The sequence below is a fragment of the Neobacillus sp. NPDC093127 genome (assembly GCF_044754175.1).
Classification (GTDB): Bacteria; Bacillota; Bacilli; order Bacillales; family Cytobacillaceae; genus Neobacillus.
The window spans coordinates 68,358-126,028 of the sequence record NZ_JBIVOP010000015.1; the positions used below are offsets into that span (position 1 = coordinate 68,358).

At 38.6% G+C, this 57,671-nt stretch carries 56 protein-coding genes, 3 pseudogenes and 2 riboswitches (1 of these 61 only partly in view); of the genes and pseudogenes, 6 read left to right on the forward strand and 53 right to left on the reverse strand.

The window, feature by feature from the left end; translation table 11 throughout:
• Nucleotides 1-469 precede the first annotated feature (469 nt).
• From ACIQCO_RS19540 to ACIQCO_RS19550, 3 genes are all read right to left on the reverse strand, one after another.
• The gene (locus tag ACIQCO_RS19540; protein ID WP_400431358.1) at nt 470-949 is read right to left on the reverse strand and encodes an SRPBCC family protein; all 480 of its coding nucleotides are present in this window, start codon (nt 947-949) and stop codon (nt 470-472) included.
• 116 nt (nt 950-1,065) lie between these two features.
• Entirely contained in the window at nt 1,066-2,508 is a 1,443-nt protein-coding gene (locus tag ACIQCO_RS19545; protein WP_400431361.1) for an amino acid permease, read from the reverse strand.
• A 378-nt stretch (nt 2,509-2,886) separates the two neighbouring features.
• Nucleotides 2,887-4,089 (reverse strand): ornithine--oxo-acid transaminase, encoded by a 1,203-nt coding sequence (locus ACIQCO_RS19550; protein ID WP_400431364.1) that lies wholly within the window; start codon nt 4,087-4,089, stop codon nt 2,887-2,889.
• A 253-nt stretch (nt 4,090-4,342) separates the two neighbouring features.
• Here ACIQCO_RS19550 and ACIQCO_RS19555 point away from each other — a divergent pair, with 253 nt between their 5' ends.
• Nucleotides 4,343-5,752, forward strand: coding sequence for a sigma-54 interaction domain-containing protein (locus ACIQCO_RS19555; protein WP_400431366.1), 1,410 nt, complete (start codon nt 4,343-4,345; stop codon nt 5,750-5,752).
• Nucleotides 5,753-5,787: 35 nt separating this feature from the next.
• On the opposite strand, the gene ACIQCO_RS19560 is transcribed toward ACIQCO_RS19555, so the two are convergent.
• The 3 genes from ACIQCO_RS19560 to ACIQCO_RS19570 form a co-directional block, all read right to left on the reverse strand.
• Complete coding sequence (locus ACIQCO_RS19560; protein ID WP_400431369.1) at nt 5,788-6,801, reverse strand: DUF3231 family protein; 1,014 nt, start codon at nt 6,799-6,801, stop codon at nt 5,788-5,790.
• Nucleotides 6,802-7,024: 223 nt separating this feature from the next.
• Complete coding sequence (locus ACIQCO_RS19565) at nt 7,025-8,761, reverse strand: ABC transporter ATP-binding protein (protein ID WP_400431372.1); 1,737 nt, start codon at nt 8,759-8,761, stop codon at nt 7,025-7,027.
• The gene (locus tag ACIQCO_RS19570; RefSeq protein WP_400431375.1) at nt 8,758-10,500 is read right to left on the reverse strand and encodes an ABC transporter ATP-binding protein; all 1,743 of its coding nucleotides are present in this window, start codon (nt 10,498-10,500) and stop codon (nt 8,758-8,760) included. The genes ACIQCO_RS19565 and ACIQCO_RS19570 overlap by 4 nt, the downstream gene beginning before the upstream one ends.
• A gap of 479 nt (nt 10,501-10,979) precedes the next feature.
• Here ACIQCO_RS19570 and ACIQCO_RS19575 point away from each other — a divergent pair, with 479 nt between their 5' ends.
• The gene (locus ACIQCO_RS19575) at nt 10,980-11,732 is read left to right on the forward strand and encodes a CPBP family intramembrane glutamic endopeptidase (RefSeq protein ID WP_400431378.1); all 753 of its coding nucleotides are present in this window, start codon (nt 10,980-10,982) and stop codon (nt 11,730-11,732) included.
• Between the two features lie 119 nt (nt 11,733-11,851).
• Here ACIQCO_RS19575 and ACIQCO_RS19580 read toward each other — a convergent pair whose 3' ends face one another.
• Together ACIQCO_RS19580 and ACIQCO_RS19585 are read right to left on the reverse strand one after the other, a co-directional pair.
• Nucleotides 11,852-12,727, reverse strand: coding sequence for an alkaline phosphatase family protein (locus ACIQCO_RS19580; protein ID WP_400431382.1), 876 nt, complete (start codon nt 12,725-12,727; stop codon nt 11,852-11,854).
• 59 nt (nt 12,728-12,786) lie between these two features.
• Nucleotides 12,787-13,797 (reverse strand): serine hydrolase domain-containing protein, encoded by a 1,011-nt coding sequence (locus ACIQCO_RS19585; RefSeq protein WP_400431385.1) that lies wholly within the window; start codon nt 13,795-13,797, stop codon nt 12,787-12,789.
• A gap of 317 nt (nt 13,798-14,114) precedes the next feature.
• On the opposite strand from ACIQCO_RS19585, the gene ACIQCO_RS19590 reads away from it, so the two are divergent.
• Nucleotides 14,115-14,996 carry a pentapeptide repeat-containing protein gene (locus ACIQCO_RS19590; RefSeq protein ID WP_400431387.1) on the forward strand — a complete coding sequence of 294 codons (882 nt, stop codon included), beginning with the start codon at nt 14,115-14,117 and terminating at the stop codon, nt 14,994-14,996.
• Nucleotides 14,997-15,103: 107 nt separating this feature from the next.
• Here ACIQCO_RS19590 and ribH read toward each other — a convergent pair whose 3' ends face one another.
• The 24 genes from ribH to ACIQCO_RS19710 all read right to left on the reverse strand — a co-directional run bounded on the left by ribH (nt 15,104) and on the right by ACIQCO_RS19710 (nt 43,521).
• Nucleotides 15,104-15,568 (reverse strand): 6,7-dimethyl-8-ribityllumazine synthase, encoded by a 465-nt coding sequence (ribH, locus tag ACIQCO_RS19595; RefSeq protein ID WP_400431390.1) that lies wholly within the window; start codon nt 15,566-15,568, stop codon nt 15,104-15,106.
• A gap of 12 nt (nt 15,569-15,580) precedes the next feature.
• Nucleotides 15,581-16,774: a bifunctional 3,4-dihydroxy-2-butanone-4-phosphate synthase/GTP cyclohydrolase II gene (locus ACIQCO_RS19600; protein ID WP_400431539.1), complete on the reverse strand. Its 1,194-nt coding sequence runs from the start codon at nt 16,772-16,774 to the stop codon at nt 15,581-15,583.
• Nucleotides 16,775-16,793: 19 nt separating this feature from the next.
• Complete coding sequence (ribE, locus tag ACIQCO_RS19605) at nt 16,794-17,432, reverse strand: riboflavin synthase (protein ID WP_400431393.1); 639 nt, start codon at nt 17,430-17,432, stop codon at nt 16,794-16,796.
• Nucleotides 17,433-17,441: 9 nt separating this feature from the next.
• The gene (ribD, locus tag ACIQCO_RS19610) at nt 17,442-18,524 is read right to left on the reverse strand and encodes a bifunctional diaminohydroxyphosphoribosylaminopyrimidine deaminase/5-amino-6-(5-phosphoribosylamino)uracil reductase RibD (RefSeq protein ID WP_400431396.1); all 1,083 of its coding nucleotides are present in this window, start codon (nt 18,522-18,524) and stop codon (nt 17,442-17,444) included.
• A gap of 151 nt (nt 18,525-18,675) precedes the next feature.
• Nucleotides 18,676-18,809, reverse strand: a riboswitch (FMN riboswitch).
• A gap of 145 nt (nt 18,810-18,954) precedes the next feature.
• Nucleotides 18,955-19,087: riboswitch (FMN riboswitch) on the reverse strand.
• A 663-nt stretch (nt 19,088-19,750) separates the two neighbouring features.
• Nucleotides 19,751-19,996, reverse strand: a complete 246-nt coding sequence (locus tag ACIQCO_RS19615; protein ID WP_400431399.1) for a LapA family protein — start codon at nt 19,994-19,996, stop codon at nt 19,751-19,753.
• 197 nt (nt 19,997-20,193) lie between these two features.
• Nucleotides 20,194-21,339 (reverse strand): mannitol-1-phosphate 5-dehydrogenase, encoded by a 1,146-nt coding sequence (locus ACIQCO_RS19620; RefSeq protein ID WP_400431403.1) that lies wholly within the window; start codon nt 21,337-21,339, stop codon nt 20,194-20,196.
• Between the two features lies 1 nt (nt 21,340).
• The gene (locus tag ACIQCO_RS19625) at nt 21,341-21,778 is read right to left on the reverse strand and encodes a PTS mannitol transporter subunit IIA (RefSeq protein ID WP_400431406.1); all 438 of its coding nucleotides are present in this window, start codon (nt 21,776-21,778) and stop codon (nt 21,341-21,343) included.
• Nucleotides 21,775-23,904, reverse strand: coding sequence for a BglG family transcription antiterminator (locus ACIQCO_RS19630; protein ID WP_400431409.1), 2,130 nt, complete (start codon nt 23,902-23,904; stop codon nt 21,775-21,777). The genes ACIQCO_RS19625 and ACIQCO_RS19630 overlap by 4 nt, the downstream gene beginning before the upstream one ends.
• Before the next feature lie 198 nt (nt 23,905-24,102).
• Nucleotides 24,103-25,533 (reverse strand): PTS mannitol transporter subunit IIBC, encoded by a 1,431-nt coding sequence (locus ACIQCO_RS19635; RefSeq protein WP_400431412.1) that lies wholly within the window; start codon nt 25,531-25,533, stop codon nt 24,103-24,105.
• Nucleotides 25,534-25,741: 208 nt separating this feature from the next.
• The gene (locus ACIQCO_RS19640) at nt 25,742-26,884 is read right to left on the reverse strand and encodes a mannitol-1-phosphate 5-dehydrogenase (RefSeq protein ID WP_400431415.1); all 1,143 of its coding nucleotides are present in this window, start codon (nt 26,882-26,884) and stop codon (nt 25,742-25,744) included.
• A gap of 5 nt (nt 26,885-26,889) precedes the next feature.
• Complete coding sequence (locus tag ACIQCO_RS19645; RefSeq protein WP_400431418.1) at nt 26,890-28,980, reverse strand: BglG family transcription antiterminator; 2,091 nt, start codon at nt 28,978-28,980, stop codon at nt 26,890-26,892.
• A gap of 86 nt (nt 28,981-29,066) precedes the next feature.
• Nucleotides 29,067-30,971 (reverse strand): PTS mannitol transporter subunit IICBA, encoded by a 1,905-nt coding sequence (locus ACIQCO_RS19650; protein WP_400431421.1) that lies wholly within the window; start codon nt 30,969-30,971, stop codon nt 29,067-29,069.
• 668 nt (nt 30,972-31,639) lie between these two features.
• Nucleotides 31,640-32,977 (reverse strand): glucose-6-phosphate isomerase, encoded by a 1,338-nt coding sequence (locus ACIQCO_RS19655; RefSeq protein WP_400431424.1) that lies wholly within the window; start codon nt 32,975-32,977, stop codon nt 31,640-31,642.
• 75 nt (nt 32,978-33,052) lie between these two features.
• On the reverse strand, nt 33,053-33,721 hold the full coding sequence (gene fsa / locus ACIQCO_RS19660) for a fructose-6-phosphate aldolase (protein WP_400431427.1): 669 nt from the start codon (nt 33,719-33,721) through the stop codon (nt 33,053-33,055).
• Nucleotides 33,722-33,751: 30 nt separating this feature from the next.
• Nucleotides 33,752-34,645, reverse strand: a complete 894-nt coding sequence (gnd, locus tag ACIQCO_RS19665; RefSeq protein ID WP_400431430.1) for a phosphogluconate dehydrogenase (NAD(+)-dependent, decarboxylating) — start codon at nt 34,643-34,645, stop codon at nt 33,752-33,754.
• A 40-nt stretch (nt 34,646-34,685) separates the two neighbouring features.
• Entirely contained in the window at nt 34,686-36,680 is a 1,995-nt protein-coding gene (gene tkt, locus ACIQCO_RS19670; protein ID WP_400431433.1) for a transketolase, read from the reverse strand.
• A 26-nt stretch (nt 36,681-36,706) separates the two neighbouring features.
• The gene (gene zwf / locus ACIQCO_RS19675) at nt 36,707-38,209 is read right to left on the reverse strand and encodes a glucose-6-phosphate dehydrogenase (protein ID WP_400431436.1); all 1,503 of its coding nucleotides are present in this window, start codon (nt 38,207-38,209) and stop codon (nt 36,707-36,709) included.
• 44 nt (nt 38,210-38,253) lie between these two features.
• Entirely contained in the window at nt 38,254-39,201 is a 948-nt protein-coding gene (gene glpX / locus ACIQCO_RS19680) for a class II fructose-bisphosphatase (RefSeq protein ID WP_400431439.1), read from the reverse strand.
• 41 nt (nt 39,202-39,242) lie between these two features.
• Entirely contained in the window at nt 39,243-39,377 is a 135-nt protein-coding gene (locus ACIQCO_RS19685) for a BA3454 family stress response protein (protein WP_400431442.1), read from the reverse strand.
• Nucleotides 39,378-39,644: 267 nt separating this feature from the next.
• The gene (locus ACIQCO_RS19690) at nt 39,645-40,142 is read right to left on the reverse strand and encodes a hypothetical protein (protein ID WP_400431445.1); all 498 of its coding nucleotides are present in this window, start codon (nt 40,140-40,142) and stop codon (nt 39,645-39,647) included.
• A 332-nt stretch (nt 40,143-40,474) separates the two neighbouring features.
• Nucleotides 40,475-41,803, reverse strand: a complete 1,329-nt coding sequence (locus tag ACIQCO_RS19695) for a glycosyl hydrolase family 18 protein (RefSeq protein WP_400431447.1) — start codon at nt 41,801-41,803, stop codon at nt 40,475-40,477.
• Nucleotides 41,804-41,843: 40 nt separating this feature from the next.
• Complete coding sequence (cdaS, locus tag ACIQCO_RS19700) at nt 41,844-42,467, reverse strand: sporulation-specific diadenylate cyclase CdaS (protein WP_400431450.1); 624 nt, start codon at nt 42,465-42,467, stop codon at nt 41,844-41,846.
• A 68-nt stretch (nt 42,468-42,535) separates the two neighbouring features.
• Nucleotides 42,536-43,021, reverse strand: a complete 486-nt coding sequence (locus tag ACIQCO_RS19705; protein ID WP_400431453.1) for a hypothetical protein — start codon at nt 43,019-43,021, stop codon at nt 42,536-42,538.
• 14 nt (nt 43,022-43,035) lie between these two features.
• The gene (locus tag ACIQCO_RS19710) at nt 43,036-43,521 is read right to left on the reverse strand and encodes a CBO0543 family protein (protein WP_400431456.1); all 486 of its coding nucleotides are present in this window, start codon (nt 43,519-43,521) and stop codon (nt 43,036-43,038) included.
• Between the two features lie 176 nt (nt 43,522-43,697).
• Here ACIQCO_RS19710 and ACIQCO_RS19715 point away from each other — a divergent pair, with 176 nt between their 5' ends.
• A complete protein-coding gene (locus ACIQCO_RS19715) occupies nt 43,698-44,423 on the forward strand; it encodes a hydrolase (RefSeq protein ID WP_400431459.1) in 726 nt (241 codons plus the stop codon).
• Between the two features lie 117 nt (nt 44,424-44,540).
• Here ACIQCO_RS19715 and ACIQCO_RS19720 read toward each other — a convergent pair.
• From ACIQCO_RS19720 to ACIQCO_RS19805, 18 genes and pseudogenes are all read right to left on the reverse strand, one after another.
• Nucleotides 44,541-44,642, reverse strand: a pseudogene (locus ACIQCO_RS19720) (NAD(P)H:quinone oxidoreductase, type IV); the annotation flags it as partial.
• A gap of 25 nt (nt 44,643-44,667) precedes the next feature.
• Nucleotides 44,668-44,847: a hypothetical protein gene (locus tag ACIQCO_RS19725; RefSeq protein ID WP_400431462.1), complete on the reverse strand. Its 180-nt coding sequence runs from the start codon at nt 44,845-44,847 to the stop codon at nt 44,668-44,670.
• 49 nt (nt 44,848-44,896) lie between these two features.
• Nucleotides 44,897-45,172: a hypothetical protein gene (locus ACIQCO_RS19730; RefSeq protein WP_400431465.1), complete on the reverse strand. Its 276-nt coding sequence runs from the start codon at nt 45,170-45,172 to the stop codon at nt 44,897-44,899.
• On the reverse strand, nt 45,172-45,885 hold the full coding sequence (locus ACIQCO_RS19735) for a pirin family protein (RefSeq protein ID WP_400431468.1): 714 nt from the start codon (nt 45,883-45,885) through the stop codon (nt 45,172-45,174). The genes ACIQCO_RS19730 and ACIQCO_RS19735 overlap by 1 nt, the downstream gene beginning before the upstream one ends.
• A gap of 246 nt (nt 45,886-46,131) precedes the next feature.
• Complete coding sequence (gene wrbA / locus ACIQCO_RS19740; protein WP_400431471.1) at nt 46,132-46,797, reverse strand: NAD(P)H:quinone oxidoreductase; 666 nt, start codon at nt 46,795-46,797, stop codon at nt 46,132-46,134.
• A gap of 47 nt (nt 46,798-46,844) precedes the next feature.
• Entirely contained in the window at nt 46,845-47,459 is a 615-nt protein-coding gene (locus tag ACIQCO_RS19745) for an alpha/beta hydrolase (RefSeq protein WP_400431542.1), read from the reverse strand.
• A gap of 31 nt (nt 47,460-47,490) precedes the next feature.
• Entirely contained in the window at nt 47,491-48,099 is a 609-nt protein-coding gene (locus ACIQCO_RS19750; RefSeq protein ID WP_400431474.1) for a flavin reductase family protein, read from the reverse strand.
• Nucleotides 48,100-48,122: 23 nt separating this feature from the next.
• Nucleotides 48,123-49,061 carry a ring-cleaving dioxygenase gene (locus ACIQCO_RS19755; protein WP_400431477.1) on the reverse strand — a complete coding sequence of 313 codons (939 nt, stop codon included), beginning with the start codon at nt 49,059-49,061 and terminating at the stop codon, nt 48,123-48,125.
• A gap of 182 nt (nt 49,062-49,243) precedes the next feature.
• Complete coding sequence (locus tag ACIQCO_RS19760; protein WP_400431480.1) at nt 49,244-49,666, reverse strand: MarR family winged helix-turn-helix transcriptional regulator; 423 nt, start codon at nt 49,664-49,666, stop codon at nt 49,244-49,246.
• A gap of 192 nt (nt 49,667-49,858) precedes the next feature.
• Nucleotides 49,859-50,257 (reverse strand): VOC family protein, encoded by a 399-nt coding sequence (locus ACIQCO_RS19765; RefSeq protein WP_066092428.1) that lies wholly within the window; start codon nt 50,255-50,257, stop codon nt 49,859-49,861.
• A 158-nt stretch (nt 50,258-50,415) separates the two neighbouring features.
• A complete protein-coding gene (locus ACIQCO_RS19770) occupies nt 50,416-51,201 on the reverse strand; it encodes a sulfite exporter TauE/SafE family protein (protein WP_400431484.1) in 786 nt (261 codons plus the stop codon).
• Between the two features lie 48 nt (nt 51,202-51,249).
• Nucleotides 51,250-51,477, reverse strand: a complete 228-nt coding sequence (locus ACIQCO_RS19775) for a sulfurtransferase TusA family protein (protein WP_400431487.1) — start codon at nt 51,475-51,477, stop codon at nt 51,250-51,252.
• A 25-nt stretch (nt 51,478-51,502) separates the two neighbouring features.
• Nucleotides 51,503-52,630: an MBL fold metallo-hydrolase gene (locus ACIQCO_RS19780; protein ID WP_400431490.1), complete on the reverse strand. Its 1,128-nt coding sequence runs from the start codon at nt 52,628-52,630 to the stop codon at nt 51,503-51,505.
• Nucleotides 52,631-52,690: 60 nt separating this feature from the next.
• Complete coding sequence (locus tag ACIQCO_RS19785; protein ID WP_400431493.1) at nt 52,691-53,266, reverse strand: sulfurtransferase TusA family protein; 576 nt, start codon at nt 53,264-53,266, stop codon at nt 52,691-52,693.
• A 70-nt stretch (nt 53,267-53,336) separates the two neighbouring features.
• Nucleotides 53,337-53,816: a DsrE/DsrF/DrsH-like family protein gene (locus ACIQCO_RS19790; RefSeq protein ID WP_400431496.1), complete on the reverse strand. Its 480-nt coding sequence runs from the start codon at nt 53,814-53,816 to the stop codon at nt 53,337-53,339.
• 84 nt (nt 53,817-53,900) lie between these two features.
• Nucleotides 53,901-54,164, reverse strand: coding sequence for a metal-sensitive transcriptional regulator (locus ACIQCO_RS19795; RefSeq protein WP_400431499.1), 264 nt, complete (start codon nt 54,162-54,164; stop codon nt 53,901-53,903).
• 231 nt (nt 54,165-54,395) lie between these two features.
• Nucleotides 54,396-54,686: pseudogene (locus tag ACIQCO_RS19800) on the reverse strand (YhgE/Pip domain-containing protein); the annotation flags it as partial.
• Between the two features lie 39 nt (nt 54,687-54,725).
• A pseudogene (locus tag ACIQCO_RS19805) lies at nt 54,726-55,037 on the reverse strand (TetR/AcrR family transcriptional regulator); the annotation flags it as partial.
• On the opposite strand from ACIQCO_RS19805, the gene ACIQCO_RS19810 reads away from it, so the two are divergent.
• The gene (locus tag ACIQCO_RS19810) at nt 55,012-55,173 is read left to right on the forward strand and encodes a hypothetical protein (protein WP_400431502.1); all 162 of its coding nucleotides are present in this window, start codon (nt 55,012-55,014) and stop codon (nt 55,171-55,173) included. The pseudogene ACIQCO_RS19805 and the gene ACIQCO_RS19810 sit on opposite strands and share 26 nt — an antisense overlap.
• A gap of 265 nt (nt 55,174-55,438) precedes the next feature.
• Here ACIQCO_RS19810 and ACIQCO_RS19815 read toward each other — a convergent pair whose 3' ends face one another.
• Both ACIQCO_RS19815 and ACIQCO_RS19820 read right to left on the reverse strand, forming a co-directional pair.
• Nucleotides 55,439-56,017: a DapH/DapD/GlmU-related protein gene (locus ACIQCO_RS19815; protein ID WP_400431505.1), complete on the reverse strand. Its 579-nt coding sequence runs from the start codon at nt 56,015-56,017 to the stop codon at nt 55,439-55,441.
• Between the two features lie 35 nt (nt 56,018-56,052).
• Entirely contained in the window at nt 56,053-56,175 is a 123-nt protein-coding gene (locus ACIQCO_RS19820; RefSeq protein ID WP_400431508.1) for a hypothetical protein, read from the reverse strand.
• 120 nt (nt 56,176-56,295) lie between these two features.
• Here ACIQCO_RS19820 and ACIQCO_RS19825 point away from each other — a divergent pair, with 120 nt between their 5' ends.
• Nucleotides 56,296-57,171, forward strand: a complete 876-nt coding sequence (locus tag ACIQCO_RS19825; protein WP_400431510.1) for a LysR family transcriptional regulator — start codon at nt 56,296-56,298, stop codon at nt 57,169-57,171.
• Nucleotides 57,172-57,643: 472 nt separating this feature from the next.
• On the opposite strand, the gene glmS is transcribed toward ACIQCO_RS19825, so the two are convergent.
• Nucleotides 57,644-57,671 carry the 3' end of a glutamine--fructose-6-phosphate transaminase (isomerizing) gene (glmS, locus tag ACIQCO_RS19830; RefSeq protein ID WP_400431513.1) on the reverse strand. Its footprint extends 1,775 nt past the window's final position, so 28 of the gene's 1,803 nt are visible here — the last part of the coding sequence; the start codon falls outside the window, past its right edge; it ends in the stop codon at nt 57,644-57,646.

Here is a 57,671-nt window from a genome sequence, read left to right on the forward strand (position 1 = left end):
CATGGGCACTGTGGACCTCTTAGAGTGCCCGTTCTTGGATTTTTCCCGTGTTCATGGGCACTGTGGACCTCTTAGAGTGCCCGTTCTTGGATTTTTCCCGTGTTCATGGGCACTGTGGACCTCTTAGAGTGCCCGTTCTTGGATTTTTCCCGTGTTCATGGGCACTGTGGACCTCTCAGAGTGCCCGTTCTTTAAGATAGAAAGCCACTGGTAAAATACAGAGCACTAGAGTACTTTTTTAATCAAAACGGGGAAAACTTAGGGACGTCTTCCTTTGCTCCAGAAATTTAATCAATCGTTTGATTAACTCTAGCACGCCAGATACACCAACGCTTCTAGCTTTTCAATCAATCGTTTGATTAGTTTTTTCAAATCGATGCTTCATTGGCTCTAGAAGTTAAACAATCGTTTGATTAACTCTTAAACGCCAGACATACCAACGCTTCCAGCTTTTCAATCAATCGTTTAATTAACTTTGAGTTACTTCTCCAATAACCTGTTTATATTCTTCATACCATTTTTTCCATTCTTCCATCCTGGCGATGGTTCTGCCGTCCATTAGGGCAACAATCACATCGAGACAAACGTGCCAGCCTGCTAGATCCTTTGGAGTATGATCTGTTATTTTCTCAATCCGTTCGATTAAGACTAATTTGCAGCCGTTTGATTCCGGAGTCAACTCAAAACGAACACTGTCAACCCACCAAGAGAATTCAAACACTGCATGCTTTTTGAGCTCAGTAATTTTTAATTTCTCAAATGTGCCATCCGGCATTTCAAACTTCATAAACCCGCCTTCTCGGAGCTCGCCGACTCGAAGTTCGTTAAACCATTGGGCTAGTTTTTCGTTTTCAGTCAACCATGACCAAACATCTTCAACGGAATGTTCTACACTGCGTTCGAAACGAGCGATGGAGCCTCTTTCCTTTTTTTCAACTATCGCAATCACGATTTTTACCTGCCTCTCGAGAATTTATATACTAACATCTTACTATTTTTGAGTTTACTTCTCAAAAATAGACATAGCCCCCGCCGCTTTACCGCGACAGGGGCTACCTCAAAAGTTTAAATAATCATCTTTTTATTTTCTTGCAGTTGTAGTTCTTGTTCGCCCACACCGTCGTGCTCGCGAATCTTTTTAATTTTAAAATGATAAATGAGGTAGCATGCCACTACAAATGGTACTCCTAAATAAAGGGCTAAGCGTTGTTCTGAGTCAAATGCTAAGCTTGCCAATACGATACAGTTTAAGGTTAAGGCGATTACAGGAAGCACAGGATATAGCGGAGTTCTAAATTTGAGATCCTCCACTTTGCCGCCTTCGCGGATAAATTTTCTGCGGAAGGCAATTTGGGAAGCTGTAATGGAAATCCAGCCAACTTGGGCGCCTAATCCTGCAACAGAGAGCAGCCAAACAAATACGGTTTCAGGTGCGAAAAATCCAGATAATAACGATAATAATGCGATTCCTATCGTTAGCACAAGGGCGTTAAACGGAACTCCTTGTTTATTTACTTTTGTCAGTTTAGGGCTGGTCATTTTTTCTTTCGACATCGCGTAAAGCATCCGTGTTGCGGCATACAGCCCAGAGTTTGCAACGGATAGTAATGCCGTAAGGATGACAAAGTTCATAATGTCTGCTGCATAAGGAATACCGATACTATCAAAAACAACCACAAAGGGACTTTCAACGACGCCGGCTTGTTTCATCGGAATTAAACTAGCTAAGACAAAAATAGCTAAAATGAAGAAAAACAGCGTACGCCAAACGGTTTGCTTAATTGATTTAGGGATGGTCTTTTCAGGTTCTTCACTTTCACCTGCGGCAATCCCAATTAATTCTGTGCCTTGAAACGAAAAGTTCACCGCAATCATTGTAATAATTAAAGCCGTAAACCCATGTGGCAGGAGGCCATGTGCGGTAAAGTTAGAGAAAAATGGTGCTGGTTGTCCGCCTTTCATATCGATCAAACCAAACATCGCCGCTCCGCCAAGGATGATAAAAGCAAGGATAGCGAAAATTTTAATACTGGAGAACCAAAATTCTGTTTCACCAAATGCACGGGCTGAAAGGGCATTGAGTGAAAATAATACGACGGCAAAAATCGCACACCAAATCCAAACAGGCGAACCCGGAAACCATCTTTGCATAAGCTGCCCCGCAGATAATAACTCCAACGCTACCGTTACAGACCAGCCTAACCAATAGAGCCAGCCAAGCGCAAAACCAGTTCCTGGTCCAATAAATTTGGTCGTATAGGTTTGGAATGATCCTGATACAGGCATGGCTACCGATAATTCTCCTAAACAAAGCATCGTTAGAAACATAATCATGCCGCCAATAAAATAGGAAAGAATTGCCCCTGCCGGTCCAGCTTGGCTAATCGTGTAACCTGAGCCTAAGAAAAGCCCTGAACCAATTACCCCGCCTAAAGAGATCATAAACAAATGCCGCGTCTTCATTGTTCTTTTTAATTCATGAGTTGCATTGTTCTCCTGTAAATTCATTATCCTTCCCCCTTATCCCTGAAAACAAATATTGCATTACAAGCCACCATCAAAATACTGATTCGCCTTCGCACTGCTCCTCCCCATTCCCACAGAAAGAAAACGATTTCAATATTTTAAAACTCTTTTTCTAAAATAGTAAACTGTAAGAAAAGATTCGTACATTGGCGTATATCTACTAACAACTAAATCTTTATAATATTTTTACTATTTCAATACATGTAATGTATGCAATTTATATGCCAATGTATAATTCCCTATTTTTGAACAATTATTTAACAAAGGCGCCAATATTTTTGGCACTATTTTAAAATAATTTTGCACCAAAAACGCAAAAATACTCTTCCCATATAAATGGAAAGAGTACTTCGGGTTTATTTAGGATAAAACGTTTTTAATTTTCTCAATTGCCCAATCAATTTCTTCCTTTGTAATAATTAACGGTGGTGCAAAGCGAATGACCGTATCATGTGTTTCTTTGCATAATAAGCCTGCTTCTTTTAATTGTTCGCAATATGGTCTTGCGGCTTCGGTTAGTTCAACCCCGATAAACAAGCCTCTGCCTCGGATTTCTTTAATCATTGGATTATCAATGGTTTTTAACTGTTCAAGGAAGTACTGTCCTAATTCAAGGGACCGTGCCGCTAACTTTTCTTCCTCGATTACATCTAAAGCAGCAAGTGAAACGGCACAGGCAAGCGGGTTTCCTCCAAACGTTGAACCGTGCGAGCCTGGGTTAAAGACGCCAAGAACATCAGAATTTGCGACAACACAGGAGATTGGGAACACTCCGCCGCCAAGGGCCTTTCCTAAAATTAACATATCAGGTTCTACTTCTTCCCAGTCACAGGCAAACATTTTTCCAGTCCGTGCTAAACCAACCTGAATTTCATCAGCAATAAACAGAACATTTTGTTCTTTACAAAGTTCGGACGCTTTCTTTAAGAATCCTTCAGGAGGTAGTATAATCCCCGCTTCGCCCTGAATTGGTTCTATTAAGAATGCCGCCGTATTCGGTGTGATCGCTGCCTTTAATGCTTCCAAATCACCATAAGGAATTAACTTAATACCGGGCAGCATCGGGCCAAACCCGCGTTTGTATTCCGGATCAGAGGATAACGATACCGCTCCCATTGTCCGTCCATGAAAGTTTCCTGTGCAGGCGATGATTTCTGCCTGATTTTCAGCAATTCCTTTAACATCATAACCCCAGCGGCGGGCAGCTTTTAGAGCGGTTTCCACTGCTTCTGCTCCTGTATTCATCGGCAACGCCATATTTTTATTTGTTACCCGACAGATTCTTTCGTACCAAGGCCCGAGCTGGTCATTATGAAATGCCCGTGAGGTTAGGGTTACTTTGTCTGCTTGGTCCTTTAATGCTTGAATGATTTTTGGATGACGGTGCCCTTGGTTCACAGCGGAATAGGCACTTAGCATATCCATGTACCGATCCCCCTCTGGACTTTCCACCCATACGCCTTCCGCTTTGGCGATTACGATTGGCAGCGGATGATAGTTATTGGCACCAAATTTAGTTGTTTGTTCTATAATTTCTGTTGTTTTCATGATTACTTCAGTCATTAAAATTTCCTCCTTTATTTGTGAAGCTTCCCCGTTGTTCACCTTATTTTTGTTCGATTAGCAGGATTACAATTATTCAATGCAAGTTTCATGCCAATATTTTTTTGCCGTTTTATAGGGTTTTCCGAAATTTAGTGCCACGAAATTTTGCAGAAAGGCTTATTTTTCAATAAATAACGCCAAATTATTTTGCGTTATTGCGTTTTTTTTGATTAAATAGGGGCATAAGTGAAAAATAAGGGAATGAGCCGTTATGACAAAATCACAAACTGATTTGTACTATTTAACACGGATGTATGAACGGATTTTGGACGAAGTGGACGTTGGAATCCATGCGGTGGACGAAACGGGCAAAACGATTATTTATAATAAAAAAATGATGCAAATGGAGTCGATGGACCTCCATGATGTTATTGATAAAAATCTTCTAGATGTGTTTATGTTTAAAGACGACCAATCTAGTACCCTTGTAGAGGCATTGCAGGAAGGGAAAATAACGACGAACGTAAAGCAAACCTATTTTAATAATAAGGGTCATGAAGTTACAACGATCAACAATACCATCCCTATCTATACAGATGAAAAAATCGAGGGTGCTGTTGAAATTGCCAATGACGTCACAAAACTTGAACGACTCATTAAAGGCAATATGAACAAGGGGGCCACGAAATATACCTTTGATAAAATAATTGGGGTGAGCTCTGCTATTAAGGAAGTGATTGAAGCGGCTAAACGGGCAACACGAACCTCGTCCTACGTGTTGATCGTCGGCGATACAGGGACTGGGAAGGAGCTGTTTGCCCAAAGCATCCACAATGGGAGCGCGCGTTTATCCGCTCCATTTATCTCGCAAAATTGCGCGGCTTTACCTGATAATTTAATCGAGAGTCTCCTATTCGGCACGAAGCGTGGTGCCTTCACGGGCGCAGTTGATACCCCAGGATTATTTGAACAGGCAAACGGCGGCACCTTGCTGCTTGATGAAATTAACTCATTGAATCTAAATCTTCAAGCAAAATTGCTCCGCGTCCTTCAGGAAAAAACAATCAGGCGCATTGGTGATACGAAAGATACGCCAGTTGATGTAAGGGTCATTGCCAATATGAATGAGGATCCCATTGATGCCATTGCCCATCAGCGGCTGCGCAAAGATTTATATTACCGGCTTGGAGTTGTAACGATCTTTGTTCCACCGCTAAAGGACCGCAAAGAAGACATTCCATTATTGGTTAAGAATTTTATTAAAAAATACAATGAGCGTTTTCAAATGAACGTAAAAGGGTTGTCAGAGGAGGTCAAATCGTCTTTCCTTGAGTATGATTGGCATGGGAATGTTCGTGAACTTGAGCATATTATCGAAGCGGCCATGAACATCATGATGGATGAGGAATATATTATGTATTCCCACTTACCCTATCAATATCGGAGCAAAATGCAATTGAAGGAGAGATTGATGCCTCTTTCCACGGTAGACACCTTCATGAAAGGCAATTCAGATATTACGGTGCCACTAAAGAACCAAATGGAGTTATTTGAAAAAACCTATATCGAACACATTTTATCGAAACATGATTCCAATATTTCACGAGCGGCTAAATCACTCGCTATAAGCCGCCAAAGCCTGCAGTACCGGATGAAGAAATTAGGCATAGATACAAAATGAGGCTGGGACATGGGGCAACTCCCCTGTCCCACTATTTATTCTTTTTCCCTTGCAAGCTTCTCTTTATCCATTGTTCCAGGCGGTTGCTCCAGCCAGGAATTATCAATCATTAGATTGGCCCCATCTTTAGCATATTGGGCAATTTCAAGTGATAACCTCTCATAATTTAGAACGAGGTCAGTTCTTTGACTTGCGGCTGCCCCTGTTGCATAGTTACCTTTACCTGCAGCACTTAAAAAAGACATGAGAAACATAGTAAGTTTATCGGAAAAAGGCGGGGTAATCGAATTAGTAAGCGCAATATCCGGCGGGACAGGCGGGTGGATATTGTCCTCAAGAAGTGAATCACCAAATACTTTGACATGTTTTTTTGAAATTTCACTTCCTCGATACATCCATTCTTGAATTTCCTTTCTTGGTGAGGTTTGCGCAAAACTAAGGGCAAGTTTTTCACCCATGATGTTCGTTTGAATATTCATATATAGGTGTGAGATTTCAACTGCATTTAATGGCCGCTGTTTATTGAAAAAAGAAAAACCGCTTAAATACTTTTTACTATCTATATAATCTGTTTTTGTCGGATAAGCAATATAAGGAGCTCGAACAAAAATACCGATTGAAAGGGCTGCATCCGTGCTTTTATCGAATAAGTCAGTCGTTTCTCGCAGCCCTTCCATAAAATATTTTCTGATATCTTTTCTAGCACTCATCGACATAAACCCGCTGTAGGCAAGTAATCCTGCCCTTGCCATATGGTTAATGTATGTAAGCATAAACATATCAGTATACAGCCTTGGTGCATTCAAATTAACATCTTCACTTGTAAAGCCTGTAGGTAAGGGTAATTGTTCTTCTTCGAATAGCTTCGTTAGTTTTTCTAAATGAGATGCTGCCATGTCATAAGCAAACTGGATAACGGGTCGAATTTCTTCATGTTCAATCGTTTTTAGAAAAAATCCTAATACACATTTAGCCATACTATCGTTCATGTAGGCAGCCCAAATACTAGCTATTTCAGAAGAAGTTAAATCAGTCCGGCTATTGCTCACTATTAATCCCCTCCAAATAAATATCCATGCGAATATATTATTTACAATAATTGGGGTATTATTCAGGGGCATGGGGATAGGCACCCTGTCCCAAATTTCATTGAATTTGATATTGTGGTGCTATCCCGTACCATTCCAAAAAGAACCACCAAGGGCATTAGTGGTTCTTTCTTTGTGAGCTCCTGTCCATACACCATGTAAAGGAAACTTGCGTTTTCTCTCTTTAGACCTGAAGCGATTTTGCCTGCATTTGATACATTTGCTCATAGATGCCGCCTTGGGCCAATAATTCATCGTGAGTGCCCTGTTCTTTAATCACGCCTCGTTCTAATACAAGAATACGATCAGCATTTTTAATCGTCGAAAGACGGTGAGCAATAATAAAAGTTGTCCGGCCCTTCTTAAGAACATCCATCGCATGCTGAATCATTTCTTCCGTCTCTGTATCAATATTGGAGGTTGCTTCATCCAAGATTAAGATTGCAGGGTCAAAAGCGAGCGCCCGGGCAAATGAAATAAGTTGTCGCTGGCCCGAAGAAAGTGTGCTGCCTTTTTCAATAACGGGTTCATCAATCCCTTTTTCCAGATTCCTGAAGACACTTTCTGCCCCAACCGCTTTCAAGGCTGCTTCTACCTTTTCCCGTGAGATACTTGGGTCATTCAAGCTAACATTCGAGGCAATCGTTCCGGTAAATAAATAAGGATCTTGCAACACAATCCCCATATGTTTACGCATCGTCTGCCTTGGCACAGAAGTAACGTCAATCCCATCAATATAAATCTTCCCTTTTGATGGATCATAAAAACGGAAGAGCAAGTTCATAATCGAACTCTTTCCAGAACCCGTATGGCCAACAAGTGCCACTGTCTCGCCGCGATTCGCTTCAAAGGATAAATTGTTCAACACATAATCATTGTTTTTGTAAGCAAAAGACACATCTTCAAATAGGACATGCCCGTCGTACCTGGGCATCATTTCTTGTGATACGTTTTCACCAGTGGTATCTAACACTTCAAACACGCGTTTCCCCGCAACGAGTGAGCGTTCCAGCTGTGAAAACTGATTGACCACATTCGTAATTGGATTAAATAATCTCGTTAAGTAATCAACAAACGCATAGAGTGTACCCGAAGAGACAATCTGTGCTGTCGTTAACGATTGTGTCCCAAAATAGATGATGAAAATCGTAAATAAGGTGAGACGTAACATATTGACTAAGTTAAATGATGTTGCCGAATCTAAAAACAATAGTTTTCGCTGATAGGCATAATGCTCTTCATTCATCTCATCAAATTCCTTCGTCATTTGCTTTTCACGACGAAAGGCTTGAATAATAGTCATGCCTTGAATCGATTCATTAATCATCGCATTAATATCCGCAATTTTTGTGCGAATTACATCATTGTATTGCGCCGCATACTTTCGATATAGAATCATCCAAAGATAGACAATTGGCATCATGATTAAGGCAATCAGCGCCATTTTCCAATTTAAAATAAACAGCGCGATATAGACACCGGCTATCGAGATAAAACTTGTGGCAAAGTTAGAAAGTACTTGCACATATAAATTTCTTAATGCTTCGGTATCATTTGTGACCCGCGCGACAATTTTTCCTGCCGGCAATTGATCAAAATACTGAATTGGCAATCTTTGAATATGTCCAAATACATCTTGACGTAATTTTTGGACAACACGATTTGCGCCCATTTGCAAATAAATATACATAAAGTAACGTAAAATGGCTGTTGCCACCGCTAAGATGAAATATAAACAAAGCAGCCAGGCAATCGGCCTTATATCAATTTTTCCAATGGTCATATGTTCATCAATAATATTTTTTGCAATAAATGGTCCTGCAAGTTCCGTAAATACAGCGGCCGTTAAGAATAATAGCCCTAGAAAAATTGGCCGTTTAAAGTACATCGCATATTTCGTTAAACGTTTCCCCGTACTCATGACCCGCCCCCTTCCAGCTGTTGACGGTCAAATTGTTCTTTATACCAGCCGTTTTGCCCGATAAGTTCTTCATGTGTTCCTTGCTCGGTAATTTGCCCCTCATCAAGGACGATAATTTGATCTGCATGCTGCACACCAGATAAACGATGGGTTGTAATAATCGTTGTCTTGCCACTTCGCTCATTCTGAATGTTTCGGATTATTCTAGACTCCGTTTTTGCATCGACTGCTGATAATGAGTCGTCAAGGATTAATATTTCCGGATTTTTAATAAGCGCCCGTGCAATCGATACCCGCTGCTTTTGTCCCCCTGATAAAGAAACTCCTTTTTCCCCGACAAGTGTTTCTAGCCCCATCGGTAAGTTCTCTAAATCCTTTTTAAAGTAGGCAAGGTGAATGGCTTCCTGCAAATCCGCTTCTGTTGCATCCTCTTTACCAAATAAAATATTTTCGCGAATCGTTCGTGAAAATAATATATGATCCTGTGGTACATACCCGATCCAATCGAGAATCTGTTCTTTTGTTTGCGCGGCGATATCAACTCCGGCAATCGTTAATTGTCCTTCATCAAGCGGATATTCTCGCAATAATTGTCTAAGGAAAGTTGTTTTTCCTGCACCTGTCTTCCCAACGATTCCAAGCGTCTCTCCCCTTTTTAGTGACAAGGAGATTTGCTGTAAATTTTTCACCTGACTCGTTGGATATTGGAACATCAAGTCATCAAAACCAATAGCACTTGGCGTCGTGATGGCAACCGGATCTTTCGTATTTTGAACATCTGCTTCACTGTTAAGGGTTTCTTGGACCCGATCTAGTGAGGCATTTCCTTGCTGCATGACATTTATTAACTCGCCAATAGCGAAAATAGGCCACACCGCTAGCCCTAAATAGACATTAAAGGTTATAAGCTGACCGACCGTCATATCACCATGTGAGACAAGAATTGCACCGTAACCAAGGGCGACCACATAGCTGATGCCGGTCCCGACTTTTGTTATCGGCCCGAATAGGGCATTTATTTTTGCTGTATACATATTTTTCGCGTAAACTTCTTCACTCATGTCAGCAAAAGTCTTTTCATCCTTTTTCTCCTGCACGTAGGCGCGGATCACCCGCACGCCGGCAACGGATTCTAGAACACTATCATTCAATTCGCCAAATGCGTCCTGTGCCTTCATATATCGCTCATGCACAAGCTTGCCAAGATACTGAATTAACACAGCCATTATCGGCACTGGCAGCATGGCAAAAAACGTTAATTTCCAAGAAATCATAAACCCCATCGCACAAATGATGGCACCCATATATAACGTGGAATCAATCAGCGTCATAATCCCAAATCCCGCTGTAACCGAAACGGAATTTAAATCATTGGTTGCACGTGCCATTAGGTCACCCGTACGATTCTTTTCATAAAATGTAGGCGTCATTTTTAAAAATTGTAGCATTAATTTCCGGCGCATTATTCTTTCAAGATTAATGGCCCCTTCAAACAAACGATATTGCCAAACGAAATTTAAACAATAGCCAAAGATAATAATCGAAATGAATATTAATACGTATTTAACTAATAATGCTTTGGACATTTCGCCAGCCGTTAATACATCGATAATCGACCCTAGTATATACGGGGGAATCACTTCCAGCACACTGGCAAGGATTAAAAAGGAAATAGCAATTGTATACTGTTGCCAAGACTGTTTAAAAAACCAGCCTAATTTACCTAATACTTCAAACATGTAGCATCCCTACTTTCCCGAACATCTGTGAATAATAGCTACCCAGACTCTAGCAGCTCCTTTTTGAAAATCAATCTTCTTTGTTTGTTCCACATCTTCATCTACTCCTTTTTAACAATTCACCAAAATATTCCGTAACACAAAAAAGAGAGGCATACCCTAAAAAGAGCATGCATCTCTGGAAAAGGTATCGAAGGCGTGCCGATACCTTTCATCACGTTAGGAATTCACCATTTTACAGATTACAGGTATGGACAATATATGAAATTAGCAGTTATGAAGTACACCTGAAGATCTCGCATTGTCCATTCCTCCTTTGTAAAAAAATGTTTAGTGTCCTTGAAGATTATCATTCTTTTCGTACAATTGTCAACAGTCAGATGATTGGGACTAGGGGCAGGCTCCTTGTCCCTTTAAAAAGGTTTAACACATAAACCTAAAGATATCTGAGTATTTTTAAAAACGGGAGGTGCAGCTTTTTGAAAAATGCTTGGTTTGTTTCGTTTATTCGTTTTCCAATGTTGATCGTGGCGTTATTTTTTCTATTTTTATTGCTAAAAATAGTTGGTTTATCCTTTCGGTTTCCCTTTCTGCCGGAATTTTCAAATGTTTATTTTACTATCGTTAATGTATTTTGTTTTTATTTGTTACATCGCCTGTTAAAAAAAGAAGGTCGTTCCATAAAAGATATAATCAATTTTCGCATGGAACGAGTTGGAAAGGATATTTTGTTCGGTATGTTATGGCTTGTGGTCTTGTATGTCCCTTTCGTGGTTACAATTTTGGGAATCATGTTTGTCATGTATGGACCGGATTTATTCGAACACTTTCCGACTGTTTTTGCCGGAAATGAAGATATCTTTTCATTTCCACGCCCCGGATGGCTACTGTGGTTAACAGCCGGCATTTCTTTTGTTTTTCCGTTTTTAAATGCACCGATTGAAGAACTAATGTACCGTGGCTATGCCCAGCCGTTATTTATCAGCCATTTAAAAAAAGTGTGGGTCGGTATATTCATCCCCTCTGTTGGATTTGCTTTGCAACACATTATACTGGCTGTTAGTTTACAAGGTGCTATTGTCTATGCTGCGGCTTTTTTCGTATGGGGAATTGGGAGCGGGATCATCTTTCACAAACAAAAAAGATTGTTTCCTCTTATCGTATGTCATTTCTTTGTTAACATAGCATTTGGGGTCTTGCCTCTGATTTTTCTCATTTCAGGGCAAACTTAATAAAAGAAAAGGGCCAGTCCTCTCCGCTTTATCCCAGCAAATGGGACTGCCCCAAAGTCTCACAATACATTTTAGACAATTTGTTGTGGAATAGACAAGGTGCCTGCCCCTTGTCCCTCTTATTTCCATATGCTCATAATAGGTTCGGTTATCTTACTTTCCCCCGCATGTGCTAATCCGTAAAGGTCCTCGATGGTCCTTAAAAGATGATAGTGATTTAACTTTTCATCAAATCGCCCTGTTTTTACCATGGGTCCGACAAAAAAGGTCGCGATTTTGTTGTCTTGTGAATAATCATCCTCGTCCCATGTCACGATCAATAAACTGTTATGATTTTGCGCCCATTGAACATAAGGGTCAATCTTTTCCTTCAGCCAATCGTCCGCTTCCTTTATCGTTCCATCATGCATGTCATTCCGAAGATTCGGGATGACAAATGAAACCGTCGGCAATTTGGTAAAATCCTTTGGAAAGTTTGTCAATGGCTGATTGACTTCTTTCGGTACATTGGTGAAGTTTACCCAAGGATTATGCTTACGGGCATAACCTCCGGGACCAGTCGATGCCCCATTAAAGCCAACGGAAGGCAGGTCTTCGGAAAAGCCCATAAACGTATAATTCTTTTCAATCAACTCACTCGCCAAGTTATCTGTAGAAAATTTCGCTTTTGGGACTTTATCATCTGTCACCCCTTGGTTTGACCCGGAGAATAAGTCCAAATAATTAGGCTGACTTGGGTGTTCTATAGCATGGAAGTTCGTTAAGTTTGCTCCCTGCTTCATTAGTGAATTGATATAGGGGGCAGACGGATTCCCTTCAATCGCCTTTTGTGAGCGATTTTCCTCGACAACAACAACGATATGATCAATTTTCGGAAGCTTTTTCGCAACCGGAATAGAGTTTTCCGCCGGAGCCTGATTCTTAGGCAGACTCGGCGCACAAGCACTTAATACAAGGATGACTATTAAGAGGAAAAATCCCCATTTTCTAAACACATCAACGCCTTCTTTCCTTTCGACTTAAAAATGGGACAAGATTCCTGCCCTATACCCCTTTATAAACACTCCATAACAGTATCCCCAAATGATCTAATGTCAGATAAATAATCGTATCCAGGTGTGGAGCCAAAACTATTAAACATGCGAACTGCCACGGTATTTTTCTTAGGAATAACCACTACTGCCACACTGGTATATCCCAAGATTTGATAGGAACCTTGAGGCACAAGGTCACCAATTTCCGTTTGCTTTGCAGGCAAATCCTTCACAAACCATAAAAATCCATTTTGAGGAAGGTCTTTATTTACGAATGGACTCTGAAGGGATGTCGCTAATTTAATGATGTCGTTAGAAACCCTTTGTTCCCCATCGATAAAACCTTGCTTTAAGTGGACATATCCCCAATAAGCAAGCTCTCTTGTGGATACATACATGTTCTTCTGGCTCCCATCTGTACCCTTACTCGTTGACCAAAACTTATCGTTTTGTTCTTTAATAACTTGCACTAATTTTTCATTTGCTTCATCATGCCAACCCGTTTCCTTAAACGCTAACGGATTAAAAACCTGTTCTTTCAGGATTTCGGCTATTGTCCTGCCTGTCGTAGATTTGACAATATCCGTCAACAGTTTAATGTTAATATCACGATATGCCCATCCTTTCCCTGGAGCAAATTCTCGAATAATCCTGCCCTCTTGTGTATTTAATCCATGGGTATGTGTAAGAAGGTGTCTAATAGTTATTTTAATGAAAAGCTCTGTATCAGCAACAGACAGATATTTTGTTAATTCATCATCAATCGATTCTATGTAACCGTGATGTACAGCGTATGCCACCGCAAAGCCAATATAACTTTTACGAACAGAAGCTACATGGAACTGTGAGTCTTCCTGGATCGGTCTTGCACCAGATTCTTTTGAATGTTTCCCCCAATATTCCTCTACAACCATGTTGTCATTATGTATAACCATTACACCTGCACCTGAACCATCAACCAAATCATATGTATTCTTTACATGAGATACTACAGAGTTAAACATTCCATTTAATCTTCGCTTAATAAACATGAAGTTCTGACCACCCTCCTAAGAAAATCTCTTAAACTATTCAACAACAGTTTTCCCATCCGCAAAGGATTTCGCAATATTTCAAATTTTTATTTTACCATATCGCTAAAGAATGCTACTACTTTTAGAAAGTTCTAGCCACCTAGACTAGAAGAAGGGTTATTCGTTGGAATTCCCCTTAAAAACTGAGTAAATATTGCCTTTTTTAAAAATATGTTTTCTAATAAAAATAAACCATAGAAATTAGGAAGCTCGAAATAGTTATCCTATAAACCTACTAATATAATAAATCATGCAGGGATTCTAAAACAAAGGAGATGCACCCATTGTCCGAGACCAGTGATAATCCAAATTTAAAACGGAACCTTAGTCGAGACAGTCTCCGGGCTAACTGCGAGAACTGCTTCGGCTTGTGCTGTGTTGCTCCAACCTTTGCGGCTTCAACGGATTTTGCCATCGATAAAATTGGTGGCAAACCATGCCCAAATCTGCAATCGGACTGTCGTTGCAGCATTCATAAAAACCTCAGACAGCAAGGATTTAAAGGCTGTACCGTTTTTGACTGCTTCGGTGCAGGGCAAAAGGTTTCCCAAATTACTTTCGGCGGAGTCAGCTGGCAAGAAAGTCCAGAAACGGCTGAGAAAATGTACAAAGTGTTCCCGATTATGCAACAACTCCATGAGATGCTCGCATATTTGACGGAAGCTCTAGCGTTGAAAGCAACACGTCCTATTCACAGAGAGCTTAGCGTCGCACTTGACGAGACGGAACGACTTTCTCACCTTAGTCCCGACTCACTCATGGACTTAAACGTTCCGTCCCACCGAGCAGAGGTGAATGCTCTTCTATTAAAGACAAGCGAACTAGTATGGTCAGAGTCACGTCTCCAGCATAAGAATGCCAAACAGAGTAAGAGAATGAACCGCCGGGGAGCAGATCTTATGGGGGCAAATCTTAAAGGGGCGAATCTAAGAGGGGCCAACTTAAGAGGATCCTACCTGATTGCTGCGGACCTTCGAGATGCTGACTTAAGGGAGGCTGATCTTATCGGCGCTGATTTACGCGACGCCGACCTTAGTGGAGCAGATCTCACTGATTGTATCTTTCTCACTCAAGTCCAAATTAACTCGGCGAAGGGGGATGCACGGACAAAATTACCGCACTTACTTGCACGCCCAACACATTGGACTGATTTCTAGAAAAAAAAGAATCCATTTTGAGAAAAAGATTGTTCAAAATGGATTCTTTTATTAAGATTTGCGTTTCTAAAATAGCTGATGAAAACTGTTGGAAATCGTCATTACCTTTAAAATAAACGATTCAAATTGGCCATTTCAATGGCGGATACCGCCGCATCGTAGCCTTTGTTACCTGATTTTGTTCCAGAGCGTTCAATCGCTTGCTCAATCGTTTCTGTTGTTACGATACCGAACATAACTGGCACGCCCGTTGTTAAGCCCACATTGGCAATCCCTTTCGCCGCTTCATTACATACGTAATCGTAATGAGTAGTTGAGCCGCGAATAACGGTTCCTAAACCAATAATCGCATCGTATTTTTTAGTTTCCGCCATCTTCTTCGCGATGAATGGCACCTCGAACGCACCTGGCACCCATGCGACATCAATGTCCGCTTCTGATACACCGTGACGTTTCAAACCATCCATGGCACCGCCCAACAATTTAGAGGTTAAAAACTCATTAAATCTTCCTACCACTATACCAATTTTTAAATCTGTTCCGACTAATTGTGCTTCAAATACTTGTCCCATTTGTCATCTCTCCTATGCTAAAATATGATTCATTTTTATTTTTTTTGTCAGTAAATAATGTTTATTTTCTGCTACAGCATCAATTTCCAGCGGCACGCGTTCTACCACTTCAATTCCGTATTTCGTTAACCCATCCATTTTCTCAGGATTGTTTGTCATCAACCGCACCTTCGTAATCCCTAGATCTCGCAGCATTTGCGCTGATAAACCATAATCACGCATTTCCGCCGGGAATCCTAATTTCACATTGGCTTCGACTGTGTCATAGCCCTGCTCTTGCAGCTCATAGGCCTTTAATTTATTTAAGAGGCCGATATCTCTGCCTTCCTGTTCCATGTAGAGCACGATGCCTCGGCCCACTTCTTCAATCATTTCTAATGACAGATGCAATTGCGGCCCGCAATCACAGCGTTTTGAATGAAAAACATCACCGGTCAAACACTCAGAATGGATGCGTACAAGCGGTGCGTCATCTTCTTTACGCAGATCCCCCTTCACGATTGCTACATGCTCTTTCTCATCTAGCTGATTGGAATAGCCAATCAGCTGAAATTCGCCAAATGATGTGGGAAGCTTCACTGATGCCTCACGTTTCACCAGCTGCTCATGTTGATAACGATAGCGGATTAAATCGGCAATCGTCACCAGCTTCAACTCATACATTTCAGCCAATTTCATTAGTTCCGGCACCCTTGCCATTTCACCGTTATCACTCATAATTTCGCAAATGACCCCGGCAGGCTGCACACCGCAAAGTTTTGCAAAATCAACCGCTGCTTCCGTATGGCCATTCCTCTCAAGCACACCATTTTCCTTGGCCACAAGCGGGAATACATGACCAGGCCGGCGAAAATCTGAGCTGATTACATTTGGGTCTAACAGCTGTAAAATCGTTTCAGAACGCTCAAATGCACTAATACCAGTCGTTGTATTTTTGTAATCAATACTAACCGTAAAGGCCGTTTGATGGTTATCTGTATTGTGCTGGACCATCGGATGTAAATCGAGACGTTCTGCTAATTCCTTCGATATAGGTGTACAGATTAAGCCGCGGCCATGTGTAGCCATAAAGTTAATATTTTCTGGTGTTGCAAAATCTGCCAGCACCAAAAAGTCTCCTTCATTTTCACGATTCTCATCGTCTACCACGATAATGATTTTTCCCTTTTTCAAATCTTCAATTGCTTCTTCAATGGTATGAAACATAGTCAAAACACCGCCCTTTCTAAAATCCATTTTGTCTTAAAAAATCCATCGTTATCGGTGAACTTTCTTGCTTGCGCTCCAATTGATGAATAACATATTTTCCAAGCATGTCATTTTCAATATTCACGACATCATGCTCTCTTTTGATTCCTAAGATTGTTTCACTAAACGTTAGTGGAATAAGCGAAACGGTCAGCTTCGTCGGTTGCACATCGAAAATCGTTAAACTGATTCCATCAATTGCAATTGAACCTTTTAGTACGCAATATTTACTCAGTTCTTCACTGATGCCAATATCAACATATACCGCATTTTCAACCTTCCTTTTTCGTAAAATGACGCCCGTTCCATCCACATGCCCCGAAACGAAGTGACCGCCAAATCGGCCATTTGCCGGCATCGCCCGTTCCAAGTTGACCACATGGCCAATTTGCAATGACTGGATATTGGTTGCCTTCACCGTTTCCGGCATGACATCAACCGTAAACGCGTTGGTTGAAAAGGAGGTGACAGTTAAGCAGACGCCATTTACGGCGATACTGTCGCCCAAATGAATGTCTTCTACAATTTTTTGGGATTCTAACGTTAACTGCATGCTATGAGACCCGCTTTTCATCGCTTTGACCTTACCTAAATCTTCTACAATTCCTGTAAACATAAATTAACCTCATTTCAGTACCGACGTTATTTTCAGATCCTCGCCAATCATTTCTACATGTTGAAATTTCAATTCGAAAGCGTCTGTCATTTGCCGGACATCTAAATCTGCAAACATGGGTACTGCCTGATTCCCGCCGACAATTTTCGGGGCAACATAGGTTATCAGTTGGTTTACATACCTTGATTTCAAAAAGCTTGCATTGACGGTTTTGCCGCCTTCTACATATAGTTTCATCACCTGACGTTTTCCAAGCTCCGTTAGCAACTCGGTAATGTCGATGGTTGGCTGTGAAAGTTGTATGATTTCTACATGGGGCTGTTGAAAACTAGCCATCTTCTCAGGCGCTGCTTCCGACCCGGTAAAAATCCATGTTGGCGACTGCCCATCCGTGATGACCTTTTTATCGTACGGCATCGTTAAATGCGTATCTAAAATGATTCGAATCGGTTGTTTTTTCGTCTTGCCAAGCCGATTGGTTAGACTTGGATTATCCGCTAAAACGGTCCCAATCCCGACTAAAATCGCATCATATTTCTCTCTATCATTGTGTACATCTTGTTGTACTTCGCTGCCAGTAATTTGTTCACAAAAACCAGTTTGTGCCGATATATTACCGTCCAGCGTAATGGCCTGTTTCAATGTCACAAAAGGTTTATTTTGTTGAATAAAATGAAAGAATGCCTCATTTAACGCATCAGCCCGCTCTTTCAAAACACCTGTTTTCACTTCAATCCCAGCGTCTCTCATAAGGGCAATGCCTTTGCCTGCGACTAACGGATTGGGATCCATTGAGGCAATGACCACACGATGCACACCGAATTCTATCAGAGCCATCGCACATGGTGGTGTTTTCCCGTAATGACTGCATGGTTCGAGCGTCACATAAACAGTACTTCCTTTTGCCCGATTTCCTGCCATTTGTAGTGCATGGACCTCTGCATGCGGGCAACCTGCCTTCAAATGAGCACCGAATCCAATAATTTCTCCATCTTTCACTATCACAGCACCCACAACAGGATTCGGTGTAGTTTGTCCTTCAGCAGCTTGCGCTAATTTCAAGGCAAAATCCATATAAAACTCATCCGTCATCTTGATCCCCCTCCAATCACGGTTTTTCACAAAAATAAAACCCCTTAGAATAAGTCACTAAGGAGTTTAGGAGGAGAGTATGTAATAATGGCAGCACTAAATAAGCCTACTGAAGGTTATTTTTTCTTCAAAAGCTTAATACCATTGCTCATACATCCTTCTCCCATCCAGACTATACTGTCGGCTTTGGATTCACACCAAATCCTGCCTTTATGAAAAGGCTCACGGGCTTAGAATTTCTTCATCACCGTCGATTGGGACTTTCACCCGACCCCGAAGGACATTGCATATGAAATTTTGTTTTGGTTTTATAAAATATAAAACCCCATAGATTATCTCTACGGGGTGGTTAGGAGTTTTCTTGTTGTAAGCATCGCCAAATAAACCTTTTGAAGTGTGTTTTTCTTCATAAGGAAATAAAGCCTGCTCATCCGTCCTTCTCCCATCCAGACTATACTGTCGGCTTTGGATTCACACCAAATCCTGCCTTTAAAAAAGGCTCACGGGCTTAGAATTTCTTCATCACCGTCGATTGGGACTTTCACCCGACCCCGAAGGACTATTCATATTTATCACATATTATAGCACTGTTAGAATTAAAATTCACACTAAATGATTAACCTTATAATTAGCGGAATTCGTAATATGATTATAACTGCTGTAATTATGGAAGTAAAAAGTCAAACCAACTGTCCACCGTGGGCGTACAAATGTCCATGAGCGGTGCCTGACACCCCCTAATGACACCCTCTATATTTCAACAAATCTCTTAGTAGTTTTTTGATGAGAATCCCAGTATTTCAAGGAATACTGCATTTTCAATCAAACGATTGATTGGTTTTATTAAAATTAATCAATCGTTTGATTGAAATCGGACCTAGTGCTTATAAATAGAGGGTTTACACCTAAAAAGCAGTAAATATATCGTCGAAAATAGGATTCTTCTTATTTCTTTAACCGCAATCCGTGGCGAAAAATAAGTTTCTGCCACTCATAATACACGTTTCGACAGGAATTCCTCTATTTCCGTATTAACTAAACGTTTGATTGAATCATGACTAACTCCTTCTGCCGTTTGGCTTTTTCCCGGGAAATTGATAAAGATAATGTCGAAACCCGCTCGACATTTTTCATAGAATAAGGCCTCTTATAGAGATTCTAAATAAATGAAAAAAATCATTCCCCCATTGCTTTAATGCAATGAGGGAATGATTTTGAGTTAGGAGTTATTGGTCATCTGTTTTTACTGCAGACTTTTTCAAAGTCCTTTGAAGTTGATAAATTTTCATCATACCAATTAAACCAGCTAATAATGCTCCCAATAGGACTGACCCAATGATGACGAGGATCAATGGCCATTCCGCTTTTCCAAATAAGTAATTAACCGTTACAGGTTCAACATTAATAACTGAGAAAACCGCAATAATTAAGATCAAAAGTAGGACAACTATTAGGTTCCATTGCTTTTTCATACATCACCTCATAAAAAATTTTTTTATGGGACTAGGGACAGGCTTCTTGTCCCAAATGGGAAAAACCCTTTCGTTAAGTAAAAATCACTCTAAATTTATCCTTAAGTAAACAATTCCATTATACTAATCTTTTCAGTTTTCTCCAATTGCCGTTGCATTCAAAATAAAATAGGGACAAGGCGCCTAGCCCCTTGTCCCTATAATTGATGGTATTGCTCAATAATCCCTTTGACTAAAGAGGAAGTTCCGTCGAGTTGTGTCAGCTTCTCAATTGCTGCTTTTAATCCGTGTTCATTGATGGCCGCCTGAACTTGGACTGCTTCTTCATCCCCTTGAAAATCGTACATGAGAGCTGCGGCAATCCCTTTTAATAGATATTCAGGGTTCTTTCCGACGATCTCCTGGTATTGTCTTGCGGGACTAACGAGGCGATCGTTTGGTCCAAGCTTGCGGATTGGCGAGCGCGCTACTCTTGTCACTTCGTCAACAATATAAGAATTCGAGAAGCGTCCGATAATCTTTTGAATATATTTGTTATGTTCCTCTTCGTCAAAGCCGTATTTTTTAATTAGAAACGCACCGCTTTCTTTAAGGGCACCTTCCACTAGCTCAAGAATTTGCTTGTTCTCCATCGCACGATTAATCGTATCCATTCCAAAATAATAACCAAAATAGGCAGCAAGGGCATGACCTGTATTGACCGTGAATAGCTTCCGTTCAATATAAGGCACTAATTCCTGAACATAGGTGATTCCCTTAACAGGAGGTTTCTCGCCAATGATCTTCGGTTCTTCTACCACCCATTCATAGAATGGCTCCACTTTTACCATCAGCTTATCTACATTAACTTGATTCGGTACAATCCGGTCGACAGCGGAATCAGGAAAGCCGAAACGTCCTTCAAATTGTGATTGTTCATCAGCTGTTAATTTTTCAAAGATCTTCGCTTTTAAAAGCGAGCTCCCGCCAATCATATTTTCACAAGCAATAATATTGAGCGGCTTATCTGTTTGTTCGACACGTTTGCGCAGGCCATCTGCAATCAAACTGGCGATCAACGGAAGAATGTTCGGTCCGATCGCCGTAGTAACTAGATCTGCTTCAGCAATGGCCGCTATCACTAGCTTCGGGTTTGATGCACTATTAATCGCTCTTACATTTTTTATCGTAACTTCTTCTTGAGTTGGCTCAGCAAGTACGACACGATATTCATTCTTTTCATTTAGTAAATTTACAATTTCACTATTTACATCGACAAAGCAAGTTTCATATTCTGAATGATATAATAAATTCCCGATAAAGCCACGGCCGATGTTTCCAGCTCCAAAGTGAACAGCCAACATCTTAGTTCACCTCTTCAAAAATCGCCAAAATTTCATCGGCTGTTGTTGCGGCAACAAGCTTTTCAATATTTTCTTCTTCGGAACAAACAATCGCAATATTTGAGAGGATGTCTAAATGTTCATTGTCTTTTCCGGCAATCCCAATGAGCAGCTTTACAATATTTCCGGAACCAAAGTCTACCCCTTGTGGAACTTGAACGAATGAAATTCCTGATTCCTTAACCAATAACTTTGAATCCTCAGTTCCATGTGGAATAGCGACAAAATTACCCATATAAGTAGAAGTTAACGCTTCTCTTTCTAGCATCTTTTCAATATAGTTTGCGTCTACATACCCTTTATCGACAAGAATGCTTCCTGTTATGCGAATAGCTTCTTCTTTTGTCCCTACTGCTGTATTTAATAAAATATTTTCTTTAGCCAAAATGGATTTCGTCATAACGAAACACTCCTTAATTCTTTTAATTTCTCGGTAAAAAATTGATCAAATCTGGCTGTTAGTAATCTCATTATCCTTCCATAGTCACCTGATTGAAAAACAGCTATATTTTCATCACTTTCAATTAACAATGAGCTTATATAACTTAACACTTCTAAAACTTTATCTGAGGTGTTCGCAGGCGATAGCAGCAAAATGAAATAGATCATGTTCATTTCATTTTCATCCATGCCGACAACCTTAATGGGCGTTTGCAGAACAGAAATGACAAAGCACGGCTGCAGCACATGTGGTGTTCGCGCATGAAATAATGCTATCCCCGTTTCCGGAATCCCTATTCCTCCAAGTTTTTCTCTTTCGAGGACTTTCTTAACGACGGCTTCCACATCGTCAATCTTTTGTTTTTCATATAGACTTTGACAAAGCTGTGTTAAGATTTCTTCTGTTGTCTTCTTTTCGCTTAATTCGTTTAATTCGAAGTCTTCGAGAATGGTTGCAATCGCCCTAGTATATTCTTGGATACCACGCATTTCCTCAATTAACCCGGCGGCACTCTTTTTGCTCACATTGGCATTCAACGTGACAGGCAGGTGTTTTTCGGAACTATTCACAATCTTATATTCATTGATAAAGGAACGAATCTTCTCGATCTCATCTTTATTTAAAAAGGGATTGACTACTATATAATCCGATTCATAATTAGGAATAGGTATCGTGGATATCACTAATTGATAATTATCCTTTTTCATCTTTTTAAATTCCATAACTGACACATTCTGAATGTGTTTCAACTCTGGGAACTCTTTTTGTAATCTCGTGGCCAGCATTTTAGAGGTACCAATTCCACTTGAACAAACCACTAGCGTTCTAAAATTTATAAGCTCCCTGCTGCCCAATATGGCGGCACCAAAATGCATAACGAGATATCCCGTTTCCTCATCCGGAAGATAAAAATCATCAAAAACCTGCTTTCCTGCCTGTTTGACAATCGCAAACAAATCAGCATAATCTCGTTTTATTTTATCTAACAACGGGTTACTAATCCCCATCTTTTGTTTCATTCGATAAATAGCAGGCTTTAAATGCATGACGAGCCCTTCAAATAAGGATCGATTTGCCGCTAGGTCTAAACCCACTAAATTCCCTACCAGCTCAATCAATTTTTTAGTTTTGATCGCAACCTGTAAGCTGGTATCTTCGTTTAAATATTCATGATCATGCCTTAACTTCGCACCTTTTAAGTGCATCGTGATGTAGGCAATCTCCGCCTCAGGTATATTAATCGTAAAAACCTGCTCCAACCCGGTAACTATTTTTTCTGCAAACCTATATTCCTTTGTTGCTTTTTGATTTTCTAAATACGATGAATTGATATTAATCCCTTCGCCTTTTTGAATCCGTTCCACCGCTAGGGCTAAATGAACCACTAACCCAATGTAGGCGCTGTCTGCCATCGAAAAGGGTAATTCCTGAACAATTGAATTTACAATTTTTTCGACGATAACAAGCTTTTTCTTTTCAACAAGTCCCATAAGTCTTTCAGAGATGGTATGAATTTGCTGGGTCGACCGCTTTTGAATATTTTCTCGTGTTAACGAAAGAATTTCGGATTCATCAAGATACACAGAGATAAGACTGCTCATGGCCCTTCGTTTAGCACCTTCATCTCCTTCGATTTCAACACCATAGCCTCTTCTTCGAATGAGTGCTAATCCAAAGGTTTGTAATCTCTCTTCCAGTTTGGTTAGATCAGCACTGACTGTAGCAATTGTGACATTTAAATCGTGGGCAAGACCAAGCAGTTTAACAGGTGCATTTGTTTCTAGCAGCTCACAGATAATAATCGTTTGTCGTTCTTCAGGTGTGTATTCTGTATGTGAGAGATTAAATAAGTATAGTTCTAGTTCGCGAATCTTGGTTTGGTCACCTGTGATTTGGACGCCAACCCCTGATTTTTTTTGTAAAGCCAGGTTATATTCGTCCAAAATATCTTCAACATTTTTTAAATCCCGATGGATCGTCCTTCCACTAACACCAATTTGTTTGGCAAGGTCTTTCACGGTCATTTCATCCGTATTCTTTAATAAGATTTCAAGGATTTGTCTTTCTCTTGCGGAAATATACATATTTCTCACTCCCTAAAGGTTGACCGTCAATCACCAATCATATGATGTTGCCAAAATTAAATTTTTATACTGACACTATCATTTTAATCCCGTTAAACCCTTTATACAACGGAAGCTATTTATATTTTAGTCAACTGCATTGTTGACAACTTTAAAATAAGAAAGGCCTAGCATAATTTGTCTAGGCCTTTCGTTCAATTATTTTCTCAAATCATTTATTAATTCGTCATATCTGGGACTATTTAAAAAGTTTTCTACCGAAATATGTGTCACATTCGGAAGCTTTGCTTTTGCACGGTCTGTTAAATCTTTGTGCGTAACAACAACGTCAGCATCATTTGGTAAGTTGTTAATCGCTGTGTTTATCACTGTAATATCTAGACCGGCCTTTTTTACCTTATTTCTTAAAATAGATGCACCCATGGCACTTGAACCCATACCGGCATCGCAAGCAAATACGATTTTGTTTACATTTTCAGGAATGATTGCATTTTGTGAGTTAGTTAACACTGAAGAAACAGAGCTTTTCTTGCCTTTCATTTGTTCCATTTTTGCTGCTGCAGAAGATAAGTCCTCATCTGTTGCCTTACTTGTTTTTAAGATCAATGAAGCTACTGCAAAGGATACAGCTGTTGCCACTAATACCCCTGCAAGGACACCAACTGCGCCGCCTTTTGGAGTCATTGCCATCAAGGCAAAGATACTACCCGGTGATGGAGCTGCTACAAGTCCGGCATTAAAAAGATTAAAGGTAAATACTCCACTTACCCCTCCTGCCATTGCAGCAAAGATAAGCATAGGTCTCATTAAAATATATGGGAAGTAAATTTCATGGATCCCACCTAAGAAGTGAATAACAACTGCTCCAGGTGCTGTTAATTTCGCTGAGCCTTTACCAAACAACCAGTAAGCAAGGAGAATACCTAATCCCGGTCCAGGATTTGTTTCTAATAAGAATAAAATCGATTTTCCAGCTTTTGCTGCTTGTTCCACCCCTAATGGACTTAAAATCCCATGGTTAATCGCGTTATTTAAGAAAAGTACCTTTGCTGGTTCAATAAAGATGTTAGCTAATGGCAAAATATTTATATCAACAACTATATCTACACCTTTTGCTAAAGCATTACTTAGCGCTTCAACAACTGGACCTACACCCTTATAAGCTAATAGAGTCAAGACACCACCAAGAATACCTGCTGAGAAGTTATTTACAAGCATTTCAAAGCCAGATTTAATTTTGCCATGAATCGCTTGATCGAACTTCTTTATGACAAAGCCTCCAATTGGACCCATAATCATCGCACCTAGGAACATCGGGATATCCGTTCCAACAATTACGCCCATTGTTGCTGTCGCACCAACGACACCACCACGAATATCGTAGACCATTCGACCACCTGTAAAACCAATTAATAATGGCAGTAAATACGTGATCATCGGTCCAACTAATTTAGCCAAATCCTCATTTGGCCACCTTCCAGAAGGGATGAATAATGCTGTTATTATCCCCCACGCAATAAAGGCACCAATATTCGGCATAACCATACCACTTAAATAACTGCCGAATCTCTGTATCTTCACTTTTATGTCTGCTTTTTCTTTTGCTGTTGCCGTTGCTGTTTCAATCATCTCTTTTCCCCCTTAACTTATTTGTAGAACTTTCTATAGTTAGATTAAAGCGTTTTCAAAATTCAATCAATAAATACAAAACTTCATTTTGTCTTAATGATTGTTGCCAACATTAATCTACTAAAGTAATCATGGCAACAGAAAATAATTAAACAAAAAAAGGTCTGTCCCGCCACTTTAAAGCAGCGAAGGACTGACCTTCTTTTTCTTATTTCTTGAGTATATTGTAATGACTTACTACCTCGTTTGTGATTTCACTGTTTTCATCCAACCCGCTTACTTCTTTGAGCGCAGCAGGAAGCCCCTTTTCTTTAATTATCGCTTGCAGCTTAGCTGCTTCTTCATCTTCTTGGTAATCAAAAAGCAGGGCCGAGGCAATAGCCTTTGCAAGATTCGTGTATGAGAGCCCCGCTTTCGCTGCTTCAGTAGCAGGACGCACGAGACGATCGTTTGGACCAAGCTTACGGAGCGGTGAACGGCCAACTCTTGTCACATCATCATTCAAATAGGCATTTTTAAAACGGCTAATAATTTTTTCGATATATTGGCTGTGTTCCTCTGGATTTAAGCCATATTGATGAATCAAATAGCCACCCGTTTCGCCAAGTGTCGCTTTAACTTGTTTCACAATCTTCTCATCCGCTAATGCCTGATCAATCGTAGACTTGTTCTCTAGATAACCAAGGTAGGCAATGACGGCATGACCGGTGTTTACTGTAAAAAGCTTTCGCTCGATAAATGGAGCGAGGTCTGAAACAATCTTCATCCCTTCAATCGGAGGAATGCTTTCGCTTGTCTCTACAACCCATTCATAATATGGTTCAACTAGTACATCGAGGGAGCCATGATTGTTTTGAATTGGGACGATCCGGTCAACGGCAGAATTAAAGAAATACACTTTGCCCGCTAAATTTGCCTTCGTCTCATCATCTAGATGTTCGAAAATATAACCCTTTAACAAATCGGTCGCAGAAATTTGGTTTTCACAGGCAATCACATATAACTTTTCTGGGTTTGACTTAACCCGTTCGGTTAACCCCTTCGCAATTAACGGGGCAATCCGCGGGAGGATATTCGGGCCAATCGCAGTCGTAAGGTAGGCGGCATCCTTTATTGCTGCAATCACTTCATTTTCTTGTGTCATATTGTTTAATCCTGACACGTTATCTACCGTGATCGTTTCTTGTTTATCTGTAGCCAATTTTACTTGATAGTTCTTTTTCTCATTTAACTGGCTTATAATTTGATCGGCAATATCAACAAAGGTCACATGATAACCCGATTGTGAAAAAAGTGCACCGATAAATCCTCTTCCAATATTCCCTGCTCCAAAATGGACGGCTAGTTTCATTTTTATCATTCCTTTAGTATATTTGTGTGAAGATAATCCAAAAAGATGGATTCCAATTTTGTCCGAATCATCTCTTCATTGGCTGATGAAAAAATCAGAACGGCGGCATGATTTTCAATTAAACTTGTGCTAATCAAGCTTACGATTTCCTGCTCTCTGATACTTAATTCCTCGGGTGCCAGCATCAGCAGTACATTCTTCATGTACATATTCTTTCCATCCATACCTTTTACAAGTATAGGCTGCTCCAAATGAGAAACCTGGAAGATGAGTTCATGAACGTTCTTATTTCTGCAGTGAAATAGTGCCAATCCGGTATTTGGAATACCGAGCCCGCCTTTTCGTTCCCGAGCTTCTATCGATTCCAGCACATCACTTGAATCTATTAACAGCCCATTCTTTTCTGCCAGTTTTACCATTTCTTCTAAAATCTGATTATGGCCTTTTAGATTCGGCATCCGATAAACGCTAAAGTTATTTAAAACAGACTGAATACTTTGATATACACCCTTTATCTCCTGTAATAATTCCCCTAAAGTGACACTTGTAAAACTGGCTGCGTGAGCCTTTTTGGGAGCTGTCTTTAGATAATTCTTATTTTCTGTTATCGTCTCGATGTTATCCCTTATGAAATTCCTGATGGTTACGATATTTTCTTCACTTAAGAGTGGAGAAACAAGGATATAGCCTAGATTTGTAAATGGGAGTTTAACGGTAGAGATAATCAGATCATAGCTGCTTAAATTATTTTGCTGCTGCATCTCTTTCATCGATTTGATCTCGATAGACCCAATTCCTACGATTTTCTTCTTAATTCGGCTGGCCAGCATCTTAGACGTGCCAATGCCTGTGGGGCATACGACTAGTGCCTTTATCGACAGATCTTCTTCCTGCATCACTAAAGCCGAGCCGAAATGGAGAACGATGAAGGCTATTTCATCATCAGGAAAGTCTGGAATATCGATAAAATACTTTTCAACACTATTCTTAACAGCTAAAAACAGAAACGGATATTTTCGTTTAATTTCCTCTTTTAACGGGTTAAACAATCCCATTTCTTGTTTAATTCGATATAGTGACGGCTCCATATGGGCAAGCAGTCCCTGATACAAAGAAAAATCCTTAGTTAAATCCACATGAAGTTGTGAAGATACATGTTCGATTACGTTTTTTATCCTTTTACTAAGGATAACACTATCATATGGAACAATATCGACGGCTTGAAGTTTAGAACCTTTAAGGATTGCCGCCAAAAAGTGTACATCATCTTTCGTAAACTCGACTGAAAATGACGATTCAATTCGCTGACAAATTTCCCTGATAAGGTTATATTCATTGGTTTGTTCGTTGAGAAAATCTGCATCTTCCTCTAATAAAAAAGAGCCTTCCGTCCTTTGCAAGGTAATACAAATATGTACGATTAGACCGATATAATCGCTATAGGCAAGACGATGCTGCAAATGATTAAAAGTAGTATTTACTACTCGATTAATCGCAAGAAGGTAGTCTGGACGAAAATAATACAAAATGACTTCTTGAAAACTCTTTTCATTTTCCAACAAAAACAAACTTTCCATTAGTTCTTCATTAAAATGAAGCAATATATAACTTGCCAGGGCTCTCCGTTTGTTTGATTCCGAGCCGTTTAGATCGACTCCGACTCCCCTTTTTCTAGTAATTTGCACATTAAAATGACGAAGCCACTCTGTCATTTCATCCAAATAGATGGTTAGGGTTGTGATGCTAACACCAAGGTCATTGGCTAACGTCTGAATTTTAAAGGACTCCTCTTGCACCAGAGAAATAAGGAGCAGCAGTTTTTTTTCCTGTGGTGTTTGATCAATTAGGTCAATGTTCATTAAATACTGAATCAGGCGAAATATTTGCTCATTCTTCCCCTCAATCATGAGCCCTTTATTGATATTACGGACTAAATGAAGCGCAAATGAGTCAAGAATTTTTTCTACCGCTTTTAAATCCCGTTGGATCGTTCGTCCACTCACATTTAAGTATGCAGCAATCGACGCAGCAGTATGATTACCTGATGTTTTAACGATTAATTCAATGATTGCTTTTTCCCTTGAAGTTATATACATGCAACCAACTCATTTCAGGGTGAAGTAACAGGTGCAAAAAGTGAATAGAAAAGCGGCAAACGCGGCTTTTCTATTCGGTAAATAAATTATTTATCATTTAAAATGTCCATGATTTCTCTTGCTGATTTTGCTTCAACTAGTTTTTCTATATTGGCCATATCAGAACAAGTAACGGCAATTCCAGATAAGATTTCAAGATGTGTTCCATCTTTCCCGGCAATACCGAAAATCAAACGTACCTTCTGACCGTCAAAGTCTACACCATTCGGTACTTGTAAAACCGTAAACCCGGAATTCAGGACATCCTTTTTCGCTTCTTCAGTACCATGTGGAATCGCGACATCGTTGCCCATATAGGTGGATGTCATTTCGTCACGTGCGATCATCGCATCAATATAGCTTTCCTTTACATACCCTGCTTTGACCAGCACATTGCCAGCGAAACGAATCGCCTCTTCTTTTGATGCAAATTCTTGGTTAAGGAAGATATTTTCTTCACGCAGTAAAGCATCATCAGTGTGCGGGTCACCGCTTGGAACAGCCGCTTCTGCGTCTTCCACGATTTCCTGAAGTTCAGCCGATTCAGGATTTTTTATCCGATTAATTAACTTATCGTATTCAGGACTTGATAGGAAGTTATCAACCGAAATATGATAGGCATTTGGCACTTGTTTCTGGGCTCTTGGTGTCAACTCTTCCTGCGTAATAACAATTTGTGCATCTGAAGGCAGGTTACTAATCGCTGTATTGGTAACTGCAATGTTCATTCCTGCTTCTTTTACCTTTTTTCGAAGAAGGGACGCGCCCATTGCACTTGATCCCATTCCAGCATCACAGGCAAAAATAATTTTGCTGACGTTTTCTGGCATCGTACTAGGATTAGTAGCAAAGACATTAGAAACAGAGCTTTTCTTGCCTTTCATTTCTTGCATTTTTCTTGCTGCTCCTTCAATGTCTTCATCCTTTTGCTTACCCGTTTTTAGAATGAAAGATGAAAGCACAAAGGATACGATTCCAGCTACTAAGACGCCGGCAATGTTGGCTAGATAAGCACTTGCTTGCGGCGGGGTAACGGCCATAATGGCAATAATACTCCCCGGCGACGCGGGCGAAGCTAATCCCCCACCTAAAAGCATCAATGTAAAGATACCGCTCATTCCGCCTAGAATGACGGCAAAGAACAACATCGGACGCATTAAAATATATGGGAAGTAAATTTCATGAATCCCGCCAAAGAACTGAATAATCGCTGCGCCTGGTGCTGACCTTTTGGCAGTCCCTTTTCCAAAAATACTGAAAGCTAGCAGGACACCGATACCAGGTCCTGGGTTTGCTTCAAGTAGAAATAGAATGGATTTCCCTGTTGTTTTCGCTTGTTCCAACCCAATTGGAGAAAGCACACCATGGTTAATCGCATTATTTAAGAACAAAACTTTTGCCGGTTCAATAAGGATACTTGTCAATGGCAGCAATCCCGTCGCCAATAACCAATCAACACCGGTAACAAGCCAGCCTGTAAACGTGGTGACGGCAGGACCAATGGCTAAAAAGGCTAAATTCGCAAAAAATCCACCAAGGATCCCTGCCGAGAAATTGTTCACAAGCATTTCAAAGCCTGCTTTAACTTTTCCTTCAATCAACTGATCAAATTTTTTAATAATATATCCGCCTAGCGGTCCCATAATCATTGCACCGAGAAACATCGGGATATCTGCTCCGACAATGACACCCATTGTCACAATCGCCCCGACCACACCACCGCGTTGATCGTGTACAAGCTTACCGCCTGTATAACCGATTAAAAGCGGAAGCAAGTAAGTGACCATAGGATCAACCAATTTGGCAAGGCTTTCATTTGGGAGGATACCAGTAGGAATAAATAGTGCAGTAATTAACCCCCACGCTATGAAAGCTGAAATATTCGGCATTACCATCGAACTTAGGAAGTTACCGAACTTCTGGACAGCTACTTTTATATTAGATTGAGCCATGTGCTCTCATCCCTTCATTATTGTATTACCTTATACATGGTAAAGTACGAACCCCCTTCATTCAATAAAGAGGAAAGCTAACTTTGTCATAATAATGGCGACAAAATTAGTGTTTCTCAAAGAACAAGTGGTTATGCCCTCCCCATCATTGCACAATATCTCAAATTTTTTAGCAGTTCTATAATGAGAATCCCCTTGTTTCAAGGAATACTACGTTTTCAATCAAACGATTGGTTAGTTTTTAAAATACTAATCAATTGTTTGATTAATATCGGATCAATGGCCTATAAATAAAGGATTTTATCCTTGAAATCGGATAAAATACTGTCGAAAATAAAACTCTTCTTTATATCTTTATGCGCAAACCGTGACGAAAAATAGGTCTTTTCCGCTCATATTACACGCTTCTACAGGTATACCCATATTTCCTTATTAACCAAACGTTTAATTGAATTTGGTCTTAGTCCTTCTCCTGTTTGGTTTTTTCCCGGGAAATTGATTAAAATGATGTCGATAACTGCTCGACTTTTTTTTCATAAAATACCCTTTCCGCAAAAAAGACAGAGACTACCAGGTGTTGAACCTGATGAAAAATAATAGACTACCCTTATAAGGAGCTGTCATTAACTAAGCTCACAAATAAGGGTATTTTTATATTTTATATATCGTTATTTATTTAACCGTTTTAGCAAAACTTCTTTTTCCGCTTCATAACCTGGCTTACCAAGTAAAGCAAACATATTTTTCTTATATGCCTCTACACCAGGTTGGTCAAACGGGTTTACACCTAGCAAATGTCCACTTATAGCAGTAGCTTTTTCAAAGAAGTAAATCATTTCACCGAATGTAAATTCATTTAATTGATCCAAGTCGACGACTAAATTTGGAACACCGCCGTCTACATGAGCCAACACAGTACCTTGGAAAGCCTTTTTATTGACTTCATCCATTGTTTTTCCAGCTAAAAAGTTCAAACCATCTATGTTATCTGGATCTGCTTGAATGGTTAGCTCGATTTGCGGCTTTTTAACTTGAAGGACCGTTTCGAACAAATCACGGCGTCCCTCTTGCACATATTGTCCCATCGAGTGTAAGTCAGTTGAAAAATCAACAGAAGCAGGAAATAGCCCTTTTAGATCTTTCCCTTCACTCTCACCATTTAATTGTTTCCACCATTCTGATACATAATGAAGCGATGGTTCATAGTTTACTAAAAGTTCAATTGTTTTCCCTTTACGATATAGAGCATTACGTACGGCTGCGTATTGGTAGCTTTCATTTGTGGAAAGCTCTGGGTTATTGTATTTTTTAGCAGCTGCCTTTGCTCCTTCCATCATTTTATCGATATCCAGACCAGCTGCCGCTATTGGTAAAAGACCTACTGCAGTTAAAATGGAATATCTTCCACCAACATCATCTGGAATTACAAATGTTTCATACCCTTCTGCATCAGCTAATTGTTTTAGTGCCCCTTTTGCTTTGTCAGTGGTAGCATAAATACGTTTTTTTGCTTCTTCTTTGCCGTATTTTTTCTCCAAATAGTCACGGAAAATGCGGAAAGCTACAGCCGGTTCGGTTGTTGTACCAGATTTAGAGATAACATTTACAGATATATCTTTACCCTCAAGCAACTCTAGCAAATGGGTAATATATGTAGAGCTAATATTTTGACCAGCAAAATAGACTTGAGTTTTACCGTTCATTTGATTATGGAATGTATGAGAAAGCGCCTCAATGGCTGCTCTTGCCCCTAAATAAGATCCTCCGATTCCAATGACAATTAAAGCATCTGAATTGCTGCGAATTCTTTCAGCAGCCTTTTTAATTCTTGAAAACTCTTCTTTATCATAATTATTCGGTAAATCTACCCAACCAAGAAAATCAGATCCTGGCCCCTTTTTGTCGTGTAATCTATTATGAGCAACTTTCACAAATTCATCTAAATAATCAACTTCGTTCTGATTCATAAATGATAAGGCGTTAGAGTAATCGAAAGAAATAGTCATGTAAAACCCTCCCAAATTAGATGTAAAAATAGAAGCAATCAGCGATTTCACTGATTGCTATATGTCTAAAAAACCCTAGTTTTTTGTCGTTTTAGCCCAATCAGCAGCAAATTTCTCAATCCCTTGATCAGTTAATGGATGTTTAGTAAGCTGCTCAATAACACTGTAAGGAATCGTAGCGATATGAGCACCTGCCATCGCTACACGTGTTACATGGTCTGGGTGGCGAACAGATGCAGCAATGATTTGCGCATTTATGTTATGAATGCGGAATACTTCTGCGATTTTACTTACCAATAGGACACCATCTTCAGAAATATCATCCAGGCGGCCTAAGAATGGCGAAACATATGCTGCACCTGCACGGGCTGCTAAAAGCGCTTGGTTCACGGTGAAGATGAGTGTTACATTGACTTTAACACCTTTTTTCGCAAGATAACGTGTAGTCTCTAATCCCGCTACATTCATAGGAACTTTTATGGTGATGTTTTTATCTCCACCGTTAATTTTTATTAGTTCTTCTGCTTCTGCGATCATTTCTTCAGCTGTTATAGCATTTGGAGTTACTTCAGCAGAAACAGATTCAACTTCTGGTACAGCTTGTAAAATTTCGGCAATACGATCTTCGAATTTTACACCTTCTTTAACAACTAAAGAAGGATTGGTTGTTACACCAGATAACACACCCATTTTATATGCCTTTTTAATATCCACAAGGTTAGCAGTATCGATAAAAAATTTCATGAAAATATTCCTCCATTTTAATAATAGGTTTTAGTTTTTTTCTACAGCATGTCCGCCAAACTCGTTGCGAAGAGCGGCGACAACTTTTCCTGTAAATGTATCATTTTCTAGTGAACGGTTGCGCATCAACAAGGACATGGTGATAATTGGAGCGGCGACTTGGAGATCAAGTGCGGTTTCAACCGTCCATTTCCCTTCACCGGAAGAATGCATAATACCTTTGATTTGATCCAGCTTCGCATCTTTAGAAAAGGCATGTTCCGTTAATTCCATTAACCATGAGCGAATGACTGAACCGTTATTCCATACTCTTGCGACTTTTTCATAGTCGTAATCAAATTCACTTTTTTCTAATACTTCAAATCCTTCACCAATTGCAGCCATCATGCCATATTCAATTCCATTATGAACCATTTTAAGGAAATGGCCGCCTCCTGCTTTACCTGTAAAAATATAGCCATTTTCTACAGCAGTATCACGGAAAATAGGTTCTACAACCGCCCAAGCTTCCGGATCTCCCCCTACCATATAGTTTGCTCCATTACGAGCACCTTCCATCCCGCCAGATGTTCCTGCGTCCATATAGCTCACGCCAATTTCCTTTAGTTGATTATAACGGCGGATGGATTCTTTATAATGGGAGTTCCCAGCTTCAATTACGATATCACCCTTTTCCAACAGCGGTGTCATTTCACTAAGAACCGAATCCACAACTGGATGTGGTACCATAATCCAAAGTACTCTCGGTTTGTCTAATGATAAAAAAAGTTCACTTAGATTAGTTGTTCCTTTTGCCCCATATTGTTGTATATCTACCACAGCATTAGGATTTAAATCATATGCTGTAACTTGATGGTGATGGTCAATTAAGTTTTTTCCAAGATTTAACCCCATTTTACCTAAACCAATTAAGCCTACTTGCATTTTTCTTCCTCCTCAAAACATAAAATAGTATGTTTTACTTTTAAGAATTTAATAAATCCTTGGTTGTTTGAACAACATTGTCAGTCGTAAATCCAAATAACTCCATGACAGCCGTTCCTGTTCCAGATGCACCGAATGTCTCAATAGAGATTATTTTTCCTTCTTGTCCTACATAGCGTTCCCAACCAAGAGAGATCCCCATTTCAATTGCCACTCGTTTTTTCATGGTTGATGGAAGCACAAACTCTTTATATTGTTCAGATTGGCGATTGAAAAGTTCCCAGCTTGGCATTGCAACTACACGAACGGATACCTGTTCTTTTTCAAGTTCAGTTTTTGCATTTATAGCCAATGCTACTTCAGAGCCAGTTGCGATTAAGACGACATCTGAATTTTCATTGGTTTCTGCCAACACATAAGCGCCTTTTGACAAGTCTTCAATATTTGCTTTTGTTTCGTTAAATACCGGTAAATTTTGGCGGCTAAGTACCAGTGCTACTGGACCATCAGTGTTTTGAAGTGCAAATGCCCAAGCACTCGCCGTTTCATTTGCATCCGATGGACGGATAACTGTAAGACCAGGAATAGCCCGAAGAGCAGTCAACTGTTCAATTGGTTCGTGTGTTGGACCGTCTTCACCAACAGCAATAGAATCATGTGTAAATACATACGTCACAGGCAGTTTTTGCAGGGCTGCCAAACGAATCGAAGGGCGTAAGTAATCATTAAAAACAAAGAATGTACTTACAAATGGTTTCACACCACCATGGAGAGCCATTCCATTACCAGCTGCTCCCATTGCATGTTCACGAACGCCAAAGTAGACGTTTCTGCCTGCATAAGATTCAACCGCGAAAGGCGCTTCCCCTTTTATATCAGTCATCGTGGATCCAGAAAGGTCTGCACTGCCTCCAAAGATTGAAGGAACTTTTTTAACAAAATGATTGATTGCCATGCCACTAGCTACACGTGTGGAAACTGCCTTTTCAGTTGGAAAAGTTAATAGATCTTTAACATCTAGCAGCACTTTCCCCTCAATTGCATCTTCAAGTTCGCTTCCTAGTTGTGGAAAGGCAGCTTTATAAGCTTTAAACAATTCATTCCATTGATTTTCAGCTTGTATCCCATTTTCTTTCAATGCTTCAAAGTGAGCTTTTACTTCTTCAGGTACATAGTAATCTTCTTCGTATTCCCAGCCATACACCTTTTTGGTTTCTTTTGCTTCATCTGCTCCAAGTGGATTACCGTGTGCTTTATTCGTTCCGGCAACTTTAGGACTGCCAAAACCGATAATCGTTCTAACTTCGATTAAAGTTGGCTGCACTGTATTTAATTTTGCTTCTGCAATGGCTTTTGTGATTTCTTCGACATTATTTCCATCTTCTACTCGTAGGTATTGCCAATGAACAGACTCTGCTCGCTTTTTAATATCTTCAGAGAATGAAAGACTTAACTCCCCATCCAGCGAAATGTCGTTGGAGTCATATAAAGCAATTAACTTCCCTAGTTTCATATGGCCAGCCATTGACATGGCTTCGTAGGAAATACCTTCCGATAAATCGCCATCGCCAACTAATGTGTACGTATAGTGGTCAACCACTGGGTATGCGTCTTTATTAAATTTTGCAGCTAAATGAGCTTCTGCCATAGCCATCCCTACCGCGTTGGCTATTCCTTGTCCTAATGGACCAGTTGTTACATCAACACCATCCGTATGACCAAATTCAGGGTGGCCGGGTGTTTTGCTGTTTAATTTACGGAAGCCTTTCAAATCCTCGATAGTGACATCATATCCGCTAAGATGAAGCAAGCTATATAACATACTTGAACCATGACCTGCGGATAAAACGAAGCGATCACGATTGAACCATTTTGAATGATTGGGATTATGTGACAAATGATTTGCCCAAAGTGCATAAGCCATTGGTGCTGCTCCCATTGGCAATCCTGGATGACCAGAGTTTGCACGGTTGATGGCATCGATTGATAAAGTACGAATCGTATTCACAGCTAAAGTTTCAATTGCTCTACTCATAAAATTTCCTTCCTCCCAGAACTTTCTTATTGTGCCACTAATTCTTGAACGGGCTTACTTAAATCTTGTACCTTTTCATCATCCAGCCACCATTTGAATCCATCCTCTTCAAGCAATCGATGTGCTGCCGTTGGACCGTTGGAACCTGCCGGATATAAATGAAGGGGTAAGAGGTTTTCTTTAAAAGCCTCCAGAATAGGCTGTACCCATTGCCATGACAATTCTACTTCTTTCCAATGAGCAAAGAACGTGGAATCCCCACGAATAGCATCAAAAATCAATCGTTCATATGCTTCAGGTACTTCTTTTTGTTCAGTTGAAAAACCAATTTTCACGGGTTCAACTTTTCCATTTCCAGGATTCCTGCTGTTTAGTTGTAATGTCACTTTTTCATTCGGACCAATCTCGATAATCAAAAGATTGGATGCCACTTTTTTTGCCGAACCCTTATGACCTCCATTTTTGAATTCAATGACAATCCGTGTAGATTTTTCAGCCATTCTTTTTCCTGTTCGAATATAGAATGGCACCCCTTGCCAAAATGGATTGTCAATCCAAAGTCTGGCTGCCACATAGGTATCGTTTTGGGAGGAAGCTTCAATTCCCGGTTCATTTCGATAACTTACAACTGGCTGCCCCACTATCTCTCCTGAACGATATTGACCACGAACCACATTTAGGTTTACGTCTTCTTTCTTTAAGGGGCGAACAGATTCGATCACTTTCTTCTTTTCATTTCGGATTTCCTTCGGGCTGATTTTCTTTGGCATATGCATGGCTGTCATCATCAAGATTTGCAGCATATGATTTTGGACCATATCGCGAATGGCACCAGATTGATCATAATATCCTGCGCGTTCCTCAACTCCAACCGTTTCACTAGCCGTAATTTGGACATTTGCAATATGCTGATTGTTCAACAGGGTTTGAATAACAGGATTTAAAAATTGTAAATCCCCCAAATTTTGAATCATTGTCTTACCTAGGTAATGATCAATTCGATAGATTTCATCTTCTTCAAAAGCTTTACTTAAGTTTGCATTTAGCTCCCGAGCTGACTCTAAATCTCGTCCAAACGGTTTTTCAATGATCAGTCGTTTCCAGCCTTTTGTAGAACCTAATCCACTTTCTTTAATATTCAAAGCGATTGTCTCGAAGAAAGATGGTCCGACAGATAGGTAGAACATCCGATTTCCTGGAATATTTAGTTCACTCTCACGTTGTTGAACAAGATTTAAAAGCTTCCCATAGTCATCCACGGTTTCTGCATCTAGAGTCTGGTAACGAAATGCACTAAGAAAAGCATCCATTTTGTCACGATTATCCACAACGCGCCTTGAAAATGTCTTGATTGATTGCTCAACATGATTTTGAAACTTACTATCAGACATTTCACGCCTGCCTAGTCCAATGATTGAAATGGATTGAGGCATTTTTTGATCATGAAATAAATTATATAAGGCAGGGAATATTTTCCGTTTCGCTAAATCACCTGTTGCGCCAAATAAGACGAAAGTCATTCCATTCATATTCATTCCTCCTTGCTGCTGCTTCCTTCAATTTATCTTTTCTGTTATTTCTTATTTAAATCATGTTGTCCTTCAATAAACCGAACTGTCCCAGTTTTGGCACGAATAACTACAGAATGAGTTGTACCAACATTCCCTTTATACTGGACACCCTTCAGTAGTTCACCATTCGTTACACCTGTTGCTACAAAATAAGCATCATCGCCTTTCACAATGTCATCCATTAATAAAACTTTATTAAAGTTGTTAATGCCCATTTTCTTTAAACGAATTTTTTCCTCTTCTGTGTGTGGAAGAAGCTTGCCTTGAAACTCCCCTCCTAAGCTTTTCAATGCGGTGGCAGCCAATACACCTTCGGGGGCGCCACCTGAACCAAGCATGATATCAACACCCGTATTTTCAAACGCAGTATTTATGGCAGCTGCCACATCACCATCTTGCATAAGTTTAATTCTTGCTCCAGAATCACGAATTTCCTGAATCATTTTTTTATGTCGTTCCCGATCTAAAATAGCCACAACTACGTCTTCAATATTTTTATTTTTTGCCTTTGCAACGGCTGTTAGATTGTCTATGACTGGTGCATTAATATCAATTTCCCCCACAGATTCAGGACCAACAGCGATTTTTTCCATATACATGTCTGGTGCATGCAATAGATTTCCATGCTCTGCGACAGCTATAGTAGCAAGTGCATTCCATGTTCCTGCAGCAACAATATTGGTTCCCTCTAATGGGTCAACAGCAATATCTACTTCAGGTCCATCACCTATACCCAGTTGTTCACCAATATATAACATAGGGGCCTCGTCCATCTCACCTTCACCAATAACAACGGTACCTCTCATATGAATGGAATTAAACATGTCTCTCATTGCTTGCGTTGCTGCTTCATCTGCTTGGTTTTTTTCCCCTCTCCCCAACCATCTGCCAGCAGCTAAAGCCGCGGCTTCAGTGACTCGAACAAGTTCCATTGAAAAGTTTCTGTCCATTTTACTTAATCCTTTCGTTATTAGATTCTGAATTTAACTATTCATTCACCCCATTGTTTTAAGACTTGATTTTCGGCAATACTCTTAATTGCTTTATTGGTTATACCTTTTTTAGCAATAACATTTGTTTTATAATTTTTTCCTTTAAATAAAACTGTAACGGTTACTTCGATCATGCCCTGCCTCTCCTTTCGACAACTTTTTAATGTTACTCCTATATCTGTTAAAATTGCTTTTAATTTAAATATCTTGAATTCGAGATATTACTGAAAAAAAAAAGCCCCTATTGCCTCTCAAATACCAAAATACTCATAGTATTTTAATCAATCCCGTCCACCTTTTTCCAATTTAATTCAAAAGAATTTTCAATCTCCGGCCAAAGGTCTGCCTGTTCTTCTATCAAATATCCCACTCTCCTTTTTTGGGAATGAGAAAAAAATTTATCAACAAGCTATATTTTTCTTTTGTACAGCAATTTTAACATCTAGATTAGGAACGTTTATTAATCCTTCTAACACTGAAAGTTTTGCCTTATGTTCCTGGAATTCTATATCACTAAAAACGTTTGCTTGTTTATTATTAAAGATCATTTGCCTTACTAATTCCTTGAATTTTGGAGATTCAATTAATAAATAATCAATTAGTTCGATTGCAGCCTGCTTTTCCAGTTCACTCTTCACTGCAAAGATACTTTGTTGATCCGGATCAAATACAACGATAGATTGGAAATCCTCTGTAATTCTTAAACCAAAGTAGCTTTTTTTCGTTCCATAATATTCATTATTCCGTATCCGCATTAAATTTACGCCAACCATCATTTCATAATAAGGAAATTTCTTATTTGGATATTGAAAACCACCAAGTTCAATGTTTGAAATTTCGTCAATAAATATTTCCTTTTCAAACTTAGTTTGGATAACCTTTGATTCTAACAAGCTCATTATAAAGACCTCACTTTTTATTTTTAATATAATAAATTTTTAAAACAAAAAGTAACATGTATATAAAAGGTAACCTAATGGACAAAAAAAGAGTAACAATTAATTTCCGTCCATATTTTCCATTGTTCCTTCATGAATTCGTTTGATGAGTTGATATGGTCTTGGTTTCTGCAATATTCCTTTCATTAAACCACCTCCAACACATTATCTCGAATTTTAATATCTCGAACATGAGATAATTGTAATACCTTTTCTGTTTTATGTCAATAACTTATACTCTTTCATTCGATGTAGTTACAAAAAAACTAATCGGGAAATTTCCGATTAGTTTTTCATTGCACATTGAATTCAGCTAATATCATTTCCTCGGTCTGAGGCATAGTTAGACCAAGATGCCAGCAGCCCATCCCCGCTAATCCATATTGTCGAATAACACGGAGTTTAACAAGCAAGCTTCGCGGGTCTTCAAACCACACTTCATGTGAATTTCCTTTATTATCAACATAACGAAACGATGGGGCAGCAGCATTTTCATCATAGTGGACCGGACTTTGATATCCAGTATATAAATCAATGGCATGTTGCGTCGAATAAGCAGAGCCAGAACGCTTATTACTTCCTATTACCCAATCATACGCATATTGCGGAATTCCCAACATCAGCTTTGATCTATCAACAACTGAGACAGCATAATCCAGCGTGGCTTTGACTCTGTCTATTGGGGCAATTGGACCAGAAGGACCTCCAGGCCAATGCCAATCATATGTCATCAAAAACATTTTATCGAGGTATTTCCCCAGCGTTCTGTAATCATAAGCTGTGGAATAGAATGGGACCCGATCTCCTTCTTTTGGCGGAACGGCCATCATAACTTCCATTCCTGTTGGATGAAGTTTTGCAGCTAATTCTTTAATAAACAGATTGAGGTTATCTCGATCTTGCGTTTTCACCTGTTCAAAGTCAACGACAATCCCTTTATAATCATGACTATCCAATAGGGAATAAATATTATTAACCAGCTTTTTCCTTAGCCAGGGCGTACTTATTAATCGATGAGTAAGATTTGGATCAAATCCTTTTTCGCTTAAATTTGTAATTGTAGCATACGGTGAGAGGTTCTCTTTCCAAGCAATCTTATGTGCCTGGTTTTCAGGTGTTTCAATGATGTTGCCTTGTTCATCGGAACGATACTCAAACACGAAAATACTTGAAAGGGTCTTTTTATAATTATTCAGCATCCAAGCGTTGGTATTCTTATCTTTTGGAACAAAATAGGTTCCGGTCCATACATTCATTTTTGGAGGGCGGGGAATACTTAATTTCTGACCGGGCACAATGACACGACTCTTTAATTGATTTTGTTGCATTAATGTTTCTTCGCTAATGGCGTGACGATTAGCAATCGCCCATATACTGTCACCCGCTTGCACAATATAAGTGGAACCAGGTATCAACATCGCCTGGCCAAGGACTAATTGGCTATTCTTAGCTAAACCATTTAGTTTAGCAAGTTCATCACTGTCAATTTTGTATTGTTTTGATATTTTGGTAAGGCTATCTCCTGACTTCACTTCATGGATGACTTGAGCGTAAGTCAATATAGGAGTCATTACTACCATATAAGCCGCAAGGATAATCAATATCAATAATTTCTTAGCCATAAAATCCTCCTGAAATATTTTTCTTAACCCTTTTAGTTACCTAGAACACAATTTGTTGTGTCGTGTTAATCGGATATAATTTTCCGTTTAAGGCAAATGAAATTTTACCTGTTTCTTCAGAAACAACCAGTGCTAGGGCATCACTTTGTTCCGATACTCCTATAGCAGCACGGTGACGTGTGCCAAGTTTTTTTTCTGTAATCATCTTCGTTAATGGAAGTATATTAGCTGCTGAATAAACTACGTTACCTCTGATTAATACTGCCCCATCATGCAGCGGGTTACCCGGATAAAAAATGGATGCTAATAACTTTGGTGTTACCATTGCACCTATTGTTGTTCCCTTTTGGATAATGTTGTCAAGAGAGTCACTTCGTTCAATTACGATCAACCCACCATGTTTACGTTTCGATAGATGCTGAGCTGTAGCGGTTAAATCCTCATATGTGTCAGTAAAGGACGATAAATAACAATTTAAATAATAGGAGGCCGCCATAGATTCAATTGAATTCAGCTGTTCTTTAACATCCTCTAGACTTCCCAGAACACAATAGTTTTCGTTTCCGAGTACGTTTAAATTTGATTGGAGTAGATGAATTAGGTGTTGAATTCCATCTTCTAGATTTTGTTTCAATGGTGAAAAATCGCAATTTTGACTGTCCATCTGTTTCCCTCCAACAACTGTTTTATCCTTTTAAACCTATTGAATAGAAAAATTCTGCTCTTTTGAAATTAAGAAGGTCTCCCACTATACTTGGTTTTAGAAGAAATTTTTATTAATATATAACGAATTATAAATCCAATTCCTAACCCAGGTATCAAAGACAATATAGGAAGCCAAATAGGACCAAATGATATACCGAAAAATATTTTTGGAGAGTACATAAGACCTACTGTGACAAAATAGGCTCCAAAAGCAAATGGGACAAACGATAACCGAGGATTCTCCCCTTCCGCATATTTATATGCATCATACATTGCAAACATATAAACACATGGATAAAACATTAGCCATTGGTAATCAACCACTCTGGCAGCATCATTGATCTTCCCAAGAAAACTAAACATGATCGCTTGATTAAATAAACTGTTTACATTAATGATGAATTCTAAAAGGATAAACAAAACTCCTTTTAAAAGGTGACCATTTAATAGTTGACCAAAACCCGGAAAGGCAATACTCCAAAGAATTGCTTCTAACTTATACGTTTTATTCATAATATCAACCTTTATTATTCGGTTATATTTTGATTACCCTTTATTTCATCTAACTTTTTTATTAATCCCACCAAACCTCTAATCGTAAATAAAGTAAAACTCACACTACCGAATGTATGGAATGGTGACCATTTTTTCCATTTAAATAATCTAGAATTCTTTTCAAAATACCACTGACCAATACTCATCGGAACACTAAATACCAAACTTTTTAATAAGATTTTTCCAAAATTATCGTTATAGGACATTTTCACCCAAATGACACTTAAAATAGGAAAAAACAACATGTCATAAATAATGTTAGTTTTAAAAATTTTCCCTAAAGGACGAACTGGATATTCAATTCTTTTGGTTCCGACAACATAAGCATCAACCAGAGTCGCAAGAACCCCTTTCGAGAAGAAAATAAGAAGATTTTCTCTCATTTTTGAACCTCTAAATAAGAATGGCAGGGTAACTACACACAAACCAGTAAGTAAATTTAACAACTTTTTCTCCATTAGATATCATCCTTTTTATCATTATTATTTTTAAAATTACCTTAAAAAATTTATTTATACCTAGTCTAAATTGCTAGAAAGATATATTAGCAAGAGTAATTCACTCCTTATTGTCTTTATGCATATACTTTGATGAATTTAATTTTATAGTCCCAAAAATAATTGGAGGTATTAACATGAATCCTGTTGTTTATTGGTGCCCAATTTGTAGAAACCAGTTTTATGGTATTCCTTCCGCAGCCCCTGGAAGGTCAAAGAGTACCACAACAGGCCGCCTTTCTCAGAATTTGCTTACTCCGACTGACCATATTCTGATATTAACCGACCATCAACCGCAAATGGTTTTTTCAGTCCAATCACATGATATTGCAGACCTACGCAACAATATCGCCGGATTAGCAAAAACCGCGAAATTATTCAATATCCCTACTATATTGACAACAATAGCCGCGGCAACTTTCAGCGGTAAAATATTACCAGAAATCCAATCAGTCTTTCCTGACCAAAAACCTATTGACCGAACAACGATGAACTCATGGGATTATCCAAGAGTAGTAAGAGAAATCAAAGAATATGGAAAACGAAAAATAGTCATCGCCGGTCTTTGGACAGAGGTGTGTTTGCTTGAACCGGTTCTGAGCGCTATCTCTGATGGGTATGAAGTGTATTTTGTTTCGGATGCTTCTGGTGGAGTAACTAAAGAGTCCCACGATATGGCCGTTATACGTATGACACAAGCTGGAGCACACCCAATCACTTGGCTGCAATATTTGCTTGAGTTACAACGTGATTGGGCTCTTAAAGAAACCTACAATGGGACACTCGATATTGTTAGGCAGCACGGAGGTGCTTACGGATTGGGAGTTATATATGCTAATGAGATGTTTGGGACTTTTACGTAAGAAAAGGGATTAATCATTTTGCTAAAGACCATTATTAGTTTAGTATTAAAAAATTCTTTGGATAAAAATAGAAAAACTAATCGAAGTTCAGATTAGTTTTTTATTAAAAAATTATTGATTTGTATATCCTGGTGCTGCAATAATAGCTCCCCAATGATGCATCGTTGTATATAATGATAAAATTGTGACTTCCTTGCCACCATGAGGGTTTTGTGCAGAGCCCGTACAAACTTCCGAATCTATATTATTCAATAACCTCTAGAGTTGCGTCAATATTGCCTCTTGTTGCTTTTGAATTTGGCATTGTTTTGTTTTTCTCCTTACTTGTTAAATTTTCATTTTTCCCCTGCTTATTATTTCCTTCACTTTTAATTGATATCCCGATTAAGAAATACAAATTAGTAAAACTTAAACCAATTTTCATTCGAATCTCGTTGAAAAATATGAGGGTTTTTCTATTGATGCAACTTCTTTCATTGAGTCGGATAGACAGTTTTATGATCAGCAAGGATTACCAATTCTTTTTCCTCGGATTGGAAATTTATTTGTGCTTCAGAGGAGTAATACCAGATCTTTTCGTTTTCCTTTACTTCAAAGATATTTAACTCATCCTGAAAATCCAAAATTCTCGAAGCAGTTTCCACATCAACAGGCAGCGAGATCAGCCAATGGTGGTCTTTTTTTTCAATAGTGTATATATTAGTTTGACATAGCAATCGGCTGCCTATGGAATGACGAATCATTAACATTAAAATTCGCCTCCAGGTAAATCAATTAATAAAAAGAAACTATCTTTATTTCCGTGAATGGTAATTTCATGGGTGTCAGTGATCCGAGCTGCGTCCCGGGGCTTTAAAATGGAATCCTTATTTATTGATATTTCTCCCTCTATATTAAAGACATAAATCTTCCTGCCTGCTTCCTGTCGAAAGTTAAGTGTCTTCTTTTCTTCTAGCTTTGATAAATAAAGGGTTAAATCTTGATGGATTTTTGCCACCCGATCAGAGCTTGTACGGGATATTACCGGTAATAAGTGATTATGTAATTGTTCAATATCATATGAAATGTCTTCATAGGACGGTATTAGCTTCTTTTCATTCGGTAAAAACCATAACTGTAAGAATTGGACTTCTTCCTGATTGGACGCGTTAAATTCGGAATGAAGCACACCAGTTCCAGCACTTATACGCTGGATGTTTCCACGACTAATAATTCCGGAATTCCCCAAGTTATCTTCATGTTTAAGCTGTCCCTTCAATACAATAGAAACAATTTCTGCTTCTCGATGTGGATGAATCCCAAAGCCTTTTCCCGGCTGAACGGTGTCGTCGTTAAAGACACGTAACGGACCAAATTGGATATTGGAAGGATCATAATATTCACCAAAGGAAAAACCTAGATTACTCTCCAGCCAATCATTTTTTACAGTGTAGCGTTTACCTGCAGGATAAAGTTCAATCAACTTTCTCCACTCCTTAGCTTAAATTTATTTAAAGGTTTTCCAGCATTATTAATTAGTCATTAATTCTTTCTTCCAAAACAACAAAAGTTGGAATATATAACCGGATTTCTCCCGCTATATGCTCCAACTTTTACTTACTTCTGCTAGAGATCATTTCATATTCTTTGGTTAAGAACTCGGAAAAGTCCTGATTGCTTAAGATTTAATTGTTATGCTAATCGAAAGTTTCGATTAGCTTCTAACTATTTATTGATTTGCTTTTTTAACCCATTCAGCAACTGTAACTGTACGTTTTGCTTGGTGTTTAACCGCTGCCTGTACATCTTCAATCATTTTTCCATCTTGACCAACTGTAACACTTGTTCCATATGGATTACCACCTGCACCAAATGTAACTGGATCAGTATATCCAGGAGCAGCAACAATTGCACCCCAGTGATACATAGTCGTATAAAGTGATAAAATGGTCGCCTCTTGACCGCCGTGAGGGTTTTGAGCCGAAGCCATTGCACTTACAACCTTATTCACTAGCTTTCCATTAAACCAAAGACCGCCCGTTGTATCTAGGAATTGCTTCATTTGTGATGGCATATTACCAAAGCGAGTTGGTACACTGAAAATAATGGCATCTGCCCATTCTAGGTCTTCTAATTTAACCTCTGGTACATCCTTTGTTTTTTCAACTGTAGCTTTCCAAGCAGGATTTCCTTCAATAGCTGATTTTGGTGCTAGTTCAGGCACTTTTAATACTTTTACCTCTGCACCAGCTTCTTTTGCACCCTCTTCAGCCCATTTTGCTAATTGGTAGTTTGTTCCACCCATGCTGTAATAAATCACTGCTAATTTTACATTAGTCATTTTTTCTGTCTCCTTATCAGATGAATTTCCAAATAATTTGGATAAGAATCCCATAATAATACACCATCCTATTATTTCTTCATTTATAATTAACCTATATTCTATTTGATCATTACCTTACGATACCAAGTCGCAGCTGCTTCGACTTCTTGCATTGTTAATTGATGGCCTCGGTCCTCCCAATGAAGTTCTACGTTTGCATTAGCCTTTTCCAATAAAGATTGTAATTCAGCCGATTCCATTGGCGAACAGATCGGATCATTTGTCCCAGCAGCAATAAACACAGACTTACCTGATAAGTCAGGAAGATCCATTCCTTTTCTCGGTACCATTGGATGATGAAGGATCGCACCCTTTAATGCGTTTTGATAATGGAATAATAAACTTGCTGCTATATTCGCTCCATTTGAGTATCCAATTGCGATAATATTATCTCGGTCGAAGCCATACTTTTCTGCTGCTTCATCAAGAAACTCATTTAATTCTTTTGTTCGAAAAATTAGATCTTCTTCATCAAAGACACCTTCTGCTAATCTGCGGAAAAACCGGGGCATCCCATTTTCTAATACATTCCCACGGACGCTTAATACATTTGCCTCATCATCAATCATTCCTGCAAGTGGCAGCAGGTCTAATTCATTGCCGCCAGTACCATGAAGCAATAATAAAGTTGGTTTTTTTGGATCTTGGCCTTTATTAAATATATGTTTCATTATTTATCTCCCCCGAAAATAGGTTTATTAGGAACTATTTAGGTCTTTCTATTTCAAAAACTTCACCAATTTTGGCGTAATTATTTCCAGCCAAACGACTTACAGCCGCTAAGCCCCTAGGGTCAATTCTTCCATTTTCATAAATATCGCTTTCTATATGAAATTGAACAACTTTTCCTATAATCAGGTCACACCCTGGAGTACCCGAGCCTCCCAATTCTAAGGAATGCTCCAAAGAACATTCCATTCTGATTTTCGCTTCCTTAACGCCAGGAACTGAAATTTTCACACTTTCTACTGGAGTTAAGTTTGCTAACTCAATCTCACTCACCTCTGGTGGAAGGTTTGCAGCTGTTTTATTAATTTTTCCAACATTTTGTTCATCCACGATATGAACTACAAATTGCCTCGATTCTATAACGTTTCTTGCTGTATCCTTTTGTCTCCCCTCTGAGCGTTGAATTGATAATGAAATCATTGGGGGATTGGATGACACGATATTAAAATAACTAAATGGTGCACCATTTAATACGCCGTCTTTTGAAATCGTTGTGACGAAAGCAATTGGTCTAGGTATAATGCTTCCTATTAGAAATTTATAATTTTCTCTTTCAGACAATGAGGCTGGATCAATTGAAAGCAAAGAAAACATTCCTTTTCGTGTGATCAGTCTAGGTTTCTTACTTCAAACGGAAGCAAAGCTCGTTCTAACTGTCCTCTATGTTGTTCATACTGTTCTGGCAGCATCAATTTTTCACCCATTGTCTCTTGAGATTCATCATGAGCAAATCCTGGAGGATCAGTTGCAATTTCAAATAGAATTTCCCCATGTTCTCTGAAGTAAATGGCATTAAAGTAGTTCCTATCCTGTACAGGAGTAACACCATACCCTTTGGATGCCACGTATTTTTGCCAATCCAATTGATCTTGATCATCAATTGCCCGCCATGCGATGTGGTGAACGGTGCCCACGCCCATTCTTCCACGTCCATTTGGAGTTAATTTAATGTCGATAATATTTCCAATATCAGCAGTGGAACGGAAACGCGCTAAATCTCCTTCTTTGCCTACTAATTCAAGTCCCATTACTGTTTCCAACAATTCGGCCGTTTTGTTAGGTTGTGTTGATAAAAGAGTTGCTCCCCCAAAGCCTTTGATGGCAACTTCAGGTGTTACCTCTCCGAAAGTCCAGGTATTTACTTCCCCTGCTTCTCTTTCTACAATTTCCAAGTGAAGTCCATGTGGGTCATCAAATTCCAAAAATTGTTCTCCAAAGCGTTCCATTTTAGTAAAAGGAATGTTGAACTTTTCTAGTCTATTCTCCCAAAATCCCATGGCACCTTTCGGAACTACATAAGAAGTGACACCTACTTGACCGTCTCCAATGATTCCTTGGCGGGCTCCTGCCCATGGAAAGAATGTAATGATGGTTCCTGGCTTTCCACCTTCATTACCGAAATAAAGATGATAGGTACCTGGATCATCAAAATTGACTGTTTGTTTTACTAATCGCAAACCCAGTACACCTGCATAAAAATCAACATTCTCTTGTGGATGCCCCACAATTGCTGTGATATGGTGGATACCCATTATTTTCTTACTCATTTTTTTCACTCCATTTCATGTAAATTCAAAATGAAACTCTTTAGCTTATTTTGTTCCTACTAATAAAATTAAAGTCTCATAAAATTAGTGTTAATTTACGAATGATAAATAAACCAATATTTTTTCAATAGTAAATGAATATTATCTTGAATTCGAGACATCACTTTAAAAAAAATGCAAGTTTAAACCTTATTCCTTACTTTTTTCAAAAGATGTACCAAAGTCTCTGCCTCATTAGAATTTAATGAATCAAACATACTATCTACTAACTCATGATATTTCGGCATGATTTCCTCCATCAATTGCTTTCCGTCATCAGTTAATATCACATGTATAACTCGGCGATCTTCTGGACAGGCATTTCGACTTATTAAACCTCTTTGTTCTAGCTTATCTATAACATAGGTCATTGAACCACTTGAGATTAATATGCAATTCCCAATTTTTTGAATCGTCTGTTTCCCTTTTTGATATAGAACTTCTAAAACAGAAAATTCCGTAATACTCAACTTGTTTTTAGCCATTTCTACCTTTATTCGATCATGAATTGCTTTAGATGTTTGCATTAATTCCAAAAAGGGCAAATTGTTGCATTTATTCTCCATTTATTTCACCCCCCTGATAATCTTGAATTAAAGTATCTTGAATATGAGATAATGATAATACTTATATTTATATTTGTCAATAACCATTTTATATTTCACTAACCTTATTGAAGAGAAGCCCCCGTGAACATGGGGGGCGTTTATAAATAGAAAATTTCTGGTATCAGCAGGTAAACAGTAAGTTATTCATTTTTATTTAGGAAGATTTAATTGCCACGAAACTCCGAAGCGGTCATTTACCCAACCGAATTTTTTACTGAAACCATAATCGCCTAAAGGCATCAGTGCTTGTCCACCTTCAATTAGTTTTTGATAAAGGTTGTCAAGTTCCTCTTCAGTATGACAGGTAAGATAGATTGAGAACGACGGTGTAAAGGAAAACTGATGCTTTACATTACTGTCAATGCACATAAATTCTTGTCCTTTTAAGGTAAAAGTTGCGTGCATCACAGTTCCTTCATCCCCACTTTCATTCGCACCATATCGAACAATACTTGTAATTGCTGAGTCCTCAATGAGGGATGTGTAATAATTCATCGCTTTCTCTGCCTTACCGTCTTGAAACATTAAGAATGGTGTTACCTTTTCCATTATAAATCTACTCCTATCCATTAAACTGACCTTTAGTTAAAGGAAGATTTTCCACAATGTAATGTTACCATAAAAAATTCACAGTATACTGGGAAATTTGGCTAAACAGAAACGGGTCTATTTGAAATATAAGGATAATAGAGGCAATTACTGAACTTTTAATTAAGTTTTAAAATTTCCATCCATGTTTTCACTGCTGCAGCTAAAATTATTATTCCCATAATGACTTGCAAAACTTTCGTATTAATTCTTTTTCCAGCATTGGCTCCTATCGGTGATGCTATCAAACTGGCAACAACCATGATGAGAGAAGGGAGAATCTCCACTTGCCCAGTTGAAATCTTTCCGGTAACGGCTCCAATCGATGATATAAGTGTAATAGCTAAGGAAGAGGCAATTGTCATTCTAGTAGGTATTTTTAACACGGTAAGCATAATTGGTACTAAAAGGAATGCGCCTCCCGCACCTACAATACCAGCTCCAATCCCTACGATGAACGCAAAGATTGCGGCAAGCCATTTATTAAATTCGACTTGTTCTAGCGGAATATTATCAATCCCCCTTTTTGGAACAAACATCATAATAACAGCAATTAATGCTAAAATTCCATAAACGACATTAATTACACTTTCCGGCATATGTGTGGAACTGAATCCCCCAATAAAGCTCCCAAGCAAGATACTTATTCCCATGTAGGTAATGAGTTTTTTATTTAAAAATCCACCTTTACGGTAAGCCAGGACACCACCAATTGTCGCAAAGAAAACTTGGATGGCTGTAATGCCTGAAACCTCATGTGCTGTAAAATGACCTACACCCAGCATGACTGGAATATATAACAACATTGGGAAGTTTATGATGGCGCCGCCTATTCCTAACATCCCTGAAATAAATGACCCTACAAATCCAATTAGGAAGATCGTAATCATAAAGCTAATATCCATGATGTCCTCCTTTTAAAAAAGGGAACCTTCACTGATTCCCCCTTATTATCAACCCTTTTGAATCCAAAATTTTAATACGCCGTTTTCTTCTTCATATTTTAATAGCTCATGTCCACCCGATTTAGACCAGGCTGTTAGGTCATTTTTCGCCCCTTTATCAGTTGTATGGACCTCCAATATTTGACCTGGTTCAAGGTCTCCAATCGCTTTTTTTGTTTTCACAATCGGCATTGGACAAGCTAAACCCTTGGCATCTAATACTTTTGTTGATTCCATTTCTATATTTCCTCCTATTTTACGATTAACGGACCGCACAACGGTTTGGTCCGATTTCCATCTCTCGTTGTTTATCTAAGTCGGGGTTTATTTTCCCCATATTCGTTTCGCGAATTTCTTGATACGCATTTGGCTGCGGTGGTAAGTTTTCAGTTACTATTTTTCTAAATTCATTTTCATCTTCAATATTGAGTCCGTGATTTTTTGTGAACAATGTGCCTAATTTTTCTGATACACTACCATTATCATTTAGCTCGTCAATAATCATAAAATGGGCTGGTAGGACAATAAGTTCTTCTGACAATTCCCTGTAACGTTTATATAGAGTTTCTCTTAAATCTCCAACCCAATCTTCCGCCATACCTGCTAGGTCAGGTCTTCCAATTGAATCAATGAATAAAATATCACCTGAAAGCAGGAACTTTTTATCTACTACAAAGGAAGTAGAGCCGATGGTGTGACCTGGAGAATACAATGCGTGAATATTGATAACAGCATTTCCGATTGTTACGTCATTACTGTCAACTAATGGCCGGTAATCAAAGGTTACTTCTGTTGCATCCTTTGGCGGCAGCCAGTAGGCTGCATCAGTTTTTTCAGCAATTTTACGTCCTCCCGAAATATGATCCGCATGAAGGTGCGTATCAAATACATGTGTAATTTTTGCGCCGATGCTTTCGGCAAAATCAAGGTAGGTATCAGTCATACGTGTTGCATCAATAAGCGCAGCCTCACCATTGGAAACCACCATGTAGGATAAACAGCCCTTACCAATTCGTACAAACTGAAAAATTTCCCCGCCATCATTTAAATCGCCAACTTTTACCGGCTCCAAATGCTCACTCCACGCTTTCATTCCGCCTTCAAGGTAAGATACTGATAAACCCTCTTCAGAAAGCATTTCAGCTACCATAATTGAAGAACCTTCTTTAGCGCAAACCACTAAAACCTCTTTATCAGTAGGAATTTTACCCATGATTTCTTCTACACCATCAAGCAATTCGAAATAAGGAATGTTTAAATACTCAAAGTTTTCTCCTTCGATTTTCCAATCTTTAAAGTCACTTTCATTACGAACATCAAGAATAAACAGTTCTTCTTTATTAAATACCTTTTTCGTCACCACTTTTGAAGTTATTCCTTTTATGGTCACTTTTAATTACCCCCTATGGTATTATGATATTTAAAAAAATTTGCTGATTTAAAATCTCCGTTATTTATTAATACCAGTTGCTTTCCCAATCCATTGACTCATGCCTGGTACTACATTGAATACATTCATAAATCCCTTTTCCGTTAATTTTTGTGCAGTAAGATCGCTGCGACTGCCTGTACGACATATCACAAAGATTTCATCTTCTTTGTTTAATTCAGTTACTCTCTCTTCCAATTCACCTAGTGGAATGGAGATAGCGGCAGGAACATGGTTAAAAGCATATTCTGCTGCTTCTCTAACATCGATAATGACCATGTTTTCATTTGCTTGGAACTTTTTCTCTAGATCTTCATTAGTGATAATATTTGGGTGCTTTTTTTCAGTTGATTCATCATTTGAAGTTTTGCGAAGATAATGCTTTAGCACTTCGTCTTCTTCAATTGTCCCTAAATATTGATGTCCTGTGCTTTCAGCCCATGCCTTCATGTCCGCTTTGGACCCCTTATCTGTTGCTTGAACTTCTAATACCTGGCCTGATTCTAGGTTATTCATAGCCTTTTTTGTTTTTACAATAGGCATCGGACATGCTAATCCTTTTGCATCTAAAATGACGTTGGCACTTATTTTATTCATCATAATCCTCCTGTTTAGATACCCATATAGGTATAATTTATTTTAAAAAAATTTATTCAACTTTACCCTCCTATATAAACAGATTAACATTACCTTCTTCTGCATCAGCTAAATAGGCAGCTACTCCTGCATATTCAATATTATCCAATAACTCTTCTTGCTTAAGACCCAGCAAATCCATTGTCATGGTACATGCAACTAGTTTTACATCCTGCTCTTGAGCCATTTCGATTAATTGAGGTAATGGCATGGCGTTGTGCTTTTTCATAATATCCTTAATCATTTTAGGACCGAATCCAGCAAAATTCATTTTAGAAAGTCCCATTTTATCGGCACCTCTTGGCATCATTTTTCCAAACATTTTTTCCATAAAGCCTTTTCTCACTGGAATATTGTCATCTTTTCGAAGAGTATTTAATCCCCAAAACGTATGAAAAATCGTTACTTCATGATCATAAGCAGCTGCGCCATTTGCGATAATATAAGCAGCCATTGCTTTATCATAATCTCCACTAAATAAAACAATTGTGGTTTTTTTCTTTTCTGTCATGTTGAACCTCCTGAATGTAATTTTTAAACCTATACCAGTATGGGTATTTTTATTATTAAAAATAAAAAAGGTTGTCAGCCTTTTTTATCGACTTTTCACTAGTAAATTAACGGCTTCTTGTACTAACTCTTCCATGCTTTTTTCCCCTTGGTCATTAGCTTTCTGAACACAATCCACTAAATTGGAACTTACAATTACTCCAATGGTACGATCAATAGCGGTTCTAGCTGCAGACAGCTGGGTGATCACTTCTTTGCAGTCCTTGTTTTCATCCATCATTCTCAAAATTCCTCTTATCTGTCCTTCAATACGTTTAACTCTATTTTTAACTTGATCATTATATTCCATGTTTTTACCTCCTTTAACCATTTATACTTCCTTAGAAGAAAGGAAAATCATTGACGAGTTCTATAGTATACCCATAAGGGTATATTGTCAACCATCTAATTTTTGTTCATGTACATTTTTCACAAACATCACTAATAAAGCCGTTTCCCTATAGAGAAACGGCTTTATTGGTAAACAGGGCAACAACTTTTCCATTCAATGTCTTCTTCTAAAGTTAAGTTAACAATATTTTTACATATTTCGAGAATCCGATACTACTTCCTTCACTTTATTACGTTTTAAAGCAGTACCAAGTATGACAATCATGCCTGCTAATCCAATCCAAACAAGGACAGAAATTGGAGTGTTCCAGGTTAAGCCTTCTCCAAAGAAGAATAATTTTCGAAGACCGTCTACCATAAATCGCATTGGTAGCCAAGAATAAATCCAATCCCGATAAAATGGAGACATCATTTCAGGTGCCATTGCAAGTATTGGTCCCCCGAAGAATAACAATAAGGCAAAGACGCCGATACCCTTAATAAAAAACCTTAGAGGTTAATACATTGCGGAAAGTGACAGCTACAAATTAGATCCAAAATCAATTCCAGACATTAGATACGGAATTGCTGATTTAATGAATTCCTCCGGTAGTACCTCCTTACTATTTCTTCTCCATTCTACAGAAGCCCCGTAAATTCCCCAACTTAATATGACAGCAGTAACCTTTAAAGCTTGCTCATCTTCAGTTGGACGTTGTTTTAATAACATTTTATAAAAAATGATTTCAAGCTGTTCCCTAATGATCCGAGCAATAGTATCTTCATATCCTCTATGGCAACGATTGGATAATGACTTTTGAAAATTTGTGATTGCTTTAAAAATATTTTCAAAAGAAATTGAAGTGATGTACGATGTTGAACAATCAGATGTTACCTCTTTTATTGAAAAAGAGATTTCACCAGATTGTTATCAGGTGAAGGAAATTCTAGGGGAATCTTATTTTACGACTACAAAATATACAAAGTAGAATGACCATGTCATATGTATTTACAAGTAATAAAGTGCAGTTCTTATAAAAAACAATAATTTAAAAGATTTAACGAGGGAAATTTTGCTCAATTATTAACCTATATAAAATGATTAACAAAATCATAATGTTTATACATCACATAAATTTTTGGCCAATCAAGGGAAGTACTTACCAGATAGCATTTCTGAAAAAAAGTTCTTCCCTGCCTCCTTTCCTTCCCCTTAAACCCTTTCTGCTCTAAGCCTCTTCACTTCTATAATTATTATTTTAGTTTATCCTCTAAATTTGCTATAACTCTTGCGGGATTTCCGCCGACAATTGTATTAGGTTTGACATCTTTAGTAACTACTGACCCAGCTGCAACAATTGAATTTTCACCAACTGTAACACCAGGAAGAATCGTTGAATTAGAACCAATCCATGTTCTCTCCTTCAATACAATTGGTTTCAAATACAGGGTACTTCTATTTATTGGATTAAAATCATGATTTATTGTTGCAAAAACAACATTATGACCGATTAAACTATGGTCTCCGATGACGATTTGGCCTTGATCTTGAAACCGGCATCCAGAATTAATAAATACATTTTTCCCAATTTTAATGTTCTTTCCGAAGTCTGATGTAAACGGTAAAAACAAAGAAAAACCTTCATCCAATTCTTGACCAATAATGTGAGAAACTTGTTGCCTAATCTGCTCATCTGTATAAACGCCATTATTCAACTGTCCACAAAGAAGTCTTGTTTCACCTGATACTGCGGTCATTGCCTCATAGACTTCTGAACCACCATGAAGCACACCTTCAGTTTCCATTTTTGATAAAAGTTTTTCTAATTCCATTTTAATTCTTCCCTTTCACTTTTAACTAAAAAAAATTAAATATATTTCGTTCCAATTTGTTCAATGATTATTCCAGCCATCCCAGCTCCGAACGTTGTCCTTAAACTACTAGAAGTTAAAAATAATCCATTGGCTAACTCCGTGGCTTTTCGAATCATACTTTATTCAATCTAATATTGATTTGAATAATTTTATTATAGAATGGTACTATAAAGATAACAAATACCTATATTGGATACATTCATATAACAAATAGGCATATGAGGGAGATGCGTTTTTTGGACATACGTGTGTTACGCTACTTTATTGCTGTAGCAACGCAAGAAAATATATCTGCTGCAGCCAATTCGCTACATTTATCGCAACCTACATTATCACGACAATTAAATAACCTTGAAGAAGAACTTGGGGCTACTTTGTTTATTAGAGGAAATCGGAAAATCACTTTGACAGATGAAGGAATATTTTTACTAGAACGTGCAAAAGAAATTGTTGATTTAGTAGATAGAACAGAAGCTAACTTTAATCAACAATCAGAAATTATTAGTGGAGAAATTTATATTGGGGGTGGAGAAACAGAAGCGATGCAGTTTATTGCAAAGGCCATTAAAAAACTTGTTTCTCATCATCCTAATATTAAATTTCATTTATACAGCGGAAACGCAGATGACATTGCAACCAAATTAGAAAGTGGGCTATTAGATTTTGGTATTGTTATTGAACCAGCAGATAAACAAAAATATGATTATTTAAAGCTACCCGCTACTGATGTTTGGGGCGTCCTTATGCGCAAGGACAGTCCATTGGCAGAAAAACCTTTTATCCAACCAAAAGATTTACTAAATAAACCTCTGATCAGTTCGAGACAAACAGCAGTTAGTAATGAATTATCAGGATGGTTTGGGGAAGCGATTGAAAACTTAAATGTTATAGGTACATATAATTTGCTTTATAACTCAACTTTAATGGTAAAAGAAGGTATAGGATATGCGTTGTGTATTGATAAGATTGCTAACACTTCCGAGGAAAGTGAGCTTTGCTTTCGACCATTACAGCCAAGGTTGGAAGCCGGGTTAAATATACTTTGGAAAAAACATCAAACATTTTCTAGTGCAGCAAAGATTTTTTTAAATTATCTTAGAGAGTGTATTTAACACTTTATTTTTCTTAACTTTACGTAAACAGGAGGCTCTTGGGAAAGGCCGATTCTTTAACACAAAAATGAGTGCTCTATTTACTAGCGCAAAAAACCTGAGTCTTAATAGAAATCGATTCAGGTTTTTTTATTTTTTTGGAACCTTGATAGATTATTCAAAATTCCTATCTAACAATGCCACTGTTTAAATGTACGTTTTCATAATCAATGAAAACTGCAGCGTTCAATTTCTCTCCCATAACATTCCTCTTCATATTATATTTTTATTTTATGGTTTCTTCATAAAATTTCATCACAAATCATGGAACTGTTGTTTAAAAATGTAAAGAATCATTTGATATGTCAAATAATTAGTTCGTCAGTATCTTTTTGAAAATAAAAACAAGACCTCCCTTGATAGGGAGATCTCGTTTTAGTTGATTGACCAACTTAATTTTATAGAAACAAAAATCCTATATTGTTTTACCTTCTTACTCTACAGTCACCGACTTCGCAAGA

Coding starts and splice junctions, on each gene's coding strand:
- ACIQCO_RS19545 (WP_400431361.1), bottom strand. CDS start 2,508: ATGAATTTACAGGAGAACAATGCAACTCATGAATTAAAAAGAACAATG.
- ACIQCO_RS19550 (WP_400431364.1), bottom strand. CDS start 4,089: ATGACTGAAGTAATCATGAAAACAACAGAAATTATAGAACAAACAACT.
- ACIQCO_RS19555 (WP_400431366.1), top strand. CDS start 4,343: ATGACAAAATCACAAACTGATTTGTACTATTTAACACGGATGTATGAA.
- ACIQCO_RS19565 (WP_400431372.1), bottom strand. CDS start 8,761: ATGAGTACGGGGAAACGTTTAACGAAATATGCGATGTACTTTAAACGG.
- ACIQCO_RS19570 (WP_400431375.1), bottom strand. CDS start 10,500: ATGTTTGAAGTATTAGGTAAATTAGGCTGGTTTTTTAAACAGTCTTGG.
- ACIQCO_RS19585 (WP_400431385.1), bottom strand. CDS start 13,797: ATGTTTATTAAGCGAAGATTAAATGGAATGTTTAACTCTGTAGTATCT.
- ACIQCO_RS19590 (WP_400431387.1), top strand. CDS start 14,115: ATGCACCCATTGTCCGAGACCAGTGATAATCCAAATTTAAAACGGAAC.
- ribH (WP_400431390.1), bottom strand. CDS start 15,568: ATGGGACAAGTATTTGAAGCACAATTAGTCGGAACAGATTTAAAAATT.
- ACIQCO_RS19600 (WP_400431539.1), bottom strand. CDS start 16,774: ATGTTTCATACCATTGAAGAAGCAATTGAAGATTTGAAAAAGGGAAAA.
- ribE (WP_400431393.1), bottom strand. CDS start 17,432: ATGTTTACAGGAATTGTAGAAGATTTAGGTAAGGTCAAAGCGATGAAA.
- ribD (WP_400431396.1), bottom strand. CDS start 18,524: ATGACGGATGAGTTTTATATGGATTTTGCCTTGAAATTAGCGCAAGCT.
- ACIQCO_RS19615 (WP_400431399.1), bottom strand. CDS start 19,996: ATGAAAAAGCAATGGAACCTAATAGTTGTCCTACTTTTGATCTTAATT.
- ACIQCO_RS19620 (WP_400431403.1), bottom strand. CDS start 21,339: ATGTTGGCTGTTCACTTTGGAGCTGGAAACATCGGCCGTGGCTTTATC.
- ACIQCO_RS19625 (WP_400431406.1), bottom strand. CDS start 21,778: ATGACGAAATCCATTTTGGCTAAAGAAAATATTTTATTAAATACAGCA.
- ACIQCO_RS19630 (WP_400431409.1), bottom strand. CDS start 23,904: ATGTATATTTCCGCAAGAGAAAGACAAATCCTTGAAATCTTATTAAAG.
- ACIQCO_RS19635 (WP_400431412.1), bottom strand. CDS start 25,533: ATGATTGAAACAGCAACGGCAACAGCAAAAGAAAAAGCAGACATAAAA.
- ACIQCO_RS19640 (WP_400431415.1), bottom strand. CDS start 26,884: ATGAAACTAGCCGTCCATTTTGGAGCAGGGAATATTGGAAGAGGATTT.
- ACIQCO_RS19645 (WP_400431418.1), bottom strand. CDS start 28,980: ATGTATATAACTTCAAGGGAAAAAGCAATCATTGAATTAATCGTTAAA.
- ACIQCO_RS19650 (WP_400431421.1), bottom strand. CDS start 30,971: ATGGCTCAATCTAATATAAAAGTAGCTGTCCAGAAGTTCGGTAACTTC.
- ACIQCO_RS19655 (WP_400431424.1), bottom strand. CDS start 32,977: ATGACTATTTCTTTCGATTACTCTAACGCCTTATCATTTATGAATCAG.
- fsa (WP_400431427.1), bottom strand. CDS start 33,721: ATGAAATTTTTTATCGATACTGCTAACCTTGTGGATATTAAAAAGGCA.
- gnd (WP_400431430.1), bottom strand. CDS start 34,645: ATGCAAGTAGGCTTAATTGGTTTAGGTAAAATGGGGTTAAATCTTGGA.
- tkt (WP_400431433.1), bottom strand. CDS start 36,680: ATGAGTAGAGCAATTGAAACTTTAGCTGTGAATACGATTCGTACTTTA.
- zwf (WP_400431436.1), bottom strand. CDS start 38,209: ATGAATGGAATGACTTTCGTCTTATTTGGCGCAACAGGTGATTTAGCG.
- glpX (WP_400431439.1), bottom strand. CDS start 39,201: ATGGACAGAAACTTTTCAATGGAACTTGTTCGAGTCACTGAAGCCGCG.
- ACIQCO_RS19685 (WP_400431442.1), bottom strand. CDS start 39,377: ATGATCGAAGTAACCGTTACAGTTTTATTTAAAGGAAAAAATTATAAA.
- ACIQCO_RS19690 (WP_400431445.1), bottom strand. CDS start 40,142: ATGAGCTTGTTAGAATCAAAGGTTATCCAAACTAAGTTTGAAAAGGAA.
- ACIQCO_RS19695 (WP_400431447.1), bottom strand. CDS start 41,803: ATGGCTAAGAAATTATTGATATTGATTATCCTTGCGGCTTATATGGTA.
- cdaS (WP_400431450.1), bottom strand. CDS start 42,467: ATGGACAGTCAAAATTGCGATTTTTCACCATTGAAACAAAATCTAGAA.
- ACIQCO_RS19705 (WP_400431453.1), bottom strand. CDS start 43,021: ATGAATAAAACGTATAAGTTAGAAGCAATTCTTTGGAGTATTGCCTTT.
- ACIQCO_RS19710 (WP_400431456.1), bottom strand. CDS start 43,521: ATGGAGAAAAAGTTGTTAAATTTACTTACTGGTTTGTGTGTAGTTACC.
- ACIQCO_RS19715 (WP_400431459.1), top strand. CDS start 43,698: ATGAATCCTGTTGTTTATTGGTGCCCAATTTGTAGAAACCAGTTTTAT.
- ACIQCO_RS19725 (WP_400431462.1), bottom strand. CDS start 44,847: ATGAAAATTGGTTTAAGTTTTACTAATTTGTATTTCTTAATCGGGATA.
- ACIQCO_RS19730 (WP_400431465.1), bottom strand. CDS start 45,172: ATGTTAATGATTCGTCATTCCATAGGCAGCCGATTGCTATGTCAAACT.
- wrbA (WP_400431471.1), bottom strand. CDS start 46,797: ATGGGATTCTTATCCAAATTATTTGGAAATTCATCTGATAAGGAGACA.
- ACIQCO_RS19755 (WP_400431477.1), bottom strand. CDS start 49,061: ATGAGTAAGAAAATAATGGGTATCCACCATATCACAGCAATTGTGGGG.
- ACIQCO_RS19760 (WP_400431480.1), bottom strand. CDS start 49,666: ATGGAGAATAAATGCAACAATTTGCCCTTTTTGGAATTAATGCAAACA.
- ACIQCO_RS19765 (WP_066092428.1), bottom strand. CDS start 50,257: ATGGAAAAGGTAACACCATTCTTAATGTTTCAAGACGGTAAGGCAGAG.
- ACIQCO_RS19770 (WP_400431484.1), bottom strand. CDS start 51,201: ATGGATATTAGCTTTATGATTACGATCTTCCTAATTGGATTTGTAGGG.
- ACIQCO_RS19775 (WP_400431487.1), bottom strand. CDS start 51,477: ATGGAATCAACAAAAGTATTAGATGCCAAGGGTTTAGCTTGTCCAATG.
- ACIQCO_RS19785 (WP_400431493.1), bottom strand. CDS start 53,266: ATGAATAAAATAAGTGCCAACGTCATTTTAGATGCAAAAGGATTAGCA.
- ACIQCO_RS19790 (WP_400431496.1), bottom strand. CDS start 53,816: ATGACAGAAAAGAAAAAAACCACAATTGTTTTATTTAGTGGAGATTAT.
- ACIQCO_RS19795 (WP_400431499.1), bottom strand. CDS start 54,164: ATGGAATATAATGATCAAGTTAAAAATAGAGTTAAACGTATTGAAGGA.
- ACIQCO_RS19815 (WP_400431505.1), bottom strand. CDS start 56,017: ATGGAATTAGAAAAACTTTTATCAAAAATGGAAACTGAAGGTGTGCTT.
- ACIQCO_RS19820 (WP_400431508.1), bottom strand. CDS start 56,175: ATGATTCGAAAAGCCACGGAGTTAGCCAATGGATTATTTTTAACTTCT.